The organism is Klebsiella sp. K5-204, from assembly GCF_030128585.1.
In the GTDB taxonomy this organism is placed as follows: domain Bacteria; phylum Pseudomonadota; class Gammaproteobacteria; order Enterobacterales; family Enterobacteriaceae; genus Klebsiella; species Klebsiella quasipneumoniae.
On the sequence record NZ_JAKUZS010000011.1, the window covers coordinates 1 to 55560 of the forward strand.

The 55560-nt window shown below is 56.6% G+C and carries 59 protein-coding genes and 2 tRNA genes (1 of these 61 only partly in view); 36 read left to right on the forward strand and 25 right to left on the reverse strand.

The window, feature by feature from the left end:
- On the forward strand, nt 1–678 hold a 678-nt coding region (locus MKR05_RS23670; protein WP_142375652.1), incomplete at its 5' end, for a sodium ion-translocating decarboxylase subunit beta.
- 59 nt (nt 679–737) lie between these two features.
- Nucleotides 738–1448: a hypothetical protein gene (locus MKR05_RS23675; RefSeq protein ID WP_023291142.1), complete on the forward strand. Its 711-nt coding sequence runs from the start codon at nt 738–740 to the stop codon at nt 1446–1448.
- Nucleotides 1449–1473: 25 nt separating this feature from the next.
- On the opposite strand, the gene degS is transcribed toward MKR05_RS23675, so the two are convergent.
- The 3 genes from degS to zapG form a co-directional block, all read right to left on the reverse strand.
- Nucleotides 1474–2532 carry an outer membrane-stress sensor serine endopeptidase DegS gene (gene degS, locus MKR05_RS23680; RefSeq protein WP_002918568.1) on the reverse strand — a complete coding sequence of 353 codons (1059 nt, stop codon included), beginning with the start codon at nt 2530–2532 and terminating at the stop codon, nt 1474–1476.
- An 87-nt stretch (nt 2533–2619) separates the two neighbouring features.
- Complete coding sequence (gene degQ / locus MKR05_RS23685) at nt 2620–3987, reverse strand: serine endoprotease DegQ (RefSeq protein ID WP_017899931.1); 1368 nt, start codon at nt 3985–3987, stop codon at nt 2620–2622.
- Between the two features lie 174 nt (nt 3988–4161).
- Nucleotides 4162–4560: a Z-ring associated protein ZapG gene (gene zapG / locus MKR05_RS23690; RefSeq protein ID WP_012540461.1), complete on the reverse strand. Its 399-nt coding sequence runs from the start codon at nt 4558–4560 to the stop codon at nt 4162–4164.
- 190 nt (nt 4561–4750) lie between these two features.
- Between zapG and zapE the strand changes: the two genes are divergently transcribed.
- From zapE to MKR05_RS23725, 7 genes are all read left to right on the forward strand, one after another.
- Nucleotides 4751–5878: a cell division protein ZapE gene (zapE, locus tag MKR05_RS23695; RefSeq protein WP_023291141.1), complete on the forward strand. Its 1128-nt coding sequence runs from the start codon at nt 4751–4753 to the stop codon at nt 5876–5878.
- Nucleotides 5879–6144: 266 nt separating this feature from the next.
- Entirely contained in the window at nt 6145–6573 is a 429-nt protein-coding gene (rplM, locus tag MKR05_RS23700; RefSeq protein WP_002918559.1) for a 50S ribosomal protein L13, read from the forward strand.
- A gap of 15 nt (nt 6574–6588) precedes the next feature.
- Nucleotides 6589–6981 carry a 30S ribosomal protein S9 gene (gene rpsI / locus MKR05_RS23705; protein ID WP_000829818.1) on the forward strand — a complete coding sequence of 131 codons (393 nt, stop codon included), beginning with the start codon at nt 6589–6591 and terminating at the stop codon, nt 6979–6981.
- 57 nt (nt 6982–7038) lie between these two features.
- Nucleotides 7039–7323 carry a hypothetical protein gene (locus MKR05_RS23710; RefSeq protein ID WP_136070768.1) on the forward strand — a complete coding sequence of 95 codons (285 nt, stop codon included), beginning with the start codon at nt 7039–7041 and terminating at the stop codon, nt 7321–7323.
- Nucleotides 7293–7931: a stringent starvation protein SspA gene (gene sspA, locus MKR05_RS23715; RefSeq protein WP_002918467.1), complete on the forward strand. Its 639-nt coding sequence runs from the start codon at nt 7293–7295 to the stop codon at nt 7929–7931. The genes MKR05_RS23710 and sspA overlap by 31 nt, the downstream gene beginning before the upstream one ends.
- Nucleotides 7932–7934: 3 nt before the next feature.
- Entirely contained in the window at nt 7935–8429 is a 495-nt protein-coding gene (gene sspB, locus MKR05_RS23720) for a ClpXP protease specificity-enhancing factor (RefSeq protein ID WP_002918465.1), read from the forward strand.
- Between the two features lie 125 nt (nt 8430–8554).
- A complete protein-coding gene (locus tag MKR05_RS23725) occupies nt 8555–9259 on the forward strand; it encodes an N-acetylmannosamine-6-phosphate 2-epimerase (protein WP_101997254.1) in 705 nt (234 codons plus the stop codon).
- A gap of 55 nt (nt 9260–9314) precedes the next feature.
- Here MKR05_RS23725 and gltD read toward each other — a convergent pair whose 3' ends face one another.
- A complete protein-coding gene (gltD, locus tag MKR05_RS23730; RefSeq protein WP_032454181.1) occupies nt 9315–10733 on the reverse strand; it encodes a glutamate synthase subunit GltD in 1419 nt (472 codons plus the stop codon).
- A 9-nt stretch (nt 10734–10742) separates the two neighbouring features.
- A complete protein-coding gene (gene gltB / locus MKR05_RS23735) occupies nt 10743–15203 on the reverse strand; it encodes a glutamate synthase large subunit (protein ID WP_044524842.1) in 4461 nt (1486 codons plus the stop codon).
- 673 nt (nt 15204–15876) lie between these two features.
- Between gltB and MKR05_RS23740 the strand changes: the two genes are divergently transcribed.
- Nucleotides 15877–16812: a TIGR01212 family radical SAM protein gene (locus MKR05_RS23740; RefSeq protein WP_023291137.1), complete on the forward strand. Its 936-nt coding sequence runs from the start codon at nt 15877–15879 to the stop codon at nt 16810–16812.
- 52 nt (nt 16813–16864) lie between these two features.
- On the opposite strand, the gene MKR05_RS23745 is transcribed toward MKR05_RS23740, so the two are convergent.
- A complete protein-coding gene (locus MKR05_RS23745; protein ID WP_023291136.1) occupies nt 16865–18148 on the reverse strand; it encodes an MFS transporter in 1284 nt (427 codons plus the stop codon).
- A gap of 76 nt (nt 18149–18224) precedes the next feature.
- Complete coding sequence (locus MKR05_RS23750) at nt 18225–19241, reverse strand: Zn-dependent oxidoreductase (protein ID WP_023291135.1); 1017 nt, start codon at nt 19239–19241, stop codon at nt 18225–18227.
- A 297-nt stretch (nt 19242–19538) separates the two neighbouring features.
- On the opposite strand from MKR05_RS23750, the gene uxuA reads away from it, so the two are divergent.
- From uxuA to mtgA, 4 genes are all read left to right on the forward strand, one after another.
- A complete protein-coding gene (gene uxuA / locus MKR05_RS23755; protein WP_025999212.1) occupies nt 19539–20603 on the forward strand; it encodes a mannonate dehydratase in 1065 nt (354 codons plus the stop codon).
- Nucleotides 20604–20751: 148 nt separating this feature from the next.
- Nucleotides 20752–23091: an aerobic respiration two-component sensor histidine kinase ArcB gene (gene arcB / locus MKR05_RS23760; protein ID WP_032454177.1), complete on the forward strand. Its 2340-nt coding sequence runs from the start codon at nt 20752–20754 to the stop codon at nt 23089–23091.
- 233 nt (nt 23092–23324) lie between these two features.
- On the forward strand, nt 23325–23978 hold the full coding sequence (elbB, locus tag MKR05_RS23765; RefSeq protein ID WP_023291132.1) for an isoprenoid biosynthesis glyoxalase ElbB: 654 nt from the start codon (nt 23325–23327) through the stop codon (nt 23976–23978).
- On the forward strand, nt 23975–24700 hold the full coding sequence (gene mtgA, locus MKR05_RS23770; RefSeq protein ID WP_023291131.1) for a monofunctional biosynthetic peptidoglycan transglycosylase: 726 nt from the start codon (nt 23975–23977) through the stop codon (nt 24698–24700). The genes elbB and mtgA overlap by 4 nt, the downstream gene beginning before the upstream one ends.
- A gap of 63 nt (nt 24701–24763) precedes the next feature.
- Here mtgA and npr read toward each other — a convergent pair whose 3' ends face one another.
- The 11 genes from npr to MKR05_RS23825 form a co-directional block, all read right to left on the reverse strand.
- Nucleotides 24764–25036, reverse strand: a complete 273-nt coding sequence (gene npr, locus MKR05_RS23775) for a PTS phosphocarrier protein NPr (protein ID WP_002918431.1) — start codon at nt 25034–25036, stop codon at nt 24764–24766.
- The gene (gene rapZ, locus MKR05_RS23780) at nt 25033–25887 is read right to left on the reverse strand and encodes an RNase adapter RapZ (protein WP_004206208.1); all 855 of its coding nucleotides are present in this window, start codon (nt 25885–25887) and stop codon (nt 25033–25035) included. The genes npr and rapZ overlap by 4 nt, the downstream gene beginning before the upstream one ends.
- A 45-nt stretch (nt 25888–25932) precedes the next feature.
- Nucleotides 25933–26421, reverse strand: coding sequence for a PTS IIA-like nitrogen regulatory protein PtsN (gene ptsN / locus MKR05_RS23785; protein ID WP_004144926.1), 489 nt, complete (start codon nt 26419–26421; stop codon nt 25933–25935).
- Nucleotides 26422–26491: 70 nt separating this feature from the next.
- A complete protein-coding gene (gene hpf / locus MKR05_RS23790) occupies nt 26492–26779 on the reverse strand; it encodes a ribosome hibernation promoting factor (protein ID WP_004206206.1) in 288 nt (95 codons plus the stop codon).
- Between the two features lie 22 nt (nt 26780–26801).
- Complete coding sequence (gene rpoN, locus MKR05_RS23795) at nt 26802–28235, reverse strand: RNA polymerase factor sigma-54 (protein ID WP_004206204.1); 1434 nt, start codon at nt 28233–28235, stop codon at nt 26802–26804.
- A gap of 47 nt (nt 28236–28282) precedes the next feature.
- Nucleotides 28283–29008 (reverse strand): LPS export ABC transporter ATP-binding protein, encoded by a 726-nt coding sequence (gene lptB, locus MKR05_RS23800; RefSeq protein ID WP_004206203.1) that lies wholly within the window; start codon nt 29006–29008, stop codon nt 28283–28285.
- A gap of 6 nt (nt 29009–29014) precedes the next feature.
- Nucleotides 29015–29560, reverse strand: a complete 546-nt coding sequence (gene lptA, locus MKR05_RS23805; protein ID WP_002918415.1) for a lipopolysaccharide ABC transporter substrate-binding protein LptA — start codon at nt 29558–29560, stop codon at nt 29015–29017.
- Nucleotides 29529–30104, reverse strand: coding sequence for an LPS export ABC transporter periplasmic protein LptC (gene lptC, locus MKR05_RS23810; RefSeq protein WP_002918413.1), 576 nt, complete (start codon nt 30102–30104; stop codon nt 29529–29531). The genes lptA and lptC overlap by 32 nt, the downstream gene beginning before the upstream one ends.
- Nucleotides 30101–30667 carry a 3-deoxy-manno-octulosonate-8-phosphatase KdsC gene (gene kdsC / locus MKR05_RS23815; protein ID WP_023291129.1) on the reverse strand — a complete coding sequence of 189 codons (567 nt, stop codon included), beginning with the start codon at nt 30665–30667 and terminating at the stop codon, nt 30101–30103. The genes lptC and kdsC overlap by 4 nt, the downstream gene beginning before the upstream one ends.
- Before the next feature lie 14 nt (nt 30668–30681).
- A complete protein-coding gene (gene kdsD, locus MKR05_RS23820; RefSeq protein ID WP_407067379.1) occupies nt 30682–31686 on the reverse strand; it encodes an arabinose-5-phosphate isomerase KdsD in 1005 nt (334 codons plus the stop codon).
- Nucleotides 31683–32660, reverse strand: a complete 978-nt coding sequence (locus tag MKR05_RS23825) for a calcium/sodium antiporter (RefSeq protein WP_044524837.1) — start codon at nt 32658–32660, stop codon at nt 31683–31685. Before MKR05_RS23825 ends, kdsD begins: the two co-directional genes overlap by 4 nt.
- Before the next feature lie 209 nt (nt 32661–32869).
- Here MKR05_RS23825 and mlaF point away from each other — a divergent pair, with 209 nt between their 5' ends.
- From mlaF to murA, 7 genes are all read left to right on the forward strand, one after another.
- Nucleotides 32870–33682 carry a phospholipid ABC transporter ATP-binding protein MlaF gene (mlaF, locus tag MKR05_RS23830; RefSeq protein WP_004206196.1) on the forward strand — a complete coding sequence of 271 codons (813 nt, stop codon included), beginning with the start codon at nt 32870–32872 and terminating at the stop codon, nt 33680–33682.
- 7 nt (nt 33683–33689) lie between these two features.
- On the forward strand, nt 33690–34472 hold the full coding sequence (mlaE, locus tag MKR05_RS23835) for a lipid asymmetry maintenance ABC transporter permease subunit MlaE (protein WP_004150949.1): 783 nt from the start codon (nt 33690–33692) through the stop codon (nt 34470–34472).
- 4 nt (nt 34473–34476) lie between these two features.
- Complete coding sequence (gene mlaD, locus MKR05_RS23840; protein ID WP_004206195.1) at nt 34477–35028, forward strand: outer membrane lipid asymmetry maintenance protein MlaD; 552 nt, start codon at nt 34477–34479, stop codon at nt 35026–35028.
- 18 nt (nt 35029–35046) lie between these two features.
- Complete coding sequence (mlaC, locus tag MKR05_RS23845; protein WP_023291126.1) at nt 35047–35682, forward strand: phospholipid-binding protein MlaC; 636 nt, start codon at nt 35047–35049, stop codon at nt 35680–35682.
- Entirely contained in the window at nt 35682–35972 is a 291-nt protein-coding gene (mlaB, locus tag MKR05_RS23850; protein WP_023291125.1) for a lipid asymmetry maintenance protein MlaB, read from the forward strand. Before mlaC ends, mlaB begins: the two co-directional genes overlap by 1 nt.
- 136 nt (nt 35973–36108) lie before the next feature.
- Nucleotides 36109–36363 carry a BolA family iron metabolism protein IbaG gene (gene ibaG / locus MKR05_RS23855; protein WP_004144910.1) on the forward strand — a complete coding sequence of 85 codons (255 nt, stop codon included), beginning with the start codon at nt 36109–36111 and terminating at the stop codon, nt 36361–36363.
- Nucleotides 36364–36416: 53 nt separating this feature from the next.
- Entirely contained in the window at nt 36417–37676 is a 1260-nt protein-coding gene (gene murA / locus MKR05_RS23860) for a UDP-N-acetylglucosamine 1-carboxyvinyltransferase (RefSeq protein WP_023291124.1), read from the forward strand.
- A gap of 54 nt (nt 37677–37730) precedes the next feature.
- Here murA and sfsB read toward each other — a convergent pair whose 3' ends face one another.
- Together sfsB and ispB are read right to left on the reverse strand one after the other, a co-directional pair.
- Complete coding sequence (sfsB, locus tag MKR05_RS23865; protein ID WP_004206189.1) at nt 37731–38003, reverse strand: DNA-binding transcriptional regulator SfsB; 273 nt, start codon at nt 38001–38003, stop codon at nt 37731–37733.
- Nucleotides 38004–38200: 197 nt separating this feature from the next.
- On the reverse strand, nt 38201–39172 hold the full coding sequence (gene ispB / locus MKR05_RS23870; protein ID WP_023291123.1) for an octaprenyl diphosphate synthase: 972 nt from the start codon (nt 39170–39172) through the stop codon (nt 38201–38203).
- Between the two features lie 260 nt (nt 39173–39432).
- Between ispB and rplU the strand changes: the two genes are divergently transcribed.
- The 4 genes from rplU (at nt 39433) to cgtA (ending at nt 42275) form a co-directional block, all read left to right on the forward strand.
- Complete coding sequence (gene rplU / locus MKR05_RS23875) at nt 39433–39744, forward strand: 50S ribosomal protein L21 (RefSeq protein WP_002918379.1); 312 nt, start codon at nt 39433–39435, stop codon at nt 39742–39744.
- Between the two features lie 20 nt (nt 39745–39764).
- Nucleotides 39765–40022, forward strand: coding sequence for a 50S ribosomal protein L27 (gene rpmA / locus MKR05_RS23880; RefSeq protein WP_002434222.1), 258 nt, complete (start codon nt 39765–39767; stop codon nt 40020–40022).
- A 93-nt stretch (nt 40023–40115) separates the two neighbouring features.
- A complete protein-coding gene (locus tag MKR05_RS23885; protein WP_004206187.1) occupies nt 40116–41081 on the forward strand; it encodes a DMT family transporter in 966 nt (321 codons plus the stop codon).
- A 15-nt stretch (nt 41082–41096) separates the two neighbouring features.
- Complete coding sequence (gene cgtA / locus MKR05_RS23890) at nt 41097–42275, forward strand: Obg family GTPase CgtA (RefSeq protein ID WP_004206186.1); 1179 nt, start codon at nt 41097–41099, stop codon at nt 42273–42275.
- Between the two features lie 52 nt (nt 42276–42327).
- Here the strand turns inward: cgtA and dacB are convergent, their stop codons facing one another.
- Nucleotides 42328–43761 carry a serine-type D-Ala-D-Ala carboxypeptidase gene (gene dacB / locus MKR05_RS23895; protein ID WP_023291122.1) on the reverse strand — a complete coding sequence of 478 codons (1434 nt, stop codon included), beginning with the start codon at nt 43759–43761 and terminating at the stop codon, nt 42328–42330.
- A gap of 235 nt (nt 43762–43996) precedes the next feature.
- Between dacB and greA the strand changes: the two genes are divergently transcribed.
- Entirely contained in the window at nt 43997–44473 is a 477-nt protein-coding gene (greA, locus tag MKR05_RS23900) for a transcription elongation factor GreA (protein ID WP_002918375.1), read from the forward strand.
- Nucleotides 44474–44625: 152 nt separating this feature from the next.
- Here greA and yhbY read toward each other — a convergent pair whose 3' ends face one another.
- Entirely contained in the window at nt 44626–44919 is a 294-nt protein-coding gene (gene yhbY, locus MKR05_RS23905; protein WP_002918374.1) for a ribosome assembly RNA-binding protein YhbY, read from the reverse strand.
- A 123-nt stretch (nt 44920–45042) separates the two neighbouring features.
- Here yhbY and rlmE point away from each other — a divergent pair, with 123 nt between their 5' ends.
- The 7 genes from rlmE to MKR05_RS23940 all read left to right on the forward strand — a co-directional run bounded on the left by rlmE (nt 45043) and on the right by MKR05_RS23940 (nt 51182).
- Nucleotides 45043–45672, forward strand: a complete 630-nt coding sequence (rlmE, locus tag MKR05_RS23910; protein ID WP_008806638.1) for a 23S rRNA (uridine(2552)-2'-O)-methyltransferase RlmE — start codon at nt 45043–45045, stop codon at nt 45670–45672.
- 99 nt (nt 45673–45771) lie between these two features.
- On the forward strand, nt 45772–47706 hold the full coding sequence (gene ftsH, locus MKR05_RS23915; RefSeq protein WP_004206183.1) for an ATP-dependent zinc metalloprotease FtsH: 1935 nt from the start codon (nt 45772–45774) through the stop codon (nt 47704–47706).
- A gap of 96 nt (nt 47707–47802) precedes the next feature.
- Complete coding sequence (folP, locus tag MKR05_RS23920; RefSeq protein ID WP_004206182.1) at nt 47803–48651, forward strand: dihydropteroate synthase; 849 nt, start codon at nt 47803–47805, stop codon at nt 48649–48651.
- Nucleotides 48644–49981, forward strand: a complete 1338-nt coding sequence (gene glmM / locus MKR05_RS23925; RefSeq protein WP_004206179.1) for a phosphoglucosamine mutase — start codon at nt 48644–48646, stop codon at nt 49979–49981. Before folP ends, glmM begins: the two co-directional genes overlap by 8 nt.
- Nucleotides 49982–50210: 229 nt before the next feature.
- The gene (secG, locus tag MKR05_RS23930) at nt 50211–50540 is read left to right on the forward strand and encodes a preprotein translocase subunit SecG (RefSeq protein WP_002918369.1); all 330 of its coding nucleotides are present in this window, start codon (nt 50211–50213) and stop codon (nt 50538–50540) included.
- A 9-nt stretch (nt 50541–50549) separates the two neighbouring features.
- Nucleotides 50550–50636 (forward strand) — tRNA-Leu (locus MKR05_RS23935).
- A 297-nt stretch (nt 50637–50933) separates the two neighbouring features.
- Nucleotides 50934–51182 carry a hypothetical protein gene (locus MKR05_RS23940; protein ID WP_072096600.1) on the forward strand — a complete coding sequence of 83 codons (249 nt, stop codon included), beginning with the start codon at nt 50934–50936 and terminating at the stop codon, nt 51180–51182.
- A 42-nt stretch (nt 51183–51224) separates the two neighbouring features.
- On the opposite strand, the gene MKR05_RS23945 is transcribed toward MKR05_RS23940, so the two are convergent.
- The 3 genes from MKR05_RS23945 to argG form a co-directional block, all read right to left on the reverse strand.
- Complete coding sequence (locus MKR05_RS23945) at nt 51225–51776, reverse strand: YfaZ family outer membrane protein (RefSeq protein ID WP_032454172.1); 552 nt, start codon at nt 51774–51776, stop codon at nt 51225–51227.
- Between the two features lie 348 nt (nt 51777–52124).
- Nucleotides 52125–52754, reverse strand: coding sequence for a winged helix-turn-helix transcriptional regulator (locus MKR05_RS23950; RefSeq protein ID WP_023291118.1), 630 nt, complete (start codon nt 52752–52754; stop codon nt 52125–52127).
- 172 nt (nt 52755–52926) lie between these two features.
- Complete coding sequence (gene argG, locus MKR05_RS23955; protein ID WP_004144895.1) at nt 52927–54270, reverse strand: argininosuccinate synthase; 1344 nt, start codon at nt 54268–54270, stop codon at nt 52927–52929.
- A 307-nt stretch (nt 54271–54577) separates the two neighbouring features.
- Between argG and MKR05_RS23960 the strand changes: the two genes are divergently transcribed.
- The 3 genes from MKR05_RS23960 to nusA form a co-directional block, all read left to right on the forward strand.
- A tRNA-Met gene (locus MKR05_RS23960) sits at nt 54578–54654 on the forward strand.
- A gap of 208 nt (nt 54655–54862) precedes the next feature.
- Nucleotides 54863–55315: a ribosome maturation factor RimP gene (gene rimP / locus MKR05_RS23965; RefSeq protein WP_002918364.1), complete on the forward strand. Its 453-nt coding sequence runs from the start codon at nt 54863–54865 to the stop codon at nt 55313–55315.
- Nucleotides 55316–55342: 27 nt separating this feature from the next.
- Nucleotides 55343–55560, forward strand: the 5' end (the start) of a protein-coding gene (gene nusA / locus MKR05_RS23970; protein ID WP_002918252.1) for a transcription termination factor NusA. It continues 1270 nt past the right edge of the window; only the first 218 of its 1488 coding nucleotides appear in the window; its start codon is at nt 55343–55345; its stop codon lies off the right edge, out of view.

The following is a 55560-nucleotide window of genomic DNA, read 5'->3' on the forward strand; positions in this document are numbered from 1 at the left end:
TACCTGTCGGGCAAGCTGGCGCCGGAGCTGCTGGGGGCCATCGCGGTGGCCGCCTACTCCTACATGGCGCTGGTACCGCTGATCCAGCCGCCGATCATGAAGGCGCTGACCACGGATAAGGAGCGGAAGATCCGCATGGTGCAGCTGCGTACGGTGAGTAAGCGGGAGAAGATCCTCTTCCCGGCGGTGCTGTTGCTGCTGGTGGCGCTCCTGCTGCCGGACGCCGCGCCGCTGCTGGGGATGTTCTGCTTCGGCAACCTGATGCGCGAGAGCGGGGTGGTGGAGCGGCTGAGCGATACGGTGCAGAACGCGCTGATCAACATCGTGACCATCTTCCTCGGGCTGTCGGTGGGGGCCAAGCTGGTGGCGGACAAGTTCCTGCAGCCGCAGACGCTGGGGATCCTGCTGCTGGGGGTGATCGCCTTCTGCGTGGGGACCGCCGCCGGGGTGCTGATGGCGAAGCTGCTGAACAGGTTCAGTAAGAACCCGATCAACCCACTGATCGGTTCAGCCGGGGTGTCGGCGGTGCCGATGGCGGCCAGGGTGTCGAACAAGGTGGGTCTGGAAGCGGACGGGCAGAACTTCCTGCTGATGCATGCGATGGGCCCGAACGTGGCGGGGGTGATCGGCTCGGCGATCGCCGCCGGGGTGATGCTCAAGTACGTGCTGGCGATGTAGGCCGGCCTGTTTCCGCGGCTGGCATGTCGGCCGCGGAGATTTCTCATAAGGAGACGGTGATGAATGAAGCCATAGCATGCTGTCCGGAAAACCGGACATCAACACGGGTGGCGGTGGTTGACGCCATGCTGGCGTCAGGCGATGAACTTGCACAACTGCAGCCGGCGCTGAACCTGCTTTCGCCCCCGCTGAACGCCACGCCTGGTGAAGCGCTGCTGGCCAGCTGTTATGAGGCCGGCGCTGACCACAACGCTGACGAGGCGACACGGGCGGTGACTGCCTTACCGGCGGCGGTCGTGCGCCCCGCGACGCCCTCGCTGCAGCGCAGCGGTCTGCTGTGCATGGCGGCCGGGGCGCTCAGCGCCCGGCAACTTCCGCTGACGCACAACCGGCTGTGCGACGTGGCGGGGCAGTTCGCCCGCGCTATCCCTGAAGGCGATGAAGAGGCGGGCAGTGGATTTTATACCGTGCGCAGCGTGTCCCTGCCCGTCTACCGGCGGCTGCGGCGGGATAACCATTCCCACAGCGTCTGTCTGCAGCAGGCGCTGCTACATTTGCTGGCCTGGAAGAGCGAGTCGCCCTGGGCGCGGCAGCAGGCGCAGCGCCTGCTCTGGCAGGGTGGCGTGCTGGGTGAGAAGGGAGAGTTTGCGCTACTGACGCTGGATGATGAGCTTCGCGAGCGACAGGTTGTCTGGCCCGCGCTGAGATCGCTGCTGGCGGTGACCGGGTTTTTGGTCAGATTCCCGGCCGGTCCGGTATTTAGCGATTAACGTGGCTCCCCAAACGGGGAGCCGCTTAGTTGGTGGCCGGGTATTCCTGGACGGCGATATGGAGCGTGATTTTCTTATCATCACGCATGATGACCACCGGAATTTCCGAACCCGGGCGGATCTCGGCCACCTGATCCATTGTCTCCAGCGCGGAGACCGCGGGTTTGTCATTCACGGAGATGATCACGTCGTTGGCGCGGATCCCCGCCTGCGCGGCCGGTCCGTCCGGCGCGACATCGTTAACGACGATCCCCTGGATCTGATCGATCCCGCCGCCCTGCGCGTGCAGCGGGGCGATCTCCCGGCCGCTAATGCCGATATAGCCGCGGATCACACGGCCATCCCGGATCAGCTTGTCCATAATTTTGGTCGCTAACTGGAACGGGATCGCAAAGCCAATGCCTTCAGGCGTTTCGCCGTCGTTGCTCTTGTCAAAGGAGAGGGTGTTAATCCCCATCAGCTCGCCGAGGGAGTTCACCAGCGCCCCGCCGGAGTTACCGTGGTTGATCGAGGCGTCAGTCTGCAGGAAATTCTGGCGGCCGGTGGGGTTGAGGCCAATGCGCCCTGTGGCGCTGATGATCCCCTGGGTGATGGTCTGTCCCAGGTTATAGGGGTTGCCAATCGCCAGCACCACATCGCCGATGTGCGGCGTGCGTTTCGGGTTGATCGGGATCACCGGCAGCCCGCCGGTAGCGTTGATCTTCAGCACCGCGAGGTCGGTCAGGGAATCGGAGCCTACCAGCAGCGCTTCGAAGACCCGGCCGTCCTGCAGAGCGACGATAATCTGGTCGGCATCGTTAATCACATGCTTGTTGGTCAGGATATAGCCGCGCTGGTCCATGATCACCCCGGAGCCAAGCGTCAGCTGATTATGGCTGGTGCTGTTCAGGGCGCGGTTATAGACGTTCACTACGGCGGGCGCGGCGCGGCGTACGGCGGCGTTATAGCTCGCCGGGGAGTCGTCTGCCGTATCGTTCTGGGTGGTCGGCGCTAGCTGCCACTGGCGCAGCGAGGGCATCAGGGCCAACAGCAGGCCCCCGACAAGCAAACCGATGAGTACTGAACGTAATAACTTTCCAGGCATGATGCAGATATCGTTAATGAATGGTCAGGCGCAGCATAGCATGAGTTGTCCGGACATCGCACATGGCGGCGATGTCCGGGGAGACAATCAGCGCAGCAGCAGATAGATGCTTTCGTTGCCGCGGATCACGTTCAGGGCGATGACCGGCGGTTTGCCTTCGAGCACTTTGCGTAATTCGGCAATCGAATGAATACGCTCGCGGTTAAGGCCAATGATAATGTCATCCTTATGCAGGCCGACCTGGGCGGCGGCGCTGCCTTTATCGACATTATCGATCACCACCCCTTTGGTGCCATCTTTCATCTGACCGTCGCTGAACGAGGCACCCTGCAGAGCCGGGATAATCAGCTCAGCGCTGGCGGTGGAGGAGGTGCTCTTATCCAGCGTCACTTCGACATCGACCGGTTTTCCATCGCGCAGCAGGCCCAGTTTGACTTTGGTCCCCGGCTCGGTGGTGGCGATCCGCGAGCGCAGTTCGGCAAAACTATTCAGCGGCTTGCCGTTCAGGCTAACGATGACGTCGCCGGATTTGATCCCCGCTTTGGCGGACCCGGAGTTTGGCAGCACTTCACTGACGAAGGCGCCGCGCTGAACGTTGAGGTTCATCGCCTTGGCGATATCGGCGCTCATTTCCATGCCTTTAATGCCCAGCAGGCCGCGCTTGATTTCGCCAAACTGAATGAGCTGGTCGGCGAGGGTTTTCGCCATGTTGCTCGGGATGGCGAAGCCGATGCCGATGCTGCCGCCGCCCGGCGCCAGGATCGCGGTGTTGATCCCGATAAGCTCGCCGTTGAGGTTCAACAGCGCGCCGCCGGAGTTGCCGCGGTTGATGGAGGCATCGGTCTGGATGAAATTCTCCAGCCCTTCAAGGTTCAGGCCGCTGCGGCCAAGGGCAGAGATAATGCCGGAGGTGGCGGTCTGACCAAGACCGAACGGGTTGCCGACGGCGACGGCGAAGTCGCCGACGCGGAGTTTATCGGAGTCAGCAATGGCGATTTGCGTCAGGTTTGACGGCTTAATCAGCTGCAGCAGAGCAATGTCGCTCTGTTCATCGCTACCGACCAGTTTGGCATCAAATTCACGACCATCGTTCAGCTGGACGCTGATCTTCTGCGCCTGATTGATGACGTGGTTATTGGTCAGCACGTAGCCTTTCGCTGCGTCGATAATGACGCCGGAGCCAAGCCCTTCGAACGGCTGCGCCTGCTCTTGCGGGGCGTTATCGCCAAAATATTTCTTCAGCTCTTCCGGCATATTGAGCGTCGGCGAGGCAGTGCCTTCCACCTGGACGCTGACTACCGCCGGCAGGACCTTTTCCAGCATCGGCGCCAGGCTTGGTAACGCGCCCTGGCCGGGCACCTGAGTCGGTAAGGATGCTGCTGCCGGAGGCAGAACCGACAACGATAACCCAATGCTTAACGCTAACGCACTCAACAGCAAAGTCTGTTTCTTCATTAGATGCTGGCTCTCGTAACCTGAGGTGTATGGAAAAATGTCCTGAATAACCTGATGTTATTGAATTTTTGCGCAGGTAACAATGTGGGGACTGGTTTAAATTGTAGCCGGGAAGTGGGGGAAGGAGCGGGCGCGATGGGCGCGCCCGGAGAATATTTTATCAGAGGCGATTGTTTAATCGCGTTTTGCGCCACCGCGCAGTAATCCGGATGCGCCTTCGGAGTAGTCGCGCGGCATCTGGACCGGCGCCTGATCGTTGCTGGCTTCAGACTCTTCCAGGCGGTTGCGGAACGGGTTGGCGTCTGCCATGGAATCCGGCAGCAGGTTGTTAGAGCTTTTCGCCATATGCTGATACAGCTGACGGTAGTCGTGCGCCATGTTATCCAGCAGCTCGGCGCTGCGCGCAAAATGGCTGACCAGCTCTTCACGGTACTCTTCAAGCTCGGCTTTATTCTTTTCCAGTTCGAACTGCAGCGCCTGCTGCTGGCGCAGTTTGCGGTTGCCGAAACGCATGGCGACGGCACCAATGATGATACCGACGACTAACCCAATTAGCGCGTATTCCCAGGTCATGAACATCTCCCGTTGTATTGTGGTTCCGTAGGGTGGCTCTTAGGCTCTCCGCCTGCGCCCGATAGTGCCACTATAACCGCTAATTCCACAGAAGTGGAATCCTGGCGTATCATCGCGTAGTGTAGAACGGCCTTTTTTTCGTCAATCGTGAGCTTCGACATCACGGTTTTCAAGGAATAACAATTAGATCATGCAAAGCCTGTCTCCAACATCGCGTTACCTTTCAGCCCTGAAAGAGGGCAGCCATCAACCCGACGACGTCCAGCAAGAAGCGGTGAGCCGCCTCGATACCATTTACCAGGAACTGCAGACTCAGCCCGCGCCTGTCGCGTCAGGCGGCGGTTTGCGCGCGAAATTCGGCAAACTGCTGGGTAAGCGCGAACCAGCAGCCGAGGCGGCGCCCGTCCGCGGCCTGTATATGTGGGGCGGCGTGGGGCGGGGGAAAACCTGGCTGATGGACCTGTTTTACCAGAGCCTGCCGGGCGAGCGTAAGCAGCGCCTGCATTTCCATCGCTTTATGCTGCGGGTGCACGAAGAGCTGACCACCCTGCAGGGCCATAGCGACCCGCTGGACATTGTCGCCGACCGCTTTAAAGCGGAAACCGACGTGCTCTGTTTCGACGAGTTTTTTGTCTCCGATATAACCGACGCCATGCTGTTGGGCGGGCTGATGAAGGCCCTGTTCGCCCGCGGCATCACGCTGGTGGCGACCTCCAATATTCCGCCGGATGAGCTCTATCGCAATGGCCTGCAGCGCGCCCGTTTTCTGCCCGCTATCGACGCCATCAAGCAGCATTGCGATATTATGAACGTCGATGCCGGCATCGATTATCGCTTGCGTACCCTGACCCAGGCGCACCTGTGGCTGTCGCCGCTGAATAACGACACCCGCGAACAGATGGATAAACTGTGGCTGGCGCTGGCCGGCGCGCCGCGCGCTGCCGGGCCGACGCTGGAGATCAACCATCGCGAGCTGCCGACCCTCGGCGTGGAAAACCAGACGCTGGCGGCGTCGTTCGCCACGCTGTGCGTGGATGCCCGTAGCCAGCATGACTATATCGCGCTCTCCCGCCTGTTCCACACCGTGATGCTGTTCGATGTGCCGGTGATGACCGCGCAGCTGGAGAGCGAAGCCCGGCGCTTTATCGCCCTGGTGGATGAGTTCTATGAGCGCCACGTGAAGCTGGTGGTCAGCGCGGCGGTGCCGCTGTACGACATTTATCAGGGAGAGCGGCTGAAGTTTGAGTTTCAGCGCTGTCTGTCGCGTCTGCAGGAGATGCAGAGCGAAGAGTACCTCAAGCGCCCGCATATGCCCTGACAGGATACTTTTTCCCGGCGAATTCAGGGCCGCAGGGCCGCCCCGGGAGCTGCCTGAAAAATCTCATAAAGGGGTCGATCTTTGACCCCGACTTCTCTATAATCTTGCGACCCCACGTTACGAGAAGGTTTTTTTCCCGAAACTTTCTATGTGCCGGCATAGGCTATTCGAAGGGGTAGGTTTGCTGGACAATGTCGTGTGAACCTCAACTGACTAAACGTTTGGGTGTTCACCAACGTGTAACTTATTATTTGGGTAAGCTTTTAATGAAAACTTTTACAGCTAAACCAGAAACCGTAAAACGCGACTGGTATGTTGTTGACGCGACCGGTAAAACTCTGGGCCGTCTGGCTACTGAACTGGCTCGTCGCCTGCGCGGTAAGCACAAAGCGGAATACACTCCGCACGTTGATACCGGTGATTACATCATCGTTCTGAACGCAGAAAAAGTTGCTGTTACCGGCAACAAGCGCGAAGACAAAATGTACTACCACCACACCGGCCACATCGGTGGTATCAAAGAAGCGACCTTTGAAGAGATGATTGCCCGCCGTCCTGAGCGTGTGATTGAAATCGCGGTTAAAGGCATGCTGCCAAAAGGCCCGCTGGGTCGTGCTATGTACCGTAAACTGAAAGTTTACGCGGGTAACGAGCACAACCACGCGGCACAGCAACCGCAAGTTCTTGACATCTAATCGGGATTATAGGCAATGGCTGAAAATCAATACTACGGCACTGGTCGCCGCAAAAGTTCCGCAGCTCGCGTTTTCATCAAACCGGGCAACGGCAAAATCGTTATCAACCAGCGTTCTCTGGAACAGTACTTCGGTCGTGAAACTGCCCGCATGGTAGTTCGTCAGCCGCTGGAACTGGTCGACATGGTTGAGAAACTGGATCTGTACATCACTGTTAAAGGTGGTGGTATCTCTGGTCAGGCTGGTGCGATCCGTCACGGTATCACCCGCGCTCTGATGGAGTACGACGAGTCCCTGCGTTCTGAACTGCGTAAAGCTGGCTTCGTCACTCGTGACGCTCGTCAGGTTGAACGTAAGAAAGTCGGTCTGCGTAAAGCACGTCGTCGTCCGCAGTTCTCCAAACGTTAATTGTTTTCTGCTCACGCAGAACAATTTGCGAAAAAACCCGCTCCGGCGGGTTTTTTTATGGATAAAACGGCTGTTATCCACAAGCTTACCGCCGGTTCTTGCCACTTTTTCAGCATTTCCAGAATCCCCTCACCACAACGTCTTCAAAATCTGGTAAACTATCATCCAATTTTCTGCCCAAATGCTGGTGATTGTTCATTTTTTGTTTTATTCGTGAACGAAGGTGACATCGCGCTACTGGGGTTTTTACATCTGGCCGGCCATGAGTGGCTGGCAGCAGTACAAAATTCTGAATATACCTGGAGGTTTTCATGGCTGTCGCTGCCAACAAACGTTCGGTAATGACGCTGTTTTCTGGTCCTACTGACATCTATAGCCATCAGGTCCGCATTGTGCTGGCCGAGAAGGGTGTCAGTTTTGAGATAGAGCACGTGGAGAAGGACAACCCGCCTCAGGATCTGATTGACCTCAACCCGAATCAAAGCGTACCGACGCTGGTGGATCGTGAGCTCACTCTGTGGGAATCCCGCATCATTATGGAATACCTGGATGAGCGTTTCCCGCACCCGCCGTTAATGCCGGTTTATCCGGTGGCGCGTGGCGAAAGCCGTCTGTATATGCAACGTATCGAGAAGGACTGGTATTCGCTGATGAACACCATCCAGAGCGGTACCGCAGCGCAAGCTGATGCTGCGCGTAAGCAACTGCGTGAAGAACTGCTGGCCATCGCGCCGGTGTTCACCCAGAAACCTTACTTCCTGAGCGATGAGTTCAGCCTGGTGGATTGCTACCTGGCGCCGCTGCTGTGGCGTCTGCCGGTTCTCGGTGTGGAGCTGGTTGGCGCAGGCGCGAAAGAGCTCAAAGGCTATATGACTCGCGTATTTGAGCGTGATTCCTTCCTCGCCTCTTTAACTGAAGCCGAGCGTGAAATGCGCCTCGGTCGGGGCTAAATAATGGATGTATCACAGCTGACGCCGCGTCGCCCGTATCTGCTGCGGGCGTTTTATGACTGGCTGCTGGATAACCAGCTGACGCCGCATCTGGTGGTGGATGTCACGCTGCCGGGCGTGCTCGTGCCGATGGAGTATGCGCGCGACGGGCAAATCGTTCTCAATATTGCCCCGCGTGCGGTAGGTAATCTTGAGCTGGCGAACGACGAAGTGCGCTTCAACGCTCGCTTTGGCGGCGTGCCGCGCAACGTATCTGTCCCGCTGGCTGCGGTACTCGCCATCTATGCCCGTGAGAACGGCGCCGGCACGATGTTTGAACCGGAAGCGGCCTATGACGAAGACGTCAGCAGCCTCAACGATGATGACGTCGCGCCTGAGAGTGAAAGCGAAACGGTGATGTCGGTGATTGATGGCGATAAGCCCGATAATCACGACGACGATCCTGACGACACGCCGCCGCCGCGCGGTGGTCGCCCGGCGCTGCGCGTGGTGAAGTAACTCCCTTCTCTGACAGGCCCTGCGGGGCCTGTTTTTTTTGTCTGTCCGCTTTGTTAACTCTGCCACAAACGAGGCGCCCCATGGCTGGTACTGTCATCGCCACAGGTAGCTTTCAGGGAGCAGACATGACTTTACTCGCACAACTGGACCAGCAAATCCGTCATCATGGCGGATTAATTGTCTCCTGCCAGCCGGTGCCGGGCAGCCCGCTGGATAACCCCGCCATTGTCGCGGCGATGGGGCTGGCGGCGGAGCAGGCGGGGGCGGTGGCGCTGCGCATCGAAGGTCTGGCCAACCTGCAGGCCGTTCGTCCGTTAGTGACGGTGCCTGTTATCGCGCTGATTAAGCGCGATCTGCATGATAGCCCGGTGCGTATTACGCCGTGGCTTGAGGATGTGAATGCCCTGGCGCAGGCGGGGGCCGATATCATTGCGGTTGACGGCACGCGGCGCCAGCGTCCGGCCTCTGTCGCATCGTTGTTGGTGGCAATTCACCGCCAGGGGAAAAATGCGATGGCAGATTGTTCCTCTCTCGACGATGCCCTTGAATGCTGGCAGTTGGGCTTCGATATGGTTGGCACCACCCTCTCAGGCTATACCGCAGAGGAGACACCGGTCGAGCCGGATCTGGCGCTGGTGAAAAGCCTGAGCGCCGCGGGCTGCAGAGTGGTCGCTGAGGGACGCTACAATACGCCTGCGCAGGCGGCTGAGGCAATGCGCTGCGGCGCGTGGGCGGTGACCGTCGGCTCGGCGATCACCCGCTTAGAACATATCTGCGGCTGGTATAATACGGCGCTGAAAGCGGCGGTTTGCCCGGCGAATGGGCAATAAAAAAGCCCGATGTCGTTAACCATCGGGCTTTTATGCGCTGAGACTCCGGGCCTAATCAGACTTCAAGGTAGTTGAGGATCCCGTCAGCCGCTTTACGTCCTTCCGCAATCGCGGTGACCACCAGGTCGGAACCGCGAACGATATCGCCGCCGGCGAAGATTTTCGGGTTGCTGGTCTGGAAGGCGTTCTCGCTGCCTTCCGGCGCAATGATGCGGCCCTGGGAGTCCAGCTCGACGCTGTGCTTCGCCAGCCACTCCATGCTGTGGGGACGGAAGCCAAACGCCATGACGACGGCGTCTGCCGGCACCACGTGCTCAGAGCCGGCGACGATCTCCGCGCGACGGCGGCCTTTCGCATCCGGCTGGCCCATCTCGGTGCGCGCCATCTTCACGCCGCACACTTTGCCGTTGGCATTCACTTCCACGCCCAGCGGCTGGACGTTGAACTGGAACTCAACGCCTTCCTCACGCGCGTTTTTCACTTCGCGTTTTGAACCCGGCATGTTCTCTTCGTCACGACGATAGGCGCAGATCACGTGCGCCGCATTCTGACGGACGGAGGTACGTACGCAGTCCATCGCGGTATCGCCACCGCCGAGAACGACCACGCGTTTGCCTTCCATGCTGACGTAGGGCTCATCGGCGGTTTCGCCAAAGCCCATGATCTGCTTGGTGTTGGCGATCAGGAACGGCAGCGCGTCGTAGACGCCCGGGGCGTCTTCATTGTCCAGCCCGCCGCGCATCGACTGATAGGTGCCGACGCCGAGGAACACGGCATCGTACTCTTTCAGCAGGTCGTCGAGCTGCACGTCGCGGCCCACTTCGGTATTGAGTTTGAACTCAATGCCCATGCCGGTGAAGATCTCCCGGCGGCGGGTCATCACCTCTTTTTCCAGCTTGAACGCCGGGATACCGAAGGTCAGCAGGCCGCCGATTTCCGGATGGCGGTCAAACACCACCGCCTTGACGCCGTTGCGGGTCAACACGTCGGCACAGGCGAGGCCCGCCGGGCCAGCGCCGATGATCGCGACGGTTTTACCGGTCGGTTTCACGCCGGAGAGATCCGGACGCCAGCCCATCTCGAATGCCTTATCATTGATGTAGCGTTCGATGTTGCCGATGGTCACCGCGCCGAACTCATCGTTCAGCGTACAGGAGCCTTCACACAGGCGGTCCTGCGGGCAGACGCGCCCGCAGACTTCCGGCAGGGTGTTGGTCTGGTGCGACAGCTCAGCCGCCTCAAAAATACGCCCCTCGTTGGCCAGCTTCAGCCAGTTCGGGATGTAGTTATGCACCGGGCACTTCCACTCGCAGTACGGGTTGCCGCAGGAGAGGCAGCGATCCGCCTGCGCCTTGGCCTGGCCTTCTGAAAACGGCTCGTAAATTTCCACAAATTCAATTTTACGGATCTTCAGCGGTTTCTTAGGCGGATCAACGCGCTGCAGGTCGATAAATTGATAAACGTTCTGACTCATCTTAACCCCTTACTGCGCCTGCACCCGCAGCTCAGCTGCGGAACGACTACGGTGACCCAACAGTGCTTTAACATCGCTGGACTTCGGTTTAACCAGCGCAAACTTCGCGGAGAAGGCCGGCCAGTTGGCGAGGATCTCTTCGCCGCGTTGCGAACCGGTAAGCTGCACGTGCTCGGTGATTAAACCGCGCAGGTGCTCTTCATGGATAGCCAGAGAGTCAACGTCCAGCACTTCCACCAGCTCCGGGTTCACGCGTTTACGGAAGTCGCCATCTTCATCCAGGACATAGGCAAAGCCGCCGGTCATCCCTGCGCCAAAGTTGACGCCGGTTTTACCGAGCACGCAGACGATACCGCCGGTCATGTATTCACAGCCGTTGTCGCCGATGCCTTCCACCACGGTGATGGCGCCGGAGTTACGCACCGCGAAACGCTCACCTGCGCGGCCTGCGGCGTACAGACGACCACCGGTCGCGCCGTACAGGCAGGTGTTGCCGATAATGCTGGCTTCGTGGCTGCGGAAAGCGGAGCCCACCGGCGGACGAATGGCCAGCAGACCGCCCGCCATGCCTTTGCCGACATAGTCGTTGGCGTCGCCCGTCAGATGCAGTTCCACGCCGCCGGCGTTCCACACGCCGAAGCTCTGGCCCGCGGTGCCGCTAAAGTGAGCGACGATCGGGTCGCCCGCCAGTCCCTGGTCGCCATGGGTCTGGGCAATATACCCGGACAGCGAGGCCCCCACGGAGCGGTCGGTATTGCGGATATCGAACCAGAACGTTTTGCTCTGCTTTTCATCCACGTACGGTTTCGCCTGCTGCAGCAGCTGGGCGTTGAGCACGCCGTTATCGAACGGCGGGTTATTTTCGGTGCAGTACAGCGCTTTGCCAGGATGCGGCTCTGCGGTCTCCAGCAGTTTACCCAGATCCAGTTTCTGCTGCTTGGCGGTGAACCCATCCAGCTCTTTGAGCAGATCGGTGCGGCCAATCAGATCCACCAGGCGCTTGACGCCCAGCTGGGCCATCAGCTCGCGGGTTTCACGGGCGATAAATTCAAAGTAGTTGGTCACTTTGAACGGCAGACCGTGATAGTGGTTCTTACGCAGTTTGTCATCCTGGGTCGCCACGCCGGTCGCGCAGTTGTTCAGGTGGCAAATACGCAGGTATTTACAGCCCAGCGCCACCATCGGGCCGGTACCGAAACCGAAGCTTTCCGCGCCGAGGATCGCCGCTTTGATGATATCGAGGCCGGTTTTCAGGCCGCCATCCACCTGCAGACGGATCTTATGACGCAGGCCGTTAGCGACCAGCGCCTGCTGGGTTTCCACCAGACCAAGCTCCCACGGACAGCCGGCATATTTCACGGAAGAGAGCGGGCTCGCCCCGGTGCCGCCGTCGTAGCCGGCGATGGTGATCAGGTCGGCATATGCTTTGGCTACGCCGGTGGCGATGGTGCCCACGCCCGGTTCAGAAACCAGTTTGACCGAAATCATCGCTTTCGGGTTGACCTGCTTGAGGTCGAAAATCAGCTGCGCCAAATCCTCGATAGAGTAGATATCGTGGTGCGGCGGCGGGGAGATCAGCGTCACGCCCGGTACCGAATAGCGCAGTTTGGCGATGTACGGAGTGACTTTATCACCCGGCAGCTGGCCGCCTTCACCCGGCTTCGCGCCCTGGGCGACTTTGATCTGGATAACGTCGGCATTGACCAGATAGGCTGGGGTGACGCCGAAGCGGCCGGACGCCACCTGCTTGATGCGCGACACTTTATTGGTGCCGTAGCGCGCCGGGTCTTCACCGCCTTCACCGGAGTTAGAGAAGCCGCCGATGCTGTTCATCGCTTCCGCCAGCGATTCGTGCGCTTCCGGACTCAGGGCGCCGATCGACATCGCTGCGGTATCGAAGCGTTTGAACAGCTCCTTCGCCGGCTCCACGTCGTCGATGCTGATGGCGTCTTCGCCCGGATTGAGCGCCAGCAGATCGCGCAGCGTGGCCGCCGGACGTTCGTTAACCAGCTTCGCGTATTGTTGATAATCGCTGTACTCGCCGCTCTGCACAGCCTGCTGCAGGGTACGCACCACGTCCGGGTTGTAGGCGTGATATTCGCCGCCGTGAACGTACTTCAGCAGACCGCCCTGAGCCAGCGGCTTGCGCGCCAGCCAGGCGCGTTTCGACAGATTCAGCAGGTCCTGCTGGAAATCGTCGAAGCCGGCGCCGCCGATGCGGCTGACCACGCCCTGGAAGCAGAGATCGGAGACATCGCGATGCAGACCGACCGCTTCGAACAGCTTCGAGCAGCGGTAGGAGGCGATGGTCGAGATCCCCATCTTGGACATGATCTTATACAGACCTTTATTGATACCGTTGCGATAGTTCAGCATCACCGCACGGTACGGTTTATCGATAGCTTTGCTGTCGACCAGCTTCGCCAGCGTTTCATAGGCGAGGTACGGATAGATAGCTGTCGCGCCGAAGCCCAGCAGCACGGCGAAGTGATGCGGATCGCGGGCGCTGGCGGTTTCAACGATGATGTTGGCATCGCAGCGCAGACTTTTATCGACCAGACGGGTCTGGATCGCGCCAACGGCCATCGGCGCCGGCACCGGCAGGCGGTCTTTGGCGATGTTGCGGTCAGAAAGAACCAGCAGCACGGTACCATCGCGTACCATTTGCTCCGCTTTGTCGCACAGGGCCTTCACCGTCTCGCTGAGGGAAGCCTCTGCCGGGTTGAAGGTGATGTCGAGGACGTCGGCACGATAGTGCTCTTCTTCCATCGTCGTCAGCTGTTTGAAATCGGAGTACAGCAGGATCGGCGATTTGAAGCTCAGACGATGCGCCTGGCCTTCCGCTTCGCAGAAGACGTTCATTTCGCGCCCGATGCTGGTGGCCAGCGACATGACGTGCGCTTCACGCAGCGGATCGATAGGCGGGTTCGTCACCTGGGCGAACTGCTGACGGAAATAATCGTAGATAATGCGCGGCTGGCTGGAAAGGACGGCGAAAGGCGTGTCATCGCCCATTGAGCCGACCGCTTCCTGGCCATTTTCGCCGAGCACGCGCAGCACCGAGTCCAGCTCTTCTGCGCTGTAGTTAAACTGTTTCTGGTAGCTGGCCAGCAGATCGTCGTCCAGCTGGCGGCTGCCAACCTCTTCGTCCGGCAGATCTTCAAATGGCACCAGGCGACGAACGTTTTTCTCCATCCACTCTTTATACGGATGGCGGCTCTTCAGATCGTCATCGGTTTCCGCTGAGTGCAGAATGCGTCCGGCACGGGTATCGATAACCATCAGCTCACCCGGACCCACGCGGCCTTTCTCAACCACTTCGTCCGGCTGGTAGTCCCAGATGCCGACTTCAGAGGCGCAGGTGATGAGCTTATCTTTGGTAATGACGTAGCGCGCCGGGCGCAGGCCATTACGGTCGAGGTTACAGGCCGCGTAGCGACCATCGGACATGACGATACCCGCCGGGCCGTCCCATGGCTCCATATGCATGGAGTTAAAGTCGAAGAACGAACGCAGCTCCGGATCCATATCCGGGTTGTTCTGCCAGGCTGGCGGCACCAGCAGACGCATGGCGCGCACGATGTCCATCCCGCCGGCCAGAAGCAGCTCCAGCATGTTGTCCATTGAACTGGAGTCGGAGCCGGTTTCGTTAACGAACGGCGCGGCGTCGTGCAGGTCCGGGATCAGCGGGGTCTGGAACTTATAGGTACGGGCGCGAGCCCACTGGCGGTTGCCGGTGATGGTGTTGATTTCACCGTTGTGCGCCAGGTAGCGGAACGGCTGCGCCAGCGGCCAGCGTGGTACGGTGTTGGTGGAGAAGCGCTGGTGGAACAGGCAGATAGCCGACTCCAGGCGCAGGTCCGCGAGGTCCAGGTAGAAGCGCGGCAAATCCGCCGGCATACACAGACCTTTATAGATGTTGACCAGGTTGGACAAGCTACAAACGTAGAAATCTTTGTCTTCCTGCAGGCGTTTTTCAATGCGACGACGCGCAATAAACAGACGACGCTCCATATCGCGCGGGCGCCAGCCAGCCGGGGCGTTAACAAAGATTTGCTCAATACGGGGCAGCGAGGAGAGGGCGATTTCACCGAGCACGCCTTCGTTGGTCGGCACATCGCGCCAGCCAACAATCGACAGGGTCTCAAGCTGAAGTTCTTCTTCAACGATGCGGCGTGCCGCTTTCGCCAGTTCAGGATCTTTATTCAGGAACAGCATCCCAACGGCGTAGTTTTTGGCTAAACGCCAGCCGCGCTCTTCGGCAACGATGCGGAAGAAACGATCGGGTTTTTGCAGCAGCAGACCGCAACCGTCGCCGGTTTTACCATCGGCAAGGATTGCGCCACGGTGCTGCATGCGGGCCAGTGCGTGTATCGCGGTTCGCACTACCTTGTGGCTAGGTTCGCCTTCTATGTGGGCGATCAGGCCGAAACCACAGTTATCCCTCTCAAGGGATTTGTCGTACAACATATCAGTGAACCTCCCCAGGCTCTACGGACCCCCTCCGATACCGATTGCGCACAGGCACAGAAAGAGCATGGCGACGGGGTTTGCACCTCGCATTCGCCCTCTTTAAATCCTTTTTGCATCGGTACACAAGTTTGAGGACTTGCTGTTAAGAGGGAATCTCAATTACTGCATAAATATGATGAGCAGAGTGCTCATCCAGAAAGCTTCCAGCGGATTCCCAACTTATCGGGAATCCACACTTACGTCAAATGGCAATCTTATTAATACAAAAATGTGCTATACAGGTGTTAACTTTTTGTTTTTAAAATAGATAATGCCATTTTTTATGCTTTGGATACGTCTGCAGAGGGTAAGACTAGTGTGATCTGTCTCACTGTGCGCGCGGCTTTGCATTACCGATCTGCGCTGAAATATATTTCATTATTAGCATATTCGACTGCTATAAATTTATGTGGTGGATATTAATACTGTTTTTTACCATAAAGTAGATTAGGGCCGTGCGATGAAGAAATATAAGGAAAACTCATTACCCTGTGGGTGAATGAAATTGCAGTAATCATGATTGTTTATGCAATGAGGCGGGGCGCCGCGCTGACGATTGATCCAGGTCATCGCCGTCGGTGACGAAAAGTGGCAGGCTTGGCCCCCTTTGTTGAGGCCGGTCTATCAGATTATGCAGTTACAGAAATTAGTCAATATGTTTGGTGGGGATCTTCTGCGCCGCTATGGCGAAAAGGTCCATAAGCTAACGCTGCACGGCGGTTTTAGCTGCCCGAACCGCGACGGTACGCTGGGCCGTGGCGGCTGCACTTTCTGTAACGTGGCCTCGTTTGCGGATGAAGCCCAGCAGCATCGATCCATTGCCGAACAGCTCGCCCATCAGGCGCAGCTCGTTAACCGGGCAAAGCGCTATCTGGCCTATTTTCAGGCCTATACCAGCACCTTTGCTGAAGTGCAGGTGCTCCGCTCGATGTATCGCCAGGCCGTCAGCGAGGCGAATATCGTTGGCCTCTGCGTCGGCACCCGCCCGGACTGCGTGCCGGAGGCGGTTCTCGACCTGCTCAGTGAATACCACCAGCAGGGGTATGAGGTATGGCTGGAGCTGGGGCTGCAGACCGCGCATGATAAGACCCTGCACCGCATTAACCGCGGGCATGATTTCGCCTGTTACCAGCGTACCGCGCGTCTGGCGCGTGAGCGCGGACTGAAGGTTTGCGCGCATCTCATTGTCGGCCTGCCCGGGGAGACCCAGGAGCACGGCCTCGAGACGCTGGAGCGGGTCGTGACCACCGGCGTGGATGGCATCAAGCTGCACCCGCTGCATATCGTTAAAGGCAGCATTATGGCAAAAGCATGGCAGGCCGGTCGTCTCGATGGCATCGAACTGGAGGCGTATACCGTCACCGCCGGGGAGATGATCCGCCATACCCCGCCGGAGGTGATCTACCATCGCATATCGGCCAGCGCCCGTCGGCCCACGCTGCTCGCGCCGCTGTGGTGCGAAAATCGCTGGACCGGAATGGTTGAACTGGATCGCTATCTGAATGAGCAGGGCGCTCAGGGTTCGGCGCTGGGCCGCAGCTGGGTCGCGCCCCAGGCGGTGAAATAGTCTCAGAGGATGCCCGGCGTGATGGCTGCGCCGGGCATGGTATTGCTGTCGACTATGCCTGACTGGCTTTCATTGTCACGCGTGGCGTTTTGATCACGAACAGTACCAGCAGGGCGCCGAGCGCGGCGATAGTGCCGGCGAGGACAAAGGCGCTGTCGAATTTACCGGTAGACTGCACGATATAGCCGGTGACAATCGGCCCCACGATGCCGGAGACGCTGCCGATAAGGTGGATAAAGCCGCTGGTGCCTCCGACGCGGGATTTATGCACCACGTCCTGGATAATCGCCCAGTAGATCGCTCCGGTGACATAGAGGAAAAAGATGGAGACCGACATCAGCAGAACGGCAGGAACGACGCTGCTGACGGTACCGGCAAGCCCCACACAGATGGCGGCCATCAGCAGACATACCACCAGCACAATTTTGCGCGACAGCAGCAGGCGTCCGGTGAGTTTAAAAATTTTATCGGAAATATAGCCCCCCAGCGCCAGGCCGACAAAGCCGACTATCCATGGGATCATGGTGGTGAGGCTCATCTGTTTAATATCCAGATGGTGCTGCTGAACCAGATAGGACGGGAACCAGCTGAGGAAGAAAAACAAAATATAGTTGTAGCAGAAGAACGCAAAGGCCGTTACCAGAATAATAGGCTGCTTGAGATAATAACCCAATGAGTGAGCGGTTTGATTTTCTACGGTTTCCAGGGCGTCCTCCTCTTGCTTCATTTTATTAATGAGCATGAGCTCTTCCTGACTGACATGCTTATGTTTGTCAGGCGAGTTGGCGGCAATAAAAAACCACACGACCATCCACACAATACCGATGGCGAAAATAATCATAAACGCCGGGCGCCAGCCGAATGCGAGGGCCAGATAACCGACGATGGGGCCGGCAACCGCGCCGCCCAGCGGAGAGCCGGCGCTGAGCAGCCCTACGGCGGTAGCCGCTTGCTTCTTAGGAAACCAGCCGTTGATCATCTTGTTCGCCGACGCGCAAATCGGGCCTTCAGCCATCCCGAAGAGGACGCGCAGCATCAGCATGGAATAAAAGCCGGTGGCAAAGGCGGTTAAGCCGCAAAATAGCGACCACATCCCCACCGCCAGCCCCAGGACCAGCGTTGCGCCAAACTTATCCACGGCCAGACCGCCAATAAAATTAAATACCGCGTAGCCGAAGAAAAAACTGCCGAAAATAATACCAAACTGTTCGGCGTTTAGCGCCAGATCCTTTTCAATCATCGGTACCGTAATGGATAACGCCACCCGGTCAAGATAATTAATCATATATACTAAAAATAATAACAGGACGATAATCCAGCGGATATTTTTTCCCATGATGACACCGTGATGAGTATGTTATTGAGCTCTGGCGCGACGGATATCAATATTCACGTCGCCCGTTATTTAGTATTTACCCCAGCTGCAGTAATACCTTGCAGCAGGTTTTCCGATCGTTGGCAAAAATCTCCATAGCCTCTTTTACCTGCTCCAGCGGCATGCAGTGGGTGATTAACGCCTCAGGCTGGATAAGGCCTTTCTCCATCCAGTCGATGACCAGAGGAAAACGTCCGCTGTTCAGCCGGGAGGAGAAAATGGAGATCTCTTTACTGGTGATGCTTTGCTGGGTGAGGGTGGACGCCTCGCCGGAGAAGCCGAGTATGCCGATGCGTGCGGCGGGAGAGGCGAGGAGAATGGCCTCCTGAAGGATCGCCGGGTGGCAGGCGGCATCGATGACCAGCGTGGGGGCTATCTGCCGCTGCGCCAGCTGTTCCGCCAGCGGCTGGTGAGTGTTATCCAGCGTCAGATCGGCGCCATTGTCCCGCGCCATCTGCAGACGTTCGGCAATGCGGTCCACGACGATCACCTGCTTAACGCCATACACCCCCTTCAGCGCCTGGATCACCGTCAGACCCATCGGACCTGCGCCGTAGATCAGGGCGATATCCTGCGCCATGGGCTGCAGCTGGGCGGTAATGTTTGCCGCAATGGTAAAAGGCTCAACCATCGTCGCCTGACGATCGCTGATGGCTTCCGGAATGCGCCAGGCGTTTTTCGCCGGCACGCAGGCGTAGTCGCTGAATCCGCCGTCGCGGTGAACCCCGATGACCTGGAGCTGCGCACAGACATTCGGCCGCCCCACCGAGCAGGGATAACACTGGCCGCAGCTGACGACAGGGTCGACTGCGACGCGCTCGCCGATGCGTGCCGGAGAGACCTGTTCGCCGACGGCATCGATGATGCCGAAGAATTCATGGCCGATCACGCGGGGATATTTCGCGAAGGGGTTGTGGCCCTGATAGATATGCACATCGGAACCGCAGATCCCGGCAAAGGCGATTTTCACCCGGACTTCGTGGGCGCCCGGAGCGGGAACCGGACGTGATTCGATGTTCAGTTGGCCTGGCTCTTTGACAACGACGCTTCTCATTTCTGTTCCTTCCCTTGTCTGTTTTCTGAACAAATATCGTGACTTTTATTACCATACAAGTATGCAATTGATCATAACTAGCTCTGGATCACATTTGGCGAAGGTCGTCAGAAAAAGCCCGGCAATGATTAATCTATTGAAATAAATTGAGAAAAATTATGAATGTAACGAAAGCGACCTCACCGGCGAGCCGGTCAGCAGGAATGTGATCGCCATCACGACAGTTAAGGCTCAATCAATTATGATTACTGGTATGGTAGTAGGGTGAAATTAAACTATGTTGAGCAGGTGATGACGATGCAGATGACAATGCGCTGGTTTGGACCAGAGGAAGATAAGGTTTCATTAGAGCATATACGCCAGGTCCCCGGCGTGGAGGGGGTGGTCGGCGCGCTCTATGACGTCGCGGTGGGCGAGGTATGGCCGGAGGATAAAATTGAGCGTCTGGTCAGCCAGGCCCATGCCGCAGGCCTGAAAATGGAGGTAATAGAGAGCGTCAACATCCATGACGATATCAAAATCGGCCTCCCTTCTCGTGACCGCTATATTGCCAACTATCAGCAGACCATTCGCCACCTTGCCCGCTTCGGCGTCAAAGTCATCTGCTATAACTTCATGCCGGTGTTCGACTGGATGAAGACGGATATGAACTACGTCCTGCCGGATGGCTCGTTGACGATGGCTTTTGAGAAGAAAGATATCGATAAGCGGCTGGAAGACGTGGTGAAGGAGGTGCTTGAGAATTCAAACGGCTTCGCGTTGCCGGGCTGGGAGCCGGAACGGCTGGCGGAAGTGCAGACCCTGTTTGCCAAATATAGCGCGGTGGATGACCATAAGCTGCGGGAGAACCTGGTCTATTTTCTGCAGGCGGTGATCCCGGTTTGCGAAGAGGTGGGCGTGAAAATGGCGATCCACCCTGACGATCCGCCGTACTCGATATTTGGCCTGCCGCGGGTGGTCAAAAACCGCGACGATCTGGACTGGATCTGCCGGGCTGTCGATTCACCCGCCAACGGCATCACCCTCTGCACCGGCTCGATTGCCGAAGATCCGGATAACGACGTATACGCTATTCTGGCTGAGTTTACCCGCCGCAAGCGGATCCATTTTGCCCACGTCCGCAATATTAAACTGATGCAGGATAAAGACTTTTACGAGTGCGCCCATCCGTCAGAATACGGCTCCCTGGATATGTATAAGGTGATGCAAGCGTTGCACGACAACGGCTTCGACGGCTATATACGCCCGGATCATGGCCGCTTTATCTGGGGAGAGACCGGACGCCCGGGCTATGGTTTATACGATCGCGCACTCGGGGTGACCTACCTCAAAGGTCTCTGGGAGGCGCTAAGCAAGCGCTAACCCCCTCCTGACCATGCTTCTTTTTCGCGGCTGGTTCGCCTCGGCGGCCAGCCGTCATATCGGCTCCTTCCCGCATTTTTTGCACAACTTACAGCGCATTGCTCAGAATTGAGTATTATTGTGCGGAGTTGTCGTGAAGGAATCCCTTATGAAGCAAATTCGTATGCTGGCGCAGTATTATGTCGACCTGATGATGAAGCTGGGTCTGGTCCGCTTTTCAATGCTGTTGGCACTTGCGCTGGTGGTGCTGGCCATCGTGGTACAGATGGCGGTCACCATGGTGCTGCATGGCCAGGTTGAAAGCATCGACGTTATCCGCTCTATCTTCTTCGGTCTGCTGATCACCCCGTGGGCGGTCTATTTTCTCTCGGTGGTGGTGGAGCAGCTTGAAGAGTCCCGCCAGCGTCTTTCGCGGCTGGTGGAGAAACTGGAGGAGATGCGTGAGCGCGATCTGAAGCTGAACGTGCAGCTGAAAGACAATATCGCGCAGTTGAATCAGGAGATTGGCGAACGTGAAAAGGCGGAAGCCGAGCGTGAGACCACCCTCGAGCAGCTGAAGATCGAGATGAAAGAGCGTGAAGAGACGCAGATCCAGCTCGAACAGCAATCCTCCTTTCTGCGCTCTTTCCTCGATGCCTCCCCGGACCTGGTCTTCTACCGCAATGAGGATAAAGAGTTTTCCGGCTGTAACCGGGCGATGGAGCTGCTGACCGGCAAAAGCGAGAAACAGCTGATCCACCTCAAACCGCAGGATGTCTATAGCGAAGAGGCGGCGGAAAAGGTGTTGGAAACCGATGAGAAGGTGTTCCGCCACAATGTATCGCTGACCTATGAGCAGTGGCTGGACTATCCCGATGGTCGTAAAGCGTGCTTCGAAATCCGCAAGGTCCCGTACTACGATCGCGTCGGTAAGCGTCGTGGTCTGATGGGCTTCGGACGCGATATCACCGAACGAAAACGCTATCAGGACGCCCTCGAACGCGCCAGCCGGGATAAAACCACCTTCATCTCCACCATCAGCCATGAGCTGCGTACCCCGCTGAACGGGATTGTCGGGCTGAGCCGAATTTTGCTGGATACCGAACTGACCAGCGAGCAGGAAAAATACCTGAAAACCATCCATGTCTCAGCGGTGACGCTGGGGAATATCTTCAATGATATTATCGACATGGATAAAATGGAGCGCCGTAAGGTGCAGCTCGATAACCAGCCGGTGGACTTCACCAGCTTCCTTGCCGACCTGGAAAACCTTTCCGGTCTGCAGGCGCAGCAGAAGGGACTGCGCTTTGTGCTGGAGCCGAGCCTGCCGCTGCCGCACAAGGTGATCACCGATGGCACCCGCCTGCGGCAGATCCTGTGGAATCTTATCAGCAACGCCGTGAAGTTTACCCCACAGGGCGGAGGGGTGAATGTCCGCGTGCGCTATGACGAAGGCGATATCCTGCACTTTGAAGTGGAAGACTCCGGGATTGGTATTCCTGAAGCGGAGCAGGACAAAATATTCGCCATGTATTACCAGGTCAAAGACAGCCACGGCGGCAAACCCGCCACCGGCACCGGGATTGGCCTTGCCGTATCGCGTCGCCTGGCGCGCAATATGGGCGGCGATATCAGCGTCACCAGCCAGCCGGGTAAAGGGGCGACCTTTACGCTCACCGTCCATGCGCCTGCCATTGCGGAAGAAGTGGAAGATACGCTGGCGGAAGACGACATGCCATTACCGGCGCTCAACGTGCTGCTGGTGGAAGATATTGAGCTCAACGTCATTGTGGCGCGCTCGGTGCTGGAAAAGCTGGGCAACAGCGTGGATGTCGCGATGACCGGCAAAGCCGCGCTGGAGATGTTTGAGCCTGGCGAGTACGACCTGGTGCTGCTGGATATCCAGCTGCCGGATATGACGGGACTGGATATTTCTCGTCAGCTAAAACAGAATTTTGCCGCGGATGAGCTGCCGCCGCTGGTGGCCCTGACCGCCAACGTGCTGAAGAATAAGAAAGAGTATCTGGATGCCGGCATGGACGATGTGCTGAGCAAGCCGCTATCGGTGCCGGCGCTGACGGCCATGATTAAAAAATTCTGGGATGCGCCGGAAGAGGAGGCGCAGGAAGCGCCGGCGGCCGATCGGCATAAAGCCGACGCGGTGCTGGATACCGATATGCTGGAGCAATATATCGAACTGGTGGGACCGAAGCTTATCAACGATGGCCTCGCGGTATTTGAAAAGATGATGCCGGGCTATATGTCCGTCCTTGAGTCTAATCTCACCGCCCGGGATCAAAAAGGGATCGTTGAAGAGGGGCATAAGATCAAAGGGGCTGCGGGCTCTATTGGCCTGCGCCACATCCAGCAGCTGGGTCAGCAGATCCAGACGCCGGACCTGCCTGCCTGGTCTGATAATGTCGCTGAATGGGTTGAAGAGATGAAATCCGAGTGGCAAAACGACGTGGCGGTTCTGAAGGCGTGGGTGGCGAAGGCCGGGAAAAAATGACCCCGGACAGACCGGGGTGCGCGAATACTGCGCCAACACCAGGGAACTGGTGGTTGAGCCAGTGTGATTTGAGTGATGTTGTTACGTGGCGCAACCTGAGAAGTGGATTGCTCGCTCATTAAGATAGCAAAGCTTAACTAATTTGTTACATGAATCAGTAAAATATGTGAAGCATAGCGAGTAAATCGACATTTTTGACTGGTTTCAGCGAGTTGCATGGAGGAGCGAAGGCGATGAAAAAAATTGGTGTGGTACTGAGCGGCTGCGGCGTGTACGACGGCAGTGAAATTCATGAGGCAGTGATTACCCTGCTGGCGATCGCGCGCAACGGCGCGCAGGCGGTCTGCTTTGCGCCCGATAAACCGCAGCGCGACGTCATCAACCATCTGACGGGCGAACCGTTGACCGAGCAACGCAACGTGCTGGTTGAAGCGGCGCGCATCGCCCGCGGCGACATCCTGCCGCTGGCGCAGGCGCGTGAGGAGACGCTGGACGCGCTGATCGTCCCCGGCGGCTTCGGCGCGGCGAAAAACTTAAGCAGCTTCGCCGCCGAGGGCAGCGAATGCGAGGTGGACCGCGACCTGCGGGCCCTGACGCTGGCGATGCATCAGGCCGGCAAGCCGCTGGGCTTTATGTGCATCGCTCCGGCGCTGCTGCCGAAGATCTTTGCGTTTCCGCTGCGGATGACTATCGGGACCGATCTCGACACCGCCGATGTGGTGGAGGAGATGGGGGCGGAGCATGTGCCTTGCCCGGTCGACGACATCGTGGTGGATGAAGAGAACAAAGTGGTTACCACTCCGGCGTATATGCTGGCGGAGAATATTGCTCAAGCCGCTACCGGGATCGAAAAACTGGTCGCCCGCGTGCTGGCGCTGAGCGCATGAAGCTCCGCATTGCGCCCTTCGCGCTGCTTAAACGATTGGCGCTGCGTCTGCTGCTGATCGCCGCCGTCTTCTGGGGCGGGGGGATCGCGCTGTTTAGCGTGCTGCCGGTGCCCTTTTCGGCGGTCATGCTTGAGCGGCAGGTTAGCGCCTGGCTGTCCGGAGATGTCCACTATCTGGCGCACTCCGACTGGGTCGCCATGGATAACATCTCCCCGTGGATGGGGCTGGCGGTGATTGCCGCCGAAGATCAGAAGTTCCCGGAACACTGGGGGTTTGACGTCCCGGCGATAGAAAAGGCGCTGGCGCACAATGAGCGTCACGATACCCGCATTCGCGGCGCATCAACGCTGTCGCAGCAGACGGCGAAAAATCTGTTTCTGTGGGATGGACGTAGCTGGCTGCGCAAGGGGCTGGAAGCCGGGTTGACCGTCGGCATGGAAACCGTGTGGAGTAAAAAGCGGATCCTGACCGTCTACCTGAATATTGCCGAGTTTGGCGATGGGATTTTTGGTGTGGAAGCGGCCGCCCAGCGCTATTTTCATAAGCCCGCCAGCCAGTTGACGCCGGGGGAAGCGGCTCTGCTGGCCGCGGTGCTGCCAAACCCGATCCGCTATCGCGCCGACGCGCCTTCGGGCTATGTGCGCAACCGCCAGGCCTGGATCTTACGTCAGATGCGACAGCTGGGTGGGGAAGGGTTCATGCGTGAGCATAAGCTCTATTAGCGGGTTAATCCGGCGCCGGGGCTGGTACAGTCGCCAGTCGTCCGTCGCCGGGAAGCATCACGTTTAATCTTCGTCAAACCCGGCATTAAACAGGGCAATCACCGCGGCGAGGGCTTCCACTTCCTGCGGACCGCTGGCCTCCACCTCTATCTGCCGTCCTTTCGCCGAGTCCAGCATCAGCAGGGCAATGACGCTGTTGGCTTCCGCCTCCGTGCCTTCATCATTGCGTAGCAACACCTCGGCATCGAAATTCTGCATTAGTTCGAACAGCTTCATCGCCGGGCGGGCGTGCATGCCCAGCTTATTGGTGATTTCAACGGTCTGCTTTACGGTCATGATTTACGTTTTTCCAGCGTCCGATGACGAGACTGTACGTTTTTGCCGCGCGAGCGGAAGTAGTCAGCCAGTTGTTCAGCAATATAAACCGAACGATGTTTACCGCCGGTACAGCCAATGGCCACCGTCAGATAGCTGCGATTGTTGGTCTCCAGCATCGGTAACCATAGCTCAAGATAGCTCCGGGTCTGGTAAATAAAGTTGTGCACTTCGGTGTGCCGATCGAGGAAGGCGGCCACCGGTTTATCCAGACCGGTCATAGGACGCAGCTTCGGATCCCAGTGCGGGTTTGGCAGAAAGCGCACGTCAAAGACGTAATCGGCATCGATCGGGATACCGTGCTTAAAGCCGAAGGATTCGAAGACCATGGTCAGTTCGCGTTCACGTTTACCCAGCAGCCGGGTGCGCAACATTTCCGCCAGCTCGTGAACCGACATCTCCGAGGTATCGACAATCAGGTCGGCCCGCGAGCGCAGGGGCTCCAGCAGATCGCTCTCTTCGTCGATGGCGCTTTCCAGCGACAAATTCTTGCTCGACAGCGGATGCAGGCGACGGGTGTCGCTGTATCGACGGATCAGCGTGTTGCGATCGGCATCGAGAAACAGCAGCTGCGGCGAAAAGCACTCCGGCAGGTTTTTCATGGCCTGCTCGAAGATCTCCGGTGATTCCGGCATGTTCCGCACGTCGATGCTGACGGCCGCCGAAATATTGCGGTCAGCCAGCGACCGTGCCAGATCGGGCAGCAGCACGACCGGCAGGTTATCCACGCAGTAAAAGCCCATATCTTCCAGCGCTCGCAGAGCGACGGATTTACCCGAGCCCGAGCGGCCGCTGACGATCATCAGTACCATGTACCGTTTCTCCTCAGTACGATAAAGGATAAGGTGCGACTGCCGTTATGCGTCATCGCTGCTTCCTGCTTCGGTGATGATCTCATACAACTCTTCATCGCTCTGCGCCGCGCGCAGGCGACGACAAATCGCTTTGTCGGCCAGCCGTTTGGCCACCAGGGAGAGCGTATGCAGGTGGGTTTTTGTCTGATCGGCCGGCACCAGCAGCGCGAACAGCAGGTCGACAGGCTGATTGTCGATCGCGTCGAAGGCGATGGGGGTTTCCAGCTGGACAAAAACGCCGACAGCACGCAGCGTATCCTCTTCCAGTTTTCCGTGGGGAATGGCGATACCATTGCCAATCCCGGTACTGCCCATTTTTTCGCGGGTGAGGATCGCTTCGAACACCACCTGCGGCGGCAAACTTAACTGTTTGGCGGCCAGTTCGCTAATGATTTCCAGAGCACGCTTCTTGCTCTGGCAGTGAACCTGGCTACGGGTACATTCCTGGTTCAGGACGTTGCTCAGTTGTAGAGCCGAATCGTTGTTCATCATAATTTCACCTGAGCGCCCCCGCGCCCGTCGCCGATGTTAACTGACGGCGGACGCAGGGGGGCCCGGACAATTAGTGTTGTTTTAGTTTATCTTTATGCTTCGTTAACTGCCTTGCCAGCTTGTCGATAAGACCATCGACAGCCGCATACATATCCTGCCCTTCCGCACTGGCATGGATTTCGCCACCGTTGACATGCAGATTCGCGTCCGCAATTTGCGTCACTTTCTCTACTTTTAACACAATATAGACCTGATTGATCCGGTCGAAAAATTGTTCCAGCTTGCTGAACTTCGCCGTGACGAAGTCGCGCATCGCGGGAGTGATCTCGACGTTGTGTCCTGTAATGTTGAGCTGCATAGTGTCTTCCTTATCGGTTGTGTCAGACCAGTTGTTTACGCTGGTTTGACGGCGGGATGGATAAAGACTCTCTGTACTTCGCGACAGTGCGGCGCGCGACCATGATACCCTGCTCGGACAACATGGAGGTGAGCTTACTGTCGCTCAACGGCTTCGCGGGGTTTTCCGCGGCGATGAGTTTCTTCACCAGCGCGCGAATCGCCGTCGACGAGGCTTCGCCACCGCCTTCGGTATTAACATGGCTGGAGAAGAAATACTTCAGTTCAAAAATACCGCGCGGACTGTGCAGATATTTTTGCGTGGTGACACGGGAAATTGTCGATTCATGCATCTCGACGGCCTGGGCGATATCGGCCAGCACCATCGGCTTCATATACTCTTCACCCTGTTCGAAAAAAGCCTGCTGCTGTTCTACGATGCAGCGGCTGACGCGAAGCAGGGTATCGTTGCGGCTTTCAAGACTTTTGATCAGCCAGCGGGCTTCCTGAAGATTGCTGCGAATGAACTGGCCGTCGGCGTCATTGCGGGCGCTGTTGCCCATTGCCGCATACTGCTGATTAATTTTCAGCCGTGGAATGCTGTCGGCGTTGAGCTCCACGGTCCAGCGGCCGCTGACCTTGCGCACCAGCACGTCGGGAATGACATATTCCGGTTCGCTGGTTTGAATGGACTGGCCAGGACGGGGATCCAGGGACTGGATCAGATTTACCGCCTCTTTCAGCACCTCTTCTTTCAGGCGGGTCACCCGCATCAGGGTGCGGAAATCATGGTTGGCCAGAAGATCGAGATGATCGCTGATAATCAGCCGGGCCTCTTCCAGCCATGGCGTCTCTTTGGCGAACTGCGAGAGCTGGATCAGCAGGCAGTCGCGCAGATCTTTCGCCGCGACGCCAACCGGATCGAAACGCTGGATGCGCTTCAGGACGGCTTCCACTTCTTCGAGGCCGATCTCCTCATCGCCGATGCTGTCGACGATATCTTCAATCTGAACGGTGAGGTAGCCCGTATCGTCGACGGCGTCGACAATGGAGGTGGCGATGGCGCGGTCGGTATCGGTGAAGGGCGTCAGCTCGACCTGCCACATCAGGTAATCCTGCAGCGTCTGGGTGGTCTCGCCTTGATAAACGGGGAGTTCGTCGTCCTGATAGTCCACGCCGTTGCCTGACGGCGTACCGGCGGTATAGATTTCATCCCAGCTGGCATCGAGAGGAAGCTCGTCGGGCATCTCTTTTTGCTCAAGCGCGTCGACGGTATCGAGAGACTCGCGGTCCTCCACCTCTTTCGCCTCTACCTCGTCGTGAAGATCGGTTTGCTCAAGCAACGGGTTACTTTCCAGCGCTTGCTGGAGCTCTTGCTGGAGTTCTAACGTGGACAACTGCAGCAAACGAATCGCCTGCTGCAGCTGCGGCGTCATGGCAAGCTGTTGGCTAAGCCTTAATTGCAAACCTTGCTTCATGTTCAGGGTAAATATCTCCGGCTAAAACGTCTGTAACCTCTACCCTATCAGAGTCTGAAGTCTTCCCCAAGATACACGCGCTTAACCTGCTCATCTTCGAGGATCTGCTGCGGTGTACCATGAGCGATAAGGTGTCCCTGACTGACAATATACGCGCGTTCGCAGACGGCGAGCGTCTCTCTGACGTTATGATCGGTAATCAGTACGCCGAGGCCGCTGTCGCGCAAATGCTCAATGATGCGTTTGATATCGATAACCGAGATCGGATCCACGCCGGCAAAGGGTTCATCCAGAAGAATAAATTTCGGGTTTGCCGCCAGCGCGCGAGCGATTTCGACGCGGCGGCGTTCGCCACCGGAGAGCGCCTGACCGAGGCTGTCGCGCAGGTGCTCAATATGAAACTCTTCCATCAGCTCTTTGGCGCGATCTTCCCGCTGTTCGCTGCTCAAATCGTCACGGATCTGCAGAACCGCCATCAGGTTGTCATAGACGCTCAGGCGACGGAAAATCGAGGCTTCCTGCGGCAGATAGCCGATCCCCCGGCGCGCGCGCGCGTGCAGCGGCAGCAGGCTGATGTCTTCGTCATCAATGATGATATTGCCCGCGTCGCGCGGCACAATCCCGACCACCATGTAGAAGGTGGTGGTTTTACCGGCGCCGTTGGGGCCGAGCAAGCCGACAATCTCCCCCGAGTTAACGGTGAGACTGACATCTTCCACCACGCGGCGGCCTTTATACGCTTTAGCGAGATTCTTCGCAGTTAAGGTTGCCATAACGGATTAGTTACTCTTCTTTTGCTGGTTGCCGCTTTTGTCCTGCAGCTCGGACGGCACCAGAACGGTGGTGACGCGTCGACCTTTGTCGCTGAAGGCCTGCATTTTTTGCTCTTTCACCAGATAGGTGATCTTGTCGCCCTTGATGTTGCTGTCGAGCTGTTCAAGGTACGCGTTGCCGGTCAGCACGACGTAATCGTTCTGCAGCTCATAGCGCATTTTCGACGCCCGGCCTTTTACCGGTTTGCCGTTATCCTGCATCTGGTAGAAGGTGGCCGGGTTACCGAAACCTTCGATCACCTCTTTGCCTTTTTCATTGCCCGGACGGGTGACTACCACTTTATCAGCGTTAATCTTGATCGTCCCCTGAGTCACGACCACGTTACCGGTGAAGGTGACGACGTTGCCCTGCATATCCAGCGACTGCTGATCGGATTCGATATGGATCGGCTGATCGGTATCGCCCGTCTTGGCGAGGGCCGGCAGGCTGGCGGCCAGTAACGCGCCGGCGAGCGCAATCTTAAGGCTGAGTTTGTTTGTTCTGAATTTCATAAGAGGTTCTCACCTTTTCAATCAGCTCGGCATTTTTGCTGCGAAGGTTTCCACGCATTTTCAGGCCGCTGGAATTAAATGTGGTGCCGTATAACGTCACCATGTCATCGGAGGTAACGTCCTGCGTTACCAGATTTATCTGGGCGTTATCCGTCGTAATTTTGCGCAGTTGAGAGTCTGGCGCGAGCGCATTCACCTCAACGTGCCCGTAAAGATAGAGCATCCGGTCATTTGTCAGCTTCGCTTTATCAGCCCTGACTGACCAGGTCGGCACCTTATTGGTATCAAAGGTGGTCATCACCGGTTTGGTAAACCAGGAGACCTCCTGATCGGAAAAATACTCCACGTGCTCGGCGATCAGCCGATAGCTCAGGGCGCCTTCCGGACTGTACACCACGGTGTCAGTGTGTTCGCTTTTATACGTCGGGTCGTTGGGATTGACCTCCGGCTGGGCCGTGTCGTCCGTATTCGCCAGATTCAGGCCGATGAGGATCAGCGCAAGCAGCGACAGTAAAATGATAACCCAACGTCTGGTTTTACTCATATTGATTGCCCTTTGGCCTCATCCAGCTTGCCCTGCGCCAATAGTAACAAATCGCAGACTTCGCGTACCGCGCCGCGTCCGCCATTAATCCGGGTGATGTAATCGGCGCGCGGCAGCAGCAGCGGATGCGCATCCGCGACGGCGACGCTGAGGCCCACTTCGGCCATCACCGGCCAGTCAATCAGATCGTCGCCGATGTAGGCGACTTCCTCTGGCCGCACGCTCAGTTTGTCAATGAGATCGCGGAACGCCAGCAGCTTGTCCGACTGCCCCTGATACAAATGCGTAATGCCCAGCGTCTGACAGCGATCTTCTACCAGTTTAGCTTTTCGTCCGGTAATAATCGCCACTTCAATGCCAGAGGTCAGCGCGCAGCGGATACCATAGCCATCGCGGACGTTGAACGCTTTCAGCTCCTCGCCGTGATTACCCATATAGATAAGCCCGTCGGATAATACACCGTCGACATCGAGGATCAGTAGACGGATCTTAGCCGCGCGATCGAGAAACGTCTGGCTTACCGGCCCATAGCAGGTCGCTAACTGAGCATCAGCATTATTCATTATTTTTTCCTTACTTACACTACGCCCGCGCGCAGGAGATCGTGCATATGTACCACACCCAGCAGATGGTCGCCATCGGCAACCAGCACGCAGGTGATATGACGGGATTGCATCAGGTTTAGCGCATCCACCGCCAGGGTGCCGGGCCGGATGCGGATCCCTCCCCGGGTCATGACGTCGGCAATGCTGGCATCGCGCATATCGACGCCGGTGTCGAAGACCCGGCGCAGGTCACCGTCGGTAAAGATACCGATGATGTTCATGTCGTCATCGCAGATAGCGGTCATACCTAAATTTTTACGAGTGATTTCCAGCAGCGCATCGCGCAGGGTGGCCTGCAGGCCGACGTGCGGGATCTCATCACCGGTATGCATAATATCATTGACGCGCAGCAACAGCTTACGACCGAGTGCGCCGCCCGGATGCGAGAGAGCGAAATCCTCAGCGGTAAAGCCGCGAGCCTCCAGCAGGGCGACGGCGAGGGCATCGCCCATCACCAGCGCGGCGGTGGTGCTGGAGGTGGGGGCCAGCCCTAATGGACAAGCCTCTTTCGGCACTTTCACGCACAGATGGATATCCGCCGCGCGCGCCATGCTGCTTTCAGGCCGGCTGGTGATGCAGATAAGCTTCACCTGCTGGCGTTTCAGGACCGGGATCAGCGCGAGGATTTCGTTCGATTCGCCGGAGTTCGACAGCGCAATCACCACGTCCTGCGGCGTAACCATGCCCAAATCGCCGTGCGCGGCTTCGCCAGGGTGGACAAAAAATGCCGACGTGCCGGTACTGGCGAAGGTTGCCGCCATTTTGCGGCCGATATGGCCGGATTTGCCCATCCCCATCACCACGACTTTCCCGCCGCAGCGGAAAATCGTTTCGCAGGCGCGGGTGAAATCTTCATTTATATATTGATCGAGCTGGGCCAGACCTTCACGTTCAATTTCCAGCACCTGACGGCCGGCCTGTTGAAAGTCAAAATCCGTGGGCAAATCTATTTGCGACATGATGTTATCCTGAGTCATTCAACGAAGAGCGGCGCTGTCCAGAACAGCATCGCCAACCAAACCACAAAACCACTGACCAGCAGCGCGCCAACCAGTCGTCCCGGCTGCTGCCTACGGCGCCAGCACAGCACCGCGAAGATCAGGCTGACCAGCAACATCACGCCATAGTCGCGGGTAAAGGCTTCCGCCGCAAAGGCTCCCGGCGCGATCAGCGCCGGCAAACCCAGCACCAGCGCAATATTGAGGATATTCGCGCCGATGATATTGCCGATGGCAATGTCATCTTCCCCTTTGCGCGCCCCGGCGATGGCGGTGGCCAGCTCCGGCAGGCTGGTGCCTATCGCCACTACCGTCAGGCCGACGGTCAGTTCGCTGATGGCAAAATAGTTTGCCAGCACCGTGCTGTTATCCACCACCATGCGGGTGGCCATCGGCATGACGATCATCGCCACCCCTAACCACAGCAGAGCGACCGGCAGCGACCCTTCACGCGGCAGTTCCGCCAGCTGTTCGCGGGTCAGGCTATCGCTTCCCTGGCGTTCCGCCAGACGGGCGATCTTGATGGTGAACAGCAGCCATAGCAGCGCCAGCGCCAGTAAAAACAGGCCGTCGAGACGGGACAGTTGACCATCATAGAGCACCAGCCCCGCCAGCACGCTGACCAGCAACATTAGCGGTAATTCGCGGCGCAGAATATCAGAATGCACGGTAAATGGCCTGAGTAAGGCAGCCAGACCGAGGATCAGGAGAATATTGGTGATATTGGAGCCGAGCGCGGTGCCCACCGCCAGATCGGTCTGCCCATGCAGCGAGGCCGCGGTGGAAACCATGATCTCTGGCAGGCTGGTGCCAATACTCACCACCGTCATACCGATGATCAGCGGCGGGATCCCCAACATGCGACAAAGGATGGAGGCGGCATAGACCAGACGATCGGCGCTGTAGACAACCAGCAATAAACCAATAATTAACAGAGCCGTCGCTAAGAGCATCTAAAGTCCTTTCTTCAGGTATAATCGTCGCCTCGCTGGGTTATCCCTACGCAGCGTAACGAATTCTTAATTTTGACTTTATGCGTGCCAAAAGTAAAACAAATGCCAGCTTTCGCTAACCTGTGCAGGTAAGATTCTGTAAAAATGTTGTGATTGTGGCGTAAGAAAGGGCGATGCTTGCCCATCAGGTGCTTAGTAAGGATGATTTTATGAGCCAAACTCAGGCGAATTTAGTTGAAGTGCGCGGTATCCGCTTTTCTCGCGGCGATCGCGTGATCTTCGACGACATCTCGCTGTCGGTGCCGCGCGGTAAAATTACTGCGATTATGGGACCTTCGGGGATCGGCAAGACTACCCTGTTACGCCTGATCGGCGGACAGATCCCGCCGGACAGGGGAGAGATCCTGTTCGATGGCGAGAACGTGCCGCAGATGACCCGTTCACGTCTGTACACGGTGCGTAAGCGGATGAGCATGCTGTTCCAGTCTGGGGCGCTGTTTACCGACCTCAATGTTTTTGACAACGTCGCCTACCCGCTGCGCGAACATACGCATCTGCCGCCTGCGCTGCTGCATACGACGGTGATGATGAAGCTGGAGGCGGTGGGGCTGCGCGGTGCGGCGAAGTTAATGCCCTCCGAGCTTTCCGGCGGCATGGCGCGCCGCGCCGCCCTGGCGAGGGCCATCGCCCTGGAGCCGGATCTCATTATGTTCGACGAACCGTTCGTCGGGCAGGATCCCATCACCATGGGCGTGCTGGTGAAGCTGATTTCTGAACTCAACAGCACGCTGGGCGTCACCTGCATCGTGGTTTCGCACGATGTGCCTGAGGTGCTGAGCATCGCGGACTATGCGTATATCGTGGCGGATAAAAAGATTGTCGCCCACGGCAGCGCCCAGTCGCTACGGGAGAATGCCGACCCTCGGGTTCGTCAGTTCATTGATGGTATTGCCGACGGCCCGGTGCCGTTCCGTTATCCGGCTGGCGACTATCACCATGATTTATTAGGCATAGGGAGTTGAGCGACTGATGCTGTTTAATGCGCTGGCCGCGCTAGGCCATCGCGGTATTAAAACCACCGCGACCTTCGGACGCGCCGGATTAATGCTGTTTAACGCCGTTGTCGGCAAACCAGAGTTTCGCAAGCACGCGCCGCTGCTGGTTCGTCAACTCTACAACGTCGGCGTTCTGTCGATGCTGATTATCATTGTATCGGGCCTGTTTATCGGTATGGTGCTCGGGCTGCAGGGTTATCTGGTCTTAACCACCTACAGCGCAGAGACCAGTCTTGGCATGCTGGTGGCGCTGTCGCTGCTGCGCGAGCTGGGGCCGGTGGTCGCCGCGCTGCTGTTTGCCGGTCGCGCCGGGTCGGCGCTGACCGCCGAGATTGGCCTGATGCGGGCCACGGAACAGCTCTCCAGTATGGAGATGATGGCTGTGGATCCGCTGCGCCGCGTCATTTCTCCCCGTTTCTGGGCCGGCGTCATTTCGCTGCCGTTGCTGACGATTATCTTCGTCGCGGTGGGGATCTGGGGTGGCGCGCTGGTGGGCGTGAGCTGGAAGGGCATTGACGGTGGTTTTTTCTGGACCGCGATGCAAAATGCCGTCGACTGGCGAATGGATCTGGTGAACTGCCTGATTAAGAGCCTGGTATTCGCCATTACGGTAACCTGGATTGCGTTATTCAATGGTTATGACGCTATCCCCACTTCCGCCGGGATTAGCCGGGCGACTACGCGCACCGTGGTGCATGCGTCGCTGGCGGTTCTGGGGCTGGATTTTGTGCTGACTGCGCTGATGTTTGGGAATTGAGTTCATGCAAACGAAAAAAAATGAAATCTGGGTAGGGGTGTTCTTACTGGTGGCGCTGCTGGCGGCGCTGTTTGTCTGCCTGAAGGCGGCAAACGTCACCTCGTTACGTACCGAGCCGACTTACCGTCTTTACGCGACCTTCGATAATATCGGCGGCCTGAAAGCGCGCTCGCCGGTGCGCATCGGCGGTGTGGTTGTTGGCCGCGTGGCGGACATCACTCTCGACCCGAAAACCTATCTGCCGCGCGTGGAGCTCGATATTGATGAGCGCTACAACCATATCCCCGATACCAGTTCGCTGGCGATCCGCACCTCTGGCCTGCTGGGCGAGCAGTATCTGGCGCTGAACGTCGGTTTTGAAGACCCGGACCTCGGGACGACTATCCTTAAAGACGGCGGTACTATCCAGGACACCAAGTCCGCCATGGTGCTGGAAGATCTGATTGGTCAGTTCCTTTATAACAGCAAGGGCGGCGACAATCAGAATTCTGGCAATGATAAGGCCGAGGCAGAAGGTCATACTGACGCGACGCCGGCAGCCGGCACGACGCATTAATTTCAGGAGAAATACGATATGTTTAAACGCTTACTCATGGTCGCCATGCTGGTGATTGCCCCGCTGACCGCGGTCCAGGCGGCAGACCAGTCCAATCCGTATAAGCTGATGAATGAAGCGGCGCAGAAAACCTTCGATCGCCTGAAGAATGAACAGCCGAAGATCAAGGCCAACCCTAACTATCTGCGCGACATCGTCGACCAGGAGCTTCTGCCGTATGTGCAGGTGAAGTATGCCGGCGCGCTGGTGCTGGGCCGCTATTACAAAGAAGCCACCCCGGCGCAGCGTGAAGCCTATTTTGCCGCCTTCCGTGAATACCTGAAGCAGGCCTATGGCCAGGCGCTGGCCATGTACCATGGTCAGACCTACCAGATTGCCCCGGAACAGCCGCTGGGCAGCGCGACCATCATTCCGATCCGCGTCACCATCCTCGACCCGAATGGCCGTCCGCCGGTACGTCTCGACTTCCAGTGGCGTAAAAACACCCAGACCGGCAACTGGCAGGCCTACGATATGATCGCGGAAGGGGTCAGCATGATCACCACCAAACAAAATGAGTGGAGCGATCTGCTGCGTACCAAGGGCGTTGATGGCCTGACCGCGCAGCTGAAAGCGATCTCCGCTCAGCCGATCACCCTGGAACAGAAAAAATAATGAGCGGGCAGCTGAGCTGGACTCGTGATGGCGAGACGCTGGCGCTGCACGGAGAGCTGGATCAGGATCTGCTGGTCCCGCTCTGGGAGGCACGCGCCCAGGCGACGGCGGGGACAGCGATCATCGATCTCAGCCAGACCACGCGCGTGGACACGGCGGGCCTGGCGCTGTTAGTGCATTTTGTCGCGCTGATTCGCCGCCAGGGCCGGGAAGCGCAGCTGATCGGCAAGAGCGAAAATCTGCAAACGCTGGTCGGTCTTTACAACCTGCCTGCCGATATGATCCCATAATCTTTTCAGTGCCTTAGCGCTGAAGCTATTCCGAAAGCCCCGGCAATCTTTTCGCCGGGGCTTTTTGCTTGTTTAAGACCGCGCCACTTTCCTCTAAGATGTTGGGCTGTTTTCACTATCAGATAAATTTGAGCCCATGGAAAATCATGAAATTCAGACCGTGCTGATGAACGCACTCCCCCTCCAGGAAGTCCACGTCTCTGGCGATGGCAGCCACTTTCAGGTTATTGCTGTGGGTGAGATGTTCGATGGCATGAGTCGGGTTAAAAAGCAGCAGAGCGTCTACGCGCCGCTGATGGAATATATTGCTGACAACCGCATCCATGCGCTGTCGATCAAGGCCTTTACTCCGCAGGAGTGGGCGCGAGACCGCAAACTAAATGGCTTCTAAGCTGTGGGGGATCCCCTGCAGCGTATGTGAATTTTTAATAGAGAACAGAATCAATGGATAAATTCCGTGTTCAGGGGCCGACTCGCCTTCAGGGCGAAGTCACCATCTCCGGTGCAAAAAACGCCGCCCTGCCAATCCTCTTTTCCGCGCTGCTTGCCGAAGAGCCGGTAGAGATCCAGAACGTACCTAAGCTGAAAGACATCGATACCACCATGAAGCTGCTGAGTCAGCTGGGCGCGAAGGTAGAGCGCAATGGTTCGGTGTGGATTGACGCCGGCCCGGTCGATGTATTCTGTGCTCCGTACGATCTGGTGAAAACCATGCGCGCCTCCATCTGGGCGCTGGGCCCGCTGGTGGCGCGTTTCGGTCAGGGACAAGTTTCTCTGCCTGGCGGCTGCGCCATCGGCGCGCGTCCGGTCGATCTGCATATTAGCGGGCTGGAACAGCTGGGCGCCGAGATCAAACTGGAAGAAGGTTATGTTAAAGCCTCGGTCAATGGTCGTTTGAAAGGCGCGCATATCGTGATGGATAAAGTGAGCGTCGGCGCCACTGTCACTATCATGAGCGCAGCGACCCTCGCCGAGGGGACGACGATTATCGAAAACGCCGCTCGCGAGCCGGAGATCGTCGATACCGCGAACTTCCTTAACGCGCTGGGCGCAAAAATCAGCGGCCAGGGCACCGATCGCATCACCATCGAAGGCGTGCAGCGTCTGGGCGGCGGCGTTTACCGCGTGCTGCCGGACCGTATTGAAACCGGGACCTTCCTGGTTGCCGCAGCCATTTCCGGCGGCAAGATCCTCTGCCGTCACGCGCAACCAGATACCCTGGACGCCGTACTGGCGAAGCTGCGCGACGCCGGAGCGGACATCGAAACGGGCGAAGACTGGATCAGCCTTGATATGCACGGCAACCGTCCGAAAGCGGTTAACGTGCGTACCGCGCCGCATCCGGGCTTCCCGACCGATATGCAGGCCCAGTTCACGCTGCTTAACCTGGTCGCGGAAGGGACCGGCGTGATCACCGAAACGATCTTTGAAAACCGCTTTATGCACATTCCGGAACTGATCCGTATGGGCGCCCACGCGGAGATCGAGAGCAATACCGCGATCTGTCACGGCGTGGAGCAGCTTTCGGGCGCGCAGGTGATGGCGACCGATTTGCGTGCCTCGGCGAGCCTCGTGCTGGCAGGTTGTATCGCTGAGGGAACCACCATCGTCGATCGCATCTATCATATCGATCGTGGCTATGAGCGTATCGAAGACAAACTGCAGGCGCTGGGTGCCAATATTCAGCGCGTGAAAGGCGAGTAACCGCATCCTGTCAGGGCCCGGGCGTCTATCCCGGGTCCTTGTCGAACAATCACATCACTTGTCCATCTTCTTTTGACGCATCATCTGCGTTCTGTCGATAAACTCATGCGTTACCGGATCATGGTAGCGTGACGGCCAGATGACCCACGGCTGTGTATCCAGCGCCGTGGCGATGATTAATTCGCCTTTCGGCCAGGGGCGGGTCAGGGCGTTCGCCAGCGTTGAAGAACTCAGACCGTGCCGTCGCGACTCTGCCGCCAGCGATGTTCCCCGTTTACGTAATCCCGCAACAATATCTGCGGGATGCCAGTCGATGAACTTATCCATAAATTCTCCTGGTGATAAAGATCCTGATCGGCCCATATGGGCGACGGGGACACTATACCCGCGCACCAGGTAAGGTTCTAACAAGTTCTGTTAAAGCGCCGAAATATTCAGAATGTATCAAGGTATCCGGAAATTTACGGTAGGGAATGGGTTTTTACTGGAACTTTCCCGCGCATTGCGCGGGAAGGGGGAGGGGATTAATGATCGCGCTGAACCGCGATATGCGCCAGCCCGATCAAGGCTTCACGCCAGGGGGTGTCAGGGAGAACCTGCAGCGCGGCAATCGCTTTGTCAGCTTCTTCTTCGGCACGTTTCTGCGTCCACTCCAGCGAACCGCAGGCAGCCATCGTTTCCAGGACGGCATCCAGCAGATGGCGGCCGTTGCCCTGCTCGATTGCCCCGCGGATCATCGCCGATTGATCGGCTGTACCATGGTGCATGGCGTGCAGCAGCGGTAGCGTCGGTTTGCCTTCGTTGAGGTCATCACCGACGTTTTTACCAAGCCGCTCTCCGTCGGAGCTGTAATCGAGTAAATCGTCGATCAGCTGGAAAGCGGTGCCGAGATAGCGGCCATAATCCTGCAACGCGCGCTCTTCTTCCGCAGTGCAGTCGGCCAGTAATCCCGCACACTGCGAGGCAGCCTCAAACAGACGCGCCGTCTTGCTGTAGATGACGCGCATGTAGTTCTCTTCCGTGATATCCGGGTCATTGACGTTCATCAGCTGCAGCACTTCGCCTTCGGCAATGACGTTCACCGCTTCCGACATGACCTCGAGGATCTTCAGCGAGCCCAACTGGGTCATCATCTGAAAGGCGCGGGTATAGATAAAATCGCCGACCAGCACGCTGGCGGCATTGCCAAACGCCGCATTTGCCGTGGCTTTGCCGCGACGCATATCAGACTCATCGACGACGTCGTCATGCAGCAGGGTGGCGGTATGAATAAATTCAATCAGCGCAGCAATGGTGACATGCGCGCTCCCCTGATAGCCCACCGCGCGGGCGGCGAGCACAGCAATCATCGGGCGAATGCGTTTGCCGCCGCCGCTGACGATGTAATAGCCTAACTGATTGATAAGCTGAACATCGGAGTTGAGTTGCTCAAGAATCGTCGCATTGACACCCGCCATATCTTGCGCGGTTAACTCATTGATTTTTTCTAAATTCATCGCAAAAGCCGGGCCAAATGTCCTGTTACCATGAATCCAGGTGGGATCACAGAAGGATTAAGACAGAATTAAAAGAAGTTATGATTGTACTGAAAAATTGCCGTAGATAAACGTTGTCGTGAAAGTTGTGTTTTTTTTCTGCATTGATCGCTAATCGCTCTTGTCAAAGGCTCGCGTTTTGCGTAATATTCGCGCCCTATTGTGAATATTTATAGCGCACTCTGAATCACACGAAGAGGTGCGCGGAAGCGGAGTTTTATATGTACGCGGTTTTCCAAAGTGGTGGTAAACAACACCGAGTAAGCGAAGGTCAGACCGTTCGCCTGGAAAAGCTGGACATCGCAACTGGCGAAGCTGTTGAGTTCGCTGAAGTGCTGATGATCGCAAACGGTGAAGAAATCAAGATCGGCGTTCCTTTCGTTGAGGGCGGCGTAATCAAAGCTGAAGTTGTTGCTCACGGTCGTGGCGAGAAAGTTAAAATCGTTAAGTTTCGTCGTCGTAAACACTATCGTAAGCAGCAGGGCCATCGTCAGTGGTTCACTGATGTGAAAATCACTGGCATCAGCGCCTAAGACCTGAGGAGTAGATTTAAATGGCACATAAAAAGGCTGGCGGCTCGACTCGTAACGGTCGCGATTCAGAAGCTAAACGTCTGGGCGTAAAACGTTTCGGCGGTGAAGCAGTTCTGGCAGGTAGCATCATCGTTCGTCAACGTGGTACCAAATTCCACGCTGGCACCAACGTTGGTTGCGGCCGTGACCACACTCTGTTCGCTTTGACTGACGGTAAAGTCAAGTTCGAAGTTAAAGGCCCGAAAAACCGTAAATTCATCAGCATCGTTGCTGAATAAGTTTTTCGCGTCCCGGTAACGGATGAAAGCCCCGCAACACGTTGCGGGGCTTTTTACATTCGTCTACCGGAAAATTTTTGCAGGGAAACAGGCATGAAGCAGCAGGCTGGGATTGGCATTATTCTGGCGCTTACCACCGCGATGTGTTGGGGAGCGTTGCCGATTGCAATGAAGCAGGTTCTTGAGGTGATGGCGCCGCCAACGGTGGTGTTTTATCGCTTCCTGATGGCCAGTATTGGTCTTGGCGCGATCCTCGCAATCAAAGGCAAACTGCCGCCGCTGCGAATTTTTCGCAAGCCGCGCTGGCTGGTCTTATTAGCGATTGCCACCGGCGGCCTGTTCGGTAACTTCATCCTGTTCAGTTCTTCCCTGCAGTATCTCAGCCCCACGGCTTCTCAGGTCATCGGCCAGCTATCGCCGGTAGGCATGATGGTGGCTAGCGTCGTGATTCTGAAAGAGCGTATGCGCGGCACCCAGGTGGTGGGCGCGTTGATGCTGCTCAGCGGGTTGGTGATGTTCTTCAACACCAGCCTGATTGAAATCTTTACCCGCCTGACGGACTACACGTGGGGGGTAATTTTCGGCGTTGCTGCCGCCACGGTGTGGGTAAGCTACGGCGTCGCGCAAAAGGTGTTATTGCGCCGTCTGGCATCACAGCAGATACTATTTTTGCTGTACACTTTATGTACGATTGCATTACTGCCGCTCGCTGAGCCTGGGGTGATATCCCGGTTAAGCAGCTGGCAACTGGCATGCCTGATTTTTTGCGGGCTGAATACCCTGGTCGGCTACGGGGCGCTGGCGGAAGCCATGGCGCGCTGGCAGGCGGCGCAGGTCAGCGCGTTAATCACCTTGACGCCACTGTTTACGCTACTGTTTTCTGATTTATTATCAATGGCCTGGCCCGATGTTTTCGCCAGACCGATGTTAAACCTGATTGGTTATCTCGGTGCGTTTGTCGTGGTTGCGGGCGCGATGTATTCCGCCATCGGTCATCGTCTTTGGGGACGTTGGCGTAAGCGAGAGGCGGTAGTACCGCTGCCCCGCTCAGGCGAATGATTTACGGAGAGTAAAATGAAGTTTGTAGATGAAGCAACGATCCTGGTCGTAGCAGGTGACGGCGGCAATGGTTGCGTAAGCTTCCGCCGCGAAAAATATATTCCGAAAGGCGGCCCGGACGGCGGCGATGGCGGTGACGGCGGCGATGTCTGGCTGGAAGCGGACGAGAACCTGAATACCCTGATCGACTACCGTTTTGAAAAATCTTTCCGCGCCGAACGCGGGCAGAATGGCCAGAGCCGCGACTGTACCGGTAAGCGTGGTAAAGACGTGACGGTAAAAGTGCCGGTCGGGACCCGGGTTATCGACCAGGGCACCGGCGAGACCATGGGCGATATGACCAAACACGGTCAGCGTCTGATGGTGGCGAAGGGCGGCTGGCACGGTCTGGGCAACACCCGTTTTAAATCATCCGTTAACCGTACGCCGCGTCAGAAGACCATGGGTACGCCGGGTGATAAGCGCGACCTGCAGCTGGAGCTGATGCTGCTGGCGGACGTCGGAATGCTGGGGATGCCGAACGCCGGTAAATCCACCTTTATCCGTGCGGTCTCCGCCGCCAAGCCGAAAGTGGCTGACTATCCGTTTACCACCCTGGTGCCAAGCCTGGGCGTGGTGCGTATGGACAATGAGAAGAGCTTTGTGGTCGCCGATATCCCGGGGCTGATTGAAGGCGCAGCGGAAGGCGCAGGCCTCGGCATCCGCTTCCTCAAGCACCTTGAGCGCTGCCGCGTATTGCTGCACCTGATCGACATCGAGCCTATCGACGGTTCCGATCCGGTTGAGAACGCGCGCATCATCATCGGCGAGCTGGAGAAATACAGCGAGAAGCTGGCCTCCAAACCGCGCTGGTTAGTCTTTAACAAGATTGACCTGATGGACAAAGCGGAAGCCGAAGCTAAAGCGAAGGCGATTGCTGAAGCGCTGGGTTGGGAAGAGAAATTCTACCTGATCTCCGCCGCCAGCCAGCAGGGCGTAAAAGATCTGTGCTGGGACGTGATGACCTTCATCATCGAAAACCCCATCGTGCAGGCGGAAGAAGAGCAGAAGCCGGAGAAAGTCGAGTTTATGTGGGACGACTATCACCGTCAGCAGCTTGAAGAGGCCGAAGCCGAAGTGGAAGATGACGAAGACTGGGATGACGACTGGGACGAAGACGACGAAGAAGGCGTTGAATTCATCTACAAACGTTAATCCTGACTTCTCTGGATCAAAAAGGGCCGCATCTGATGCGGCCCTTTTGTTTTTAGTTGTTCTGGTACAAATCTTTATAAAGCCGGCTTTCAAAGCGCACCAACGGTATGCGGCGGTTACGCTGATCGGCTGGCTCCACGGCGTAGCCGGAGAGGTATTGCACGAAGGCCACCTTTTGCCCGCTGGCGGTAGTGATGAAGCCCGCAAGGTTATAAACCCCCTGCAGCGACCCGGTTTTCGCCGAGACTTTGCCATCGACGCCCGCCTGATGGAGGCCGGCGCGATACTGCAGCGAGCCGTCATGGCCCGCCAGCGGCAGCATAGAGATGAAGTTGAGCTCGGTGTCGTGTTGGGCGATATACTGCAACACCTGCATCATGGTCGCCGGGGCGATCAGGTTGTGGCGCGACAGGCCAGAGCCGTCGGCGATGATGGTGTTGCCGAGATCAACCCCAGCCTGTTGACGCAGGATCTGACGTACGGCATCGGATCCTGCCCGCCAGGTCCCTGGTACGCCGAACCGGGCATGACCGATGGTACGAAAAACGGTATCCGCAATCATGTTGTCGGATTTCTTCAGCATGATCCGCAGCAGATCGTGCAGCGGCGCCGACTGGGTGGTGGCTAATACCGTGCCGGGCTCATTGGCCAACGTCTGACGCAGCAGCGTGCCGCTATAGGCGATCCCCGCCTGCTTCAGCTCCGCTTTAAGGATCGCCCCGGCGTAGCTGGCGCCATCCTGTATCGCGAAGGCCAGCGGCAGCGGTTCGCTACGCTGCGGCAGGCAGCCGGTGAGGGTATAGCGATTGAGGTCGCCCGGCACCACGTCCAGTTCGCAATACTGGGCTTCCGATGAGCCACGCGCCAGGGTGCGAACCTGACTGAACATGGTGACCGGATAATAGGAGGCGACGCGAATGAAGGCGAGATCGCCCGGCTTCTGCGCGCTATACAGCGAGACCGAGAAGCAGTTGCGGTCGACAATCGCCGCCGCAGGCGGAGCGCTGAAGCATTGCGTCAGGTCGTTCCACGGCCACCCCGGCGCTTTATCATGGCTGGCGAAGACCGAGGTATCGATAAGCACATTGCCGTCGATACGCTGCACGCCAGCTTTTTTCAGCGTCGCCACCATGTTGCGAATATCCTGCCGCTTCAGCGTCGGGTCGCCGCCGAAGCGGGCGATCAGATCGCCTTTCAGCACGCCGCCGTCCAGTGAGCCTTTGGTTTCCAGCGTGGTGGTGAAGCGAAAATCGGGACCCAGCTGCAGCAGGGCCGCCAGCGCGGTAATGACCTTTTGCGTACTGGCCGGAAGCGCCATTTGCTGGCTGTGATAGTCGATTTCCGGCGTCGATGCGCCGACCTTTTGCGCCATAAAGGCAAGGTTCGCACCGGCGGGAAGCTGGGTGATGTACTCGTCAATATTCGCCGCCTGAGCGCTAAGCGCTATACCGGCAGTCAATCCGATGATAAATCTGGGAAATCGCATAATCTCGCGCTAACAACCTGAAGCCAGGCCGTCATACTACGGTGCAACGCCCAGTAAAGTAAACGATGACCCATAATGAACTTCGGGGTAAAATACCTATCAAATGAAAAATTGCTGCTGACCTGGGGAGTGTTTCCCGGGTCGGTTTCTTTTTGCTCGTGTCCTGCCCGTGGACAGGACAGGTGGCGGAGCGGAGCTATCCGTTTCCTGAAGGAATGATAAAGAGGTATAACTAATGCAAGCGATTCCGATGACCTTACGTGGCGCTGAAAAACTGCGCGAAGAACTGGATTATCTGAAGTCTGTGCGTCGTCCTGAAATCATTGCCGCTATTGCTGAGGCCCGTGAACACGGCGATCTGAAAGAGAATGCCGAGTATCACGCCGCGCGTGAACAGCAGGGCTTCTGCGAAGGGCGCATCAAGGATATCGAAGCGAAGCTATCCAATGCGCAGGTTATCGATATCACCAAAATGCCGAATAATGGCCGGGTGATTTTTGGCTCTACTGTCAGCGTGCTGAACCTCGATACTGACGAGGAACAGACCTACCGTATCGTGGGCGATGACGAAGCTGATTTTAAGCAGAATCTGATCTCCGTGAACTCGCCGATTGCCCGTGGTCTGATCGGTAAAGAGCAGGATGACGTCGTGACTATCCGTACACCGGGTGGGGAAGTGGAATACGAAATTACCAAGGTTGAATACCTGTAAGGCGTATTTCCCGCTACGATGTTTATAGATTGTAAAGAAAGGAAAAAGGCCGCATAGCGGCCTTTTATCAACGTCACGAGCATGGCATTTTGCTCGCCTGGCCACAGAAATCCCTCGTTTTACACAAAGTTGTGTCAGGATTGAGGATATTCTTAGCGTGGCAGCGAGATTTTACGCTCTGGCGTTGGGCGGTACAGAACCAGCGTTTTACCGATGACCTGTACGTTACAGGCGCCGGTTTCGCGCACGATGGCTTCCACGATCAAGGCTTTAGTTTCGCGATCTTCTGAGGCGATCTTCACCTTGATGAGTTCATGGTGCCCTAACGCTTGTTCGATCTCGGCCAGTACCCCTTCGGTCAAACCATTGTTGCCAAGCATAACTACCGGCTTGAGCGGATGTGCCAGACCTTTCAGGTGCTGTTTTTGTTTAGTACTCAGATTCATCGTATTTTTTTGCTTACGTTGGGATTGAAAACGGGTCATTCTACCGCCATCTCCCATATATCGCCAAACTACCGCGTCGATTTTTACGCAGTAAAGTACGATGAACCCGAACGGGAATGTTAAATGACAGGTAAAAAGCGTTCTGCCAGCTCAAGCCGCTGGCTTCAGGAACACTTTAGCGATAAATATGTTCAACAGGCACAGAAAAAGGGGTTACGTTCCCGTGCCTGGTTTAAACTTGATGAAATACAGCAAAGTGACAAAATTTTTAAGCCGGGGATGACGATAGTTGACCTCGGCGCTGCTCCCGGGGGCTGGTCGCAGTATGCGGTCACGCAGATCGGCAACAGCGGCCGCATCATCGCTTGCGATCTTTTACCAATGGATCCAATCGTTGGTGTGGACTTCCTTCAGGGCGACTTTCGTGATGAATTAGTCCTGAAAGCGTTACTTGAGCGAGTAGGCGACAGTAAAGTACAAGTGGTCATGTCCGATATGGCGCCGAATATGTGCGGAACACCGGCGGTGGATATTCCCCGGGCGATGTATCTGGTAGAACTGGCGCTTGAAATGTCTCGTGATGTATTAGCGCCAGGTGGTAGTTTTGTAGTGAAGGTGTTCCAGGGCGAAGGCTTCGATGAGTATCTTCGAGAAATTCGCTCCCTGTTTACGAAGGTCAAAGTTCGTAAGCCGGACTCTTCCCGCGCTCGTTCGCGTGAAGTGTATATTGTAGCGACCGGGCGTAAACCATAACCGGCAGATTTCAAATGAAAGTTTGAAAGAAACTGGATATAGCGTATCCTGACGCTGTTTTTAACACAGTTGTAATAAGAGGTTAATCCCTTGAGTGACATGGCGAAAAACCTAATACTCTGGCTGGTCATTGCCGTTGTGCTGATGTCAGTATTCCAGAGCTTTGGGCCCAGCGAGTCGAATGGCCGCAAGGTGGATTATTCTACCTTCCTGCAAGAGGTCAATCAGGACCAGGTTCGCGAAGCGCGTATCAACGGACGTGAGATCAACGTTACCAAGAAAGATAGTAACCGTTACACGACTTACATTCCGGTTAACGATCCGAAGCTGCTCGATAACCTGTTGACTAAAAACGTCAAAGTTGTTGGTGAACCACCAGAAGAGCCAAGCCTGCTGGCTTCCATCTTCATCTCCTGGTTCCCAATGCTGCTGTTGATCGGCGTCTGGATCTTTTTTATGCGGCAAATGCAGGGCGGCGGCGGAAAGGGCGCGATGTCCTTCGGCAAAAGCAAAGCCCGTATGCTGACGGAAGATCAGATCAAAACCACTTTTGCTGACGTTGCCGGGTGTGACGAAGCGAAAGAGGAAGTCGGCGAACTGGTGGAATACCTGCGTGAGCCGAGCCGCTTCCAGAAACTGGGCGGTAAGATCCCGAAAGGCGTCCTGATGGTCGGTCCTCCGGGTACCGGTAAAACGCTGCTGGCGAAAGCGATCGCTGGCGAAGCAAAAGTGCCGTTCTTTACTATTTCCGGTTCTGACTTCGTAGAAATGTTCGTCGGTGTTGGTGCATCCCGTGTGCGTGACATGTTCGAACAGGCTAAGAAAGCAGCGCCTTGCATCATCTTCATCGATGAAATCGACGCCGTCGGCCGCCAGCGTGGCGCCGGTCTTGGCGGTGGTCACGATGAACGTGAGCAGACCCTGAACCAGATGCTGGTTGAGATGGACGGCTTCGAAGGTAACGAAGGTATTATCGTTATCGCGGCGACTAACCGTCCGGACGTTCTTGACCCCGCGCTGCTGCGTCCGGGCCGTTTTGACCGCCAGGTGGTGGTTGGCCTGCCGGATGTTCGCGGTCGTGAGCAGATCCTGAAAGTGCATATGCGTCGCGTTCCGCTGGCGCCGGATATCGATGCGGCAATCATTGCTCGCGGTACCCCTGGCTTCTCCGGTGCGGACCTGGCCAACCTGGTCAACGAGGCGGCCCTGTTTGCTGCCCGCGGCAACAAACGCGTCGTATCGATGGTTGAATTCGAAAAAGCGAAAGACAAAATCATGATGGGTGCGGAACGCCGCTCCATGGTGATGACGGAAGCGCAGAAAGAGTCCACCGCTTACCACGAAGCGGGCCACGCGATTATCGGTCGTCTGGTGCCGGAGCACGATCCGGTGCACAAAGTGACGATTATCCCGCGCGGTCGTGCGCTGGGTGTGACCTTCTTCCTGCCGGAAGGCGATGCGATCAGCGCCAGCCGTCAGAAACTGGAAAGTCAGATCTCCACCCTGTACGGCGGTCGTCTGGCGGAAGAGATTATCTACGGTCCGGAACATGTTTCTACCGGCGCGTCTAACGACATTAAAGTGGCGACGAACCTGGCGCGTAACATGGTGACCCAGTGGGGCTTCTCCGACAAACTTGGTCCGCTGCTGTACGCGGAAGAAGAGGGTGAAGTGTTCCTCGGCCGCAGCGTCGCGAAAGCGAAGCATATGTCCGATGAAACCGCGCGTATCATCGACCAGGAAGTGAAATCGCTGATTGAGCGTAACTACGGTCGTGCTCGCCAGCTGCTGAACGACAACATGGACATTCTGCACGCGATGAAAGATGCGCTCATGAAGTATGAGACCATCGATGCGCCGCAGATTGACGACCTGATGGCTCGTCGCGATGTTCGTCCGCCGGCGGGTTGGGAAGAACCCGGTTCTTCTAACAACTCTGACAACAATGGCACGCCTCGTGCGCCGCGTCCGGTCGATGAACCGCGTACGCCGAACCCGGGCAACACCATGTCAGAGCAGCTGGGCGACAAATAAGCTGCCGCTGTTGATGTCTTGTTTTAACCTTAAAACCCCGGGGCGCCCGCTCCGGGGTTTTTCTTTTTTAACCTCTTCAGTCTCAGGGATTTTGTGATGAAACTTGTAGCCCAGGGCTCAACCCTCGATCTCTCTCACCCCCACGTGATGGGTATTCTTAATGTGACGCCTGACTCCTTCTCCGATGGCGGCGCCCATAATTCGCTGATTGAGGCGGTGAAGCATGCCAATCTGATGATCAACGCCGGGGCGACCATCATTGATATCGGCGGTGAATCGACGCGGCCAGGGGCGGCTGAGGTTAGCGTGGAAGAGGAGCTTGCGCGGGTGATCCCGGTGGTGGAGGCTATCGCCCAGCGCTTTGAGGTGTGGATCTCCGTGGATACCTCCAAAGCGGAGGTTATCCGCGAATCCGCCCGGGCAGGGGCGCATATCATTAACGATATTCGTTCGCTGACCGAACCCGGCGCGTTGCAGGCTGCGGCGGAAACCGGGCTGCCGGTGTGTCTGATGCATATGCAGGGACAGCCGAAAACCATGCAGGAGGCGCCGAAGTATGAGGATGTCTTCGCCGATGTGGAGCGCTTTTTTAATGAACACATCGTGCGCTGCGAACAGGCAGGGATCGCAAAAGAAAAATTGCTGCTCGACCCGGGATTCGGTTTCGGTAAAAATCTCACCCACAATTATCAACTGCTGGCCAGGCTGGGAGAGTTTCATCACTTTGGTCTGCCGCTGCTGGTCGGTATGTCGCGTAAGTCGATGGTAGGTCAGTTGCTGAACGTCGGGCCGTCGGAACGGCTGAACGGCAGCCTGGCGTGTGCCGTCATTGCAGCAATGCAGGGCGCGCAGATTATCCGCGTCCATGATGTCAAAGAAACGGTAGAAGCGCTGCGCGTGGTGGAAGCCACTCTCGCCGCTAAGGGAAAAAAACGTTATGAGTAACCGCAAGTATTTTGGCACCGATGGTATTCGTGGCCGCGTCGGCGATGCGCCGATCACTCCGGAATTTGTGCTTAAGCTCGGCTGGGCGGCGGGCAAAGTGTTAGCGCGTCACGGCTCGCGTAAAATTATCATCGGCAAGGATACCCGTATTTCGGGCTATATGCTGGAATCGGCGCTGGAAGCCGGGCTGGCGGCAGCGGGGCTCTCTGCGTCGTTCACCGGGCCAATGCCAACGCCGGCGATCGCCTACCTGACGCGCGCCTTTCGCGCCGAGGCGGGGATCGTCATCTCCGCTTCACATAACCCCTTCTACGACAACGGCATCAAGTTCTTCTCCATTGAGGGCACCAAGCTGCCGGATGATGTGGAAGAGGCGATTGAAGCCGAAATGGAGAAAGAACTCACCTGTGTGGACTCGGCTGAGCTGGGCAAAGCCAGCCGCATCGTCGATGCCGCGGGCCGCTACATTGAGTTTTGTAAAGGCACCTTTCCTAACGAACTGAGCCTCTCCACGCTGAAAGTGGTGGTGGACTGTGCGCACGGCGCAACCTACCACATCGCGCCCAATGTTTTCCGCGAGCTGGGCGCCCAGGTTATCGCGATGGGCTGCGAGCCTGACGGCCTCAACATCAACGAAGAGGTCGGGGCCACCGACGTGCGGGCGCTGCAGGCGCGCGTGCTGGCGGAAAAAGCCGATCTGGGCATTGCCTACGATGGCGATGGCGATCGGGTGATCATGGTTGACCACGAAGGCAATAAAGTCGATGGTGACCAGATCCTCTACATCATCGCCCGGGAAGGGCTGCGTCAGGGACAGCTGCGCGGCGGCGCCGTCGGTACGCTGATGAGCAATATGGGCCTGGAGCTGGCGCTCAAGCAGCTGGGCATCCCGTTTGCCCGCGCTAAGGTGGGTGACCGCTATGTGCTGGAGATGCTCCAGGAAAAAGGCTGGCGCATCGGTGCGGAAAACTCCGGCCATGTGATTCTGCTGGATAAAACCACCACCGGCGATGGCATCGTCGCCAGTTTGCAGGTGGTCGCGGCGATGGTACGCAACCACATGAGCCTGCATGACCTGTGCAGCGGCATGAAGATGTTCCCTCAGCTGCTGGTGAATGTGCGCTTTACCGAGGGCAGCGGTAACCCTCTGGAGAATGAGCATGTCAAAGCGGTGACCGCAGAAGTGGAAGCGGCGTTAGGTAAGCGTGGCCGCGTCCTGCTGCGTAAATCGGGTACGGAACCGCTGATCCGCGTTATGGTGGAAGGCGAGCATGAAGATCAGGTGCACGAGTTTGCGCATCGCATCGCCGAAGCGGTAAAAAGCGTCTAAGCTTGTCGGCTAAGTGGTTAAAAAGGCGGCGCTTGCCGCCTTTTTTATGATCGAACACCGGCTTTTTGCTGTTTTTTTCTGCAGTTGATACAATGTGTCGAAATTGCCCTTGCGAAGGTCATTCGCTTTGGTTAGTATTCACACCCGCTTCAGTGGGAAACGTTAAAACGTCCCGCTTTATTGGTCGAAGCACTTGGTATGCGGCGAATCCGCAAGGAACAGGTTGATTATGTACGAAGCTCTTTTGGTTGTTTTCCTTATTGTAGCGATTGGCCTCGTAGGTCTGGTTATGCTGCAGCAAGGTAAAGGCGCTGATATGGGAGCCTCCTTCGGTGCAGGCGCTTCCGGCACATTGTTTGGGTCCAGCGGTTCTGGTAACTTCATGACCCGTATGACCGGCATCCTGGCTGCGCTGTTCTTCATCATCAGTCTGGCGCTGGGTAACATCAACAGCAACAAGACCAGTAAAGGAAGTGAGTGGGATAACCTGAGCGCGCCGAAAACAGAGCAAACTCAGCCAACTGCGCCGGCTCAGCCGACCAGCGATATCCCGCACTAAGTATTCTGTACCGAGGTGGTGGAATTGGTAGACACGCTACCTTGAGGTGGTAGTGCCCTAACGGGCTTGTGGGTTCGAGTCCCATCCTCGGTACCAATATTCCAGAAAAAAGACGCTGAAAAGCGTCTTTTTTTGTTTTTATCCCCGCCGGTCATTTATTAATAAACATCTCTTCACTGGCTCCCGCCTTTTACTGTCGTTAAAGTCGCCACGTCTAATCAACAGAGGTGAAGTGACACAATGAACAAGATCGGGTTGCTTATCGTCGCCGGCGCGCTCGGTTTAGCGGGATGCAGTTCAACATCGCCATCCAAAACGGTGGAGACGATTAATGCGCTAACCGTACCGGTATCATACAGTGAGCCTGGCGTTGCAGCGAATAATGCCCAGGCGGTGACGCGCTATTTCCAGGACAATACGGCACTGATTGGCCGCCTTAACCACTCATTGAAAAGCAATTATCTGCAGGATGTTGAGCGCCGCGATGTGTTCGACAGACACAGCGAGGCGTATCAGGTGTATGGCGCTCTGACCCGCCTGGAGCAGATGGCGTCCATGAATGAGGTTTACCGCAAAGAGAATAATGTTGCTGGCCTGCAGGAGATTAACCGCGTACTGAAAAGCGTGCCGCAGGCCAGTTAAGAATGAAGCAGGGACTGCCGGAGGGCAATCCCTGTGCATGGATTAAAAGCGGAAGTTAACCCCGGCGTAGGCCCCGTCGGCGAGGGTGTTGTCGCGATGGCCGTCTTTCCCCGCCATATCGATATATCGATAGCCTGCTTCGATATTCAGCGACGGCAGCACGTTAAGGCGTACCCCGGCATTGGCCTCCACATAATCATCGACGCCGCTGGACATCGAGTCCGGCGAGTAATAGCCCTCACCGAAGAGCGTGAAGTACTGGCCGAGAGGAAGCTCTGCTCCGCCACCCGCGGCGATGGCGTAACCTTCATCCCCATCTTTAGGGTTCAGATAGATGCCTTTACCGCCCAGCGTCATCAGGAAAGGCCCGAGGTTGAAGTTATAACCCATACCCAGTCCAATGGTGTCGCCGTCATTGTCACTATGCGCCCACTGGGTATTGAACGTCATTCCAGGTTCCCCGGCGCCAAAGCTGGCAGACAGATTGGTAAACTCGCTACCGGCTTCACCATGCAGATTAACGGATGCGCAGGCGGCGCCGCTGGCCCCCACGGCGATCATCAGGGCTACCATTTTTGGAGCAATAGACTTCATTGTTGAATTCCTTCAGATAAAAAAAAGCCCGATACGGGTGTTCGGGCAAAATTAACGGGTTTTTGGATCTCATCGTTATGGTCGAGCAGGCGGTAGGAGAGGGGATCAACTCCCGCTACCGCTGCTCACGCCTGGCCGATTGCCGGCGGCATATCCTGCGCTTGCGCAGGCCCGGCGATGCACGCCTTGTATGGCTGTCTGCTGGTCGTGCCCGGCACAGGATGTCCTCCGGTAACTCAGGTAGTTAGATTAAAATTATTTTTTTGTTACCGTTAGCGTTTATTGGTTTAAATTTAAACAACTTCAGCTGTAAGATGAATAGCCACAAATGACAGAGGTTGGCGCGAGTCAGAATTTTTCAGGAAGTGAGGCAATGCTTTGTAAATAACCCCCCCGGGCAAAGGCAATATAACCGCCTTTCTTTAAGGCTGACAAGACATTAAGAATACTGCTGCGTGAGAGATGAGTCCGGTCCTGAATATATTCAAGAATAGATACGCGCTGTCGTGTCTCTTCAGTTAAGAGCATCATTTCCAGCAGATGGTTACGGATCACCGAATAGGTTCGCTGTTGCAATACCAAATCGTCACGATACACCATATACGAGGTATGATAGGCCAGCAGGATTGTCACTTCTTCCCACAGATTATGCTGACGAAATAGCGCCGACGCCAGATCGTAGTCGATACGCAGCAGCTCGGATGAGACCTCTGCACGCAGGCTATGACTGCGGCTGGGCTGCAGCATTTCCGCCACGCCGAAAAGGTGGGGTTCATAGACGGTCACCATCAAGAGCCTGTCGGAATTACGAATAATCGACAACTCGCCTTTTTTAAAAATAAAGAGCTGGGTTTTGCCTTTATATTCCCACGTGAGTCTTTTTCTGGCGATCGCGTTAACGGGCGTCGCGTGTGGCTCAAGCACATCGATCAATCGGTCAATGGCCTTCTGCGGCCTGATAGGCGGTTTAATATTCATGATGTTTATCACCAGATACGAATTAATCAATTGAGGATATTATAGTCAACAATTTTGCTGACCAGGCGATAAGGAAATAATGCCTCTTTTCGAATTTTCTGGTGCAGACTGGTAACAAAAAATAAAAAAGCCGGCGGAGAGCCGCCGGCAGAGAGCAAACATCGTCAGGCGATTATTTGCCTTTGTTTTCCAGATTTTCAACCTGCGGTAAACCCGTCGCTGAGGAGGCGCTCAGCAGGCCAGACTGCGCGTAGCCGAACAGCTTCTCTCGGGTATCGGTGATATCCAGATTACGCATGGTCAGCTGGCCGATACGGTCTTCAGCGGTAAACATGGAATCGCCTTTTTCCATGGTCAGACGCTCTGCTTTATAGGTCAGGTTGTCTGATACCGTATTGAGGATCGAGTAGTCGTTGCCGCGACGCAGCTCAAGGGTGACTTCGCCGGTGATCTGGCTGGCGACCCAGCGCTGCAGCGAATCACGCAGCATCAGCGCCTGGGAATCGAACCAGCGGCCCTGATACAGCAGACGGCCCAGCTGGCGACCGTGAGCGTGATATTGCTCAATAGTATCTTCGTTATGAATACCGGTCAGCAGACGCTCATAAGCGATATGCAGCAGCGCCATCCCCGGGGCTTCATAAATGCCGCGGCTTTTCGCTTCGATAATCCGGTTTTCGATCTGGTCGCTCATGCCCAGGCCGTGACGACCGCCGATGCGGTTGGCTTCCAGCATCATCTCGACGTCATCGGCGAAGGTTTTGCCATTAAGCGCTACCGGGTGACCCTGCTCAAAACGTACGGTGACCTCTTCCGCAGGGATCTTCACGTTTTCGTCCCAGAACTTCACGCCCATAATCGGGTTGACGATCTTGACGCTGGAATTCAGAAACTCCAGATCTTTCGCTTCGTGGGTAGCGCCGAGCATGTTGGAGTCGGTGGAATAGGCTTTCTCGACCGACATCTTGTAGTCAAAGCCGCAGGCGATCATAAATTCGGACATTTCGTGACGGCCGCCGAGTTCATTGATGAAATCGCTGTCCAGCCACGGTTTGTAGATCTGCAGTTCAGCGTTGGTCAGCAGGCCGTAGCGATAGAAACGTTCGATATCGTTGCCTTTATAGGTGCTGCCATCGCCCCAGATGTTGACGCCGTCTTCTTTCATTGCCGCTACCAGCATGGTGCCGGTGACCGCGCGGCCCAGCGGCGTGGTGTTGAAGTAGGTCAACCCGCCGGTGGTGTTATGGAAAGCGCCACACTGAATCGCGGCGATCCCTTCTGCGACCAGCTGTTTGCGGCAGTCGATCAGACGGGCGCCTTCGGCGCCGTACTCTTTCGCGCGGCGCGGAATAGCATCGTAGTCGTCTTCGTCCGGTTGACCCAGGTTAGCGGTATATGCATAAGGCACGGCGCCTTTTTTGCGCATCCATAACAGCGCGGCGCTGGTATCCAGTCCACCAGAGAAAGCGATACCAATACGTTGACCAACCGGGAGATGCTTGAGAATCGTCGTCATAAAATAAAACCCTGCTCGATAGACTGTGGTGAGTTCGACCCAACAACCTTAACTGCATTTTTATGCATTAATTGTGAGTATTCATTTAACCATCTTTTACTGGTGACAGGAAGGGCTTCATCATCTTTTTGCTAAAAAAGCCTGAAATACCAGCACAAACGGCAATCGGGGGCGATAAAATGCATGTTGACAAAATATACTAATTGTCGTTACAATTCATCCCGATTTTATGTCCCGTCTTCGGTACCAAATCCCAGCAGTATTTGCGTCTTTTGCTCAAAAAGAGTAAAATATGCCACGTTTCAGGCGCGGGGTGGAGCAGCCTGGTAGCTCGTCGGGCTCATAACCCGAAGGTCGTCGGTTCAAATCCGGCCCCCGCAACCACTTTCCCATTAAGTACTTTTTCAAATATACTGTGAGGACTAGGTGTCCTTCGTAGCCGAATTTGAAAGAATTCTTGCGGAAGGTGTTCCAGATCGCCATGGCGATCTCAGGGTTCAGTTATCTAAAGCCCCGATTTATCGGGGTTTTTTGTTATCTGACTTCAGAATAACTGGGCTATACGCCCTTTTTTTATGTCTTGGGGGTGGGTTTGTCCACATTAGAGCAAAAATTGACAGAGATGCTCACTGCGCCGGTTGAAGCGCTTGGCTTTGAGCTGGTCGGCATCGAATTTATTCGCGGTCGCACATCCACACTGCGCATCTATATTGATAGTGAAGATGGCATCAACGTTGATGATTGTGCTGATGTGAGCCACCAGGTAAGCGCCGTCATGGATGTCGAAGACCCGATCACTGTCGCTTACAACCTGGAAGTCTCTTCGCCTGGTCTCGACCGTCCGATGTTCACCGCCGAACACTATCAACGTTTCACTGGCGAAGAAGTTGCGCTGGTGCTGCGCATGGCGGTTCAGAACCGTCGCAAATGGCAGGGCATTATCAAAGCGGTAGACGGTGAAATGATCACGGTAACCGTCGAAGGCAAAGATGAAGTGTTCGCGCTGAGTAACATCCAGAAGGCGAACCTGGTTCCCCACTTTTAACAGTCTGGATTGAGGTGAAAGGCCCCGATGAACAAAGAAATTTTGGCTGTTGTTGAAGCCGTTTCCAACGAAAAAGCGCTGCCGCGTGAGAAAATTTTCGAAGCGCTGGAAAGCGCGCTGGCAACGGCCACCAAGAAAAAATACGAACAAGAGATCGACGTTCGCGTTGAAATCGACCGTAAGAGCGGCGATTTCGACACTTTCCGTCGCTGGCTGGTTGTAGAAGAAGTCACCCAGCCGACGCG

What these genes read in the sequence shown, in the direction of transcription:
- MKR05_RS23675 (WP_023291142.1), top strand. Translation starts at nt 738, where the DNA reads ATGAATGAAGCCATAGCATGCTGTCCGGAAAACCGGACATCAACACGG.
- degS (WP_002918568.1), bottom strand. Translation starts at nt 2,532, where the DNA reads ATGCCTGGAAAGTTATTACGTTCAGTACTCATCGGTTTGCTTGTCGGG.
- degQ (WP_017899931.1), bottom strand. Translation starts at nt 3,987, where the DNA reads ATGAAGAAACAGACTTTGCTGTTGAGTGCGTTAGCGTTAAGCATTGGG.
- zapG (WP_012540461.1), bottom strand. Translation starts at nt 4,560, where the DNA reads ATGACCTGGGAATACGCGCTAATTGGGTTAGTCGTCGGTATCATCATT.
- zapE (WP_023291141.1), top strand. Translation starts at nt 4,751, where the DNA reads ATGCAAAGCCTGTCTCCAACATCGCGTTACCTTTCAGCCCTGAAAGAG.
- rplM (WP_002918559.1), top strand. Translation starts at nt 6,145, where the DNA reads ATGAAAACTTTTACAGCTAAACCAGAAACCGTAAAACGCGACTGGTAT.
- rpsI (WP_000829818.1), top strand. Translation starts at nt 6,589, where the DNA reads ATGGCTGAAAATCAATACTACGGCACTGGTCGCCGCAAAAGTTCCGCA.
- MKR05_RS23710 (WP_136070768.1), top strand. Translation starts at nt 7,039, where the DNA reads ATGGATAAAACGGCTGTTATCCACAAGCTTACCGCCGGTTCTTGCCAC.
- sspA (WP_002918467.1), top strand. Translation starts at nt 7,293, where the DNA reads ATGGCTGTCGCTGCCAACAAACGTTCGGTAATGACGCTGTTTTCTGGT.
- sspB (WP_002918465.1), top strand. Translation starts at nt 7,935, where the DNA reads ATGGATGTATCACAGCTGACGCCGCGTCGCCCGTATCTGCTGCGGGCG.
- MKR05_RS23725 (WP_101997254.1), top strand. Translation starts at nt 8,555, where the DNA reads ATGACTTTACTCGCACAACTGGACCAGCAAATCCGTCATCATGGCGGA.
- gltD (WP_032454181.1), bottom strand. Translation starts at nt 10,733, where the DNA reads ATGAGTCAGAACGTTTATCAATTTATCGACCTGCAGCGCGTTGATCCG.
- gltB (WP_044524842.1), bottom strand. Translation starts at nt 15,203, where the DNA reads ATGTTGTACGACAAATCCCTTGAGAGGGATAACTGTGGTTTCGGCCTG.
- MKR05_RS23740 (WP_023291137.1), top strand. Translation starts at nt 15,877, where the DNA reads ATGCAGTTACAGAAATTAGTCAATATGTTTGGTGGGGATCTTCTGCGC.
- MKR05_RS23745 (WP_023291136.1), bottom strand. Translation starts at nt 18,148, where the DNA reads ATGGGAAAAAATATCCGCTGGATTATCGTCCTGTTATTATTTTTAGTA.
- MKR05_RS23750 (WP_023291135.1), bottom strand. Translation starts at nt 19,241, where the DNA reads ATGAGAAGCGTCGTTGTCAAAGAGCCAGGCCAACTGAACATCGAATCA.
- uxuA (WP_025999212.1), top strand. Translation starts at nt 19,539, where the DNA reads ATGCAGATGACAATGCGCTGGTTTGGACCAGAGGAAGATAAGGTTTCA.
- arcB (WP_032454177.1), top strand. Translation starts at nt 20,752, where the DNA reads ATGAAGCAAATTCGTATGCTGGCGCAGTATTATGTCGACCTGATGATG.
- elbB (WP_023291132.1), top strand. Translation starts at nt 23,325, where the DNA reads ATGAAAAAAATTGGTGTGGTACTGAGCGGCTGCGGCGTGTACGACGGC.
- mtgA (WP_023291131.1), top strand. Translation starts at nt 23,975, where the DNA reads ATGAAGCTCCGCATTGCGCCCTTCGCGCTGCTTAAACGATTGGCGCTG.
- npr (WP_002918431.1), bottom strand. Translation starts at nt 25,036, where the DNA reads ATGACCGTAAAGCAGACCGTTGAAATCACCAATAAGCTGGGCATGCAC.
- rapZ (WP_004206208.1), bottom strand. Translation starts at nt 25,887, where the DNA reads ATGGTACTGATGATCGTCAGCGGCCGCTCGGGCTCGGGTAAATCCGTC.
- ptsN (WP_004144926.1), bottom strand. Translation starts at nt 26,421, where the DNA reads ATGATGAACAACGATTCGGCTCTACAACTGAGCAACGTCCTGAACCAG.
- hpf (WP_004206206.1), bottom strand. Translation starts at nt 26,779, where the DNA reads ATGCAGCTCAACATTACAGGACACAACGTCGAGATCACTCCCGCGATG.
- rpoN (WP_004206204.1), bottom strand. Translation starts at nt 28,235, where the DNA reads ATGAAGCAAGGTTTGCAATTAAGGCTTAGCCAACAGCTTGCCATGACG.
- lptB (WP_004206203.1), bottom strand. Translation starts at nt 29,008, where the DNA reads ATGGCAACCTTAACTGCGAAGAATCTCGCTAAAGCGTATAAAGGCCGC.
- lptA (WP_002918415.1), bottom strand. Translation starts at nt 29,560, where the DNA reads ATGAAATTCAGAACAAACAAACTCAGCCTTAAGATTGCGCTCGCCGGC.
- lptC (WP_002918413.1), bottom strand. Translation starts at nt 30,104, where the DNA reads ATGAGTAAAACCAGACGTTGGGTTATCATTTTACTGTCGCTGCTTGCG.
- kdsC (WP_023291129.1), bottom strand. Translation starts at nt 30,667, where the DNA reads ATGAATAATGCTGATGCTCAGTTAGCGACCTGCTATGGGCCGGTAAGC.
- kdsD (WP_407067379.1), bottom strand. Translation starts at nt 31,686, where the DNA reads ATGACTCAGGATAACATCATGTCGCAAATAGATTTGCCCACGGATTTT.
- MKR05_RS23825 (WP_044524837.1), bottom strand. Translation starts at nt 32,660, where the DNA reads ATGCTCTTAGCGACGGCTCTGTTAATTATTGGTTTATTGCTGGTTGTC.
- mlaF (WP_004206196.1), top strand. Translation starts at nt 32,870, where the DNA reads ATGAGCCAAACTCAGGCGAATTTAGTTGAAGTGCGCGGTATCCGCTTT.
- mlaE (WP_004150949.1), top strand. Translation starts at nt 33,690, where the DNA reads ATGCTGTTTAATGCGCTGGCCGCGCTAGGCCATCGCGGTATTAAAACC.
- mlaD (WP_004206195.1), top strand. Translation starts at nt 34,477, where the DNA reads ATGCAAACGAAAAAAAATGAAATCTGGGTAGGGGTGTTCTTACTGGTG.
- mlaC (WP_023291126.1), top strand. Translation starts at nt 35,047, where the DNA reads ATGTTTAAACGCTTACTCATGGTCGCCATGCTGGTGATTGCCCCGCTG.
- mlaB (WP_023291125.1), top strand. Translation starts at nt 35,682, where the DNA reads ATGAGCGGGCAGCTGAGCTGGACTCGTGATGGCGAGACGCTGGCGCTG.
- ibaG (WP_004144910.1), top strand. Translation starts at nt 36,109, where the DNA reads ATGGAAAATCATGAAATTCAGACCGTGCTGATGAACGCACTCCCCCTC.
- murA (WP_023291124.1), top strand. Translation starts at nt 36,417, where the DNA reads ATGGATAAATTCCGTGTTCAGGGGCCGACTCGCCTTCAGGGCGAAGTC.
- sfsB (WP_004206189.1), bottom strand. Translation starts at nt 38,003, where the DNA reads ATGGATAAGTTCATCGACTGGCATCCCGCAGATATTGTTGCGGGATTA.
- ispB (WP_023291123.1), bottom strand. Translation starts at nt 39,172, where the DNA reads ATGAATTTAGAAAAAATCAATGAGTTAACCGCGCAAGATATGGCGGGT.
- rplU (WP_002918379.1), top strand. Translation starts at nt 39,433, where the DNA reads ATGTACGCGGTTTTCCAAAGTGGTGGTAAACAACACCGAGTAAGCGAA.
- rpmA (WP_002434222.1), top strand. Translation starts at nt 39,765, where the DNA reads ATGGCACATAAAAAGGCTGGCGGCTCGACTCGTAACGGTCGCGATTCA.
- MKR05_RS23885 (WP_004206187.1), top strand. Translation starts at nt 40,116, where the DNA reads ATGAAGCAGCAGGCTGGGATTGGCATTATTCTGGCGCTTACCACCGCG.
- cgtA (WP_004206186.1), top strand. Translation starts at nt 41,097, where the DNA reads ATGAAGTTTGTAGATGAAGCAACGATCCTGGTCGTAGCAGGTGACGGC.
- dacB (WP_023291122.1), bottom strand. Translation starts at nt 43,761, where the DNA reads ATGCGATTTCCCAGATTTATCATCGGATTGACTGCCGGTATAGCGCTT.
- greA (WP_002918375.1), top strand. Translation starts at nt 43,997, where the DNA reads ATGCAAGCGATTCCGATGACCTTACGTGGCGCTGAAAAACTGCGCGAA.
- yhbY (WP_002918374.1), bottom strand. Translation starts at nt 44,919, where the DNA reads ATGAATCTGAGTACTAAACAAAAACAGCACCTGAAAGGTCTGGCACAT.
- rlmE (WP_008806638.1), top strand. Translation starts at nt 45,043, where the DNA reads ATGACAGGTAAAAAGCGTTCTGCCAGCTCAAGCCGCTGGCTTCAGGAA.
- ftsH (WP_004206183.1), top strand. Translation starts at nt 45,772, where the DNA reads ATGGCGAAAAACCTAATACTCTGGCTGGTCATTGCCGTTGTGCTGATG.
- folP (WP_004206182.1), top strand. Translation starts at nt 47,803, where the DNA reads ATGAAACTTGTAGCCCAGGGCTCAACCCTCGATCTCTCTCACCCCCAC.
- glmM (WP_004206179.1), top strand. Translation starts at nt 48,644, where the DNA reads ATGAGTAACCGCAAGTATTTTGGCACCGATGGTATTCGTGGCCGCGTC.
- secG (WP_002918369.1), top strand. Translation starts at nt 50,211, where the DNA reads ATGTACGAAGCTCTTTTGGTTGTTTTCCTTATTGTAGCGATTGGCCTC.
- MKR05_RS23945 (WP_032454172.1), bottom strand. Translation starts at nt 51,776, where the DNA reads ATGAAGTCTATTGCTCCAAAAATGGTAGCCCTGATGATCGCCGTGGGG.
- MKR05_RS23950 (WP_023291118.1), bottom strand. Translation starts at nt 52,754, where the DNA reads ATGAATATTAAACCGCCTATCAGGCCGCAGAAGGCCATTGACCGATTG.
- argG (WP_004144895.1), bottom strand. Translation starts at nt 54,270, where the DNA reads ATGACGACGATTCTCAAGCATCTCCCGGTTGGTCAACGTATTGGTATC.